The 57,067-nt window shown below is 57.1% G+C and carries 56 protein-coding genes (1 of these 56 cut by a window edge); 33 read left to right on the forward strand and 23 right to left on the reverse strand.

Annotated elements, in window-relative coordinates:
* Positions 1-669 carry the 5' portion of a tRNA pseudouridine(38-40) synthase TruA gene (gene truA, locus AC2TDA_RS00820; protein ID WP_480847708.1) on the reverse strand. 96 nt of this gene lie to the left of the window's left edge, so the window shows 669 of its 765 coding nt (coding positions 1-669); the start codon lies at positions 667-669; the stop codon falls past the left edge of the window.
* 107 nt (positions 670-776) lie between these two features.
* Here truA and AC2TDA_RS00825 point away from each other — a divergent pair, with 107 nt between their 5' ends.
* The 10 genes from AC2TDA_RS00825 to AC2TDA_RS00870 all read left to right on the forward strand — a co-directional run bounded on the left by AC2TDA_RS00825 (position 777) and on the right by AC2TDA_RS00870 (position 13,333).
* A complete protein-coding gene (locus AC2TDA_RS00825) occupies positions 777-2,192 on the forward strand; it encodes a YcjX family GTP-binding protein (RefSeq protein ID WP_480878341.1) in 1,416 nt (471 codons plus the stop codon).
* Positions 2,189-2,644, forward strand: a complete 456-nt coding sequence (locus AC2TDA_RS00830; RefSeq protein WP_480847706.1) for an N-acetyltransferase family protein — start codon at positions 2,189-2,191, stop codon at positions 2,642-2,644. The genes AC2TDA_RS00825 and AC2TDA_RS00830 overlap by 4 nt, the downstream gene beginning before the upstream one ends.
* Positions 2,637-3,626: a YcjF family protein gene (locus AC2TDA_RS00835; RefSeq protein ID WP_480878343.1), complete on the forward strand. Its 990-nt coding sequence runs from the start codon at positions 2,637-2,639 to the stop codon at positions 3,624-3,626. The genes AC2TDA_RS00830 and AC2TDA_RS00835 overlap by 8 nt, the downstream gene beginning before the upstream one ends.
* Before the next feature lie 54 nt (positions 3,627-3,680).
* Complete coding sequence (locus tag AC2TDA_RS00840) at positions 3,681-4,391, forward strand: VIT1/CCC1 transporter family protein (protein WP_480878345.1); 711 nt, start codon at positions 3,681-3,683, stop codon at positions 4,389-4,391.
* A gap of 86 nt (positions 4,392-4,477) precedes the next feature.
* The gene (locus tag AC2TDA_RS00845) at positions 4,478-5,794 is read left to right on the forward strand and encodes an SDR family oxidoreductase (RefSeq protein ID WP_480878347.1); all 1,317 of its coding nucleotides are present in this window, start codon (positions 4,478-4,480) and stop codon (positions 5,792-5,794) included.
* Complete coding sequence (locus tag AC2TDA_RS00850) at positions 5,795-6,274, forward strand: DUF2269 family protein (RefSeq protein ID WP_480878349.1); 480 nt, start codon at positions 5,795-5,797, stop codon at positions 6,272-6,274.
* 110 nt (positions 6,275-6,384) lie between these two features.
* Entirely contained in the window at positions 6,385-9,117 is a 2,733-nt protein-coding gene (locus tag AC2TDA_RS00855) for a DUF2339 domain-containing protein (protein WP_480878956.1), read from the forward strand.
* A gap of 164 nt (positions 9,118-9,281) precedes the next feature.
* Positions 9,282-12,194: an isoleucine--tRNA ligase gene (ileS, locus tag AC2TDA_RS00860; protein WP_480878351.1), complete on the forward strand. Its 2,913-nt coding sequence runs from the start codon at positions 9,282-9,284 to the stop codon at positions 12,192-12,194.
* Positions 12,195-12,330: 136 nt separating this feature from the next.
* Positions 12,331-12,789: a methylated-DNA--[protein]-cysteine S-methyltransferase gene (locus tag AC2TDA_RS00865; RefSeq protein ID WP_480878353.1), complete on the forward strand. Its 459-nt coding sequence runs from the start codon at positions 12,331-12,333 to the stop codon at positions 12,787-12,789.
* Between the two features lie 76 nt (positions 12,790-12,865).
* The gene (locus AC2TDA_RS00870) at positions 12,866-13,333 is read left to right on the forward strand and encodes a hypothetical protein (protein ID WP_480878356.1); all 468 of its coding nucleotides are present in this window, start codon (positions 12,866-12,868) and stop codon (positions 13,331-13,333) included.
* Positions 13,334-13,348: 15 nt separating this feature from the next.
* Here the strand turns inward: AC2TDA_RS00870 and AC2TDA_RS00875 are convergent, their stop codons facing one another.
* The 4 genes from AC2TDA_RS00875 to fsa all read right to left on the reverse strand — a co-directional run bounded on the left by AC2TDA_RS00875 (position 13,349) and on the right by fsa (position 16,610).
* The gene (locus AC2TDA_RS00875; protein ID WP_480847698.1) at positions 13,349-14,044 is read right to left on the reverse strand and encodes a CDP-alcohol phosphatidyltransferase family protein; all 696 of its coding nucleotides are present in this window, start codon (positions 14,042-14,044) and stop codon (positions 13,349-13,351) included.
* 91 nt (positions 14,045-14,135) lie between these two features.
* Entirely contained in the window at positions 14,136-15,056 is a 921-nt protein-coding gene (locus AC2TDA_RS00880; RefSeq protein WP_480878358.1) for a tyrosine recombinase XerC, read from the reverse strand.
* A complete protein-coding gene (locus tag AC2TDA_RS00885) occupies positions 15,053-15,760 on the reverse strand; it encodes a DUF484 family protein (RefSeq protein ID WP_480878360.1) in 708 nt (235 codons plus the stop codon). Before AC2TDA_RS00885 ends, AC2TDA_RS00880 begins: the two co-directional genes overlap by 4 nt.
* Positions 15,761-15,956: 196 nt before the next feature.
* Complete coding sequence (gene fsa, locus AC2TDA_RS00890) at positions 15,957-16,610, reverse strand: fructose-6-phosphate aldolase (protein ID WP_480847695.1); 654 nt, start codon at positions 16,608-16,610, stop codon at positions 15,957-15,959.
* A gap of 88 nt (positions 16,611-16,698) precedes the next feature.
* On the opposite strand from fsa, the gene AC2TDA_RS00895 reads away from it, so the two are divergent.
* The 4 genes from AC2TDA_RS00895 (at position 16,699) to AC2TDA_RS00910 (ending at position 21,594) form a co-directional block, all read left to right on the forward strand.
* Entirely contained in the window at positions 16,699-18,894 is a 2,196-nt protein-coding gene (locus AC2TDA_RS00895) for a primosomal protein N' (protein ID WP_480878361.1), read from the forward strand.
* 79 nt (positions 18,895-18,973) lie between these two features.
* Positions 18,974-20,206, forward strand: a complete 1,233-nt coding sequence (locus tag AC2TDA_RS00900; protein ID WP_480878363.1) for an MFS transporter — start codon at positions 18,974-18,976, stop codon at positions 20,204-20,206.
* 66 nt (positions 20,207-20,272) lie between these two features.
* Positions 20,273-21,145 carry a 50S ribosomal protein L11 methyltransferase gene (locus tag AC2TDA_RS00905; RefSeq protein ID WP_480878364.1) on the forward strand — a complete coding sequence of 291 codons (873 nt, stop codon included), beginning with the start codon at positions 20,273-20,275 and terminating at the stop codon, positions 21,143-21,145.
* Positions 21,146-21,249: 104 nt separating this feature from the next.
* Positions 21,250-21,594 (forward strand): hypothetical protein, encoded by a 345-nt coding sequence (locus AC2TDA_RS00910; RefSeq protein WP_480847691.1) that lies wholly within the window; start codon positions 21,250-21,252, stop codon positions 21,592-21,594.
* 119 nt (positions 21,595-21,713) lie between these two features.
* On the opposite strand, the gene AC2TDA_RS00915 is transcribed toward AC2TDA_RS00910, so the two are convergent.
* Entirely contained in the window at positions 21,714-21,929 is a 216-nt protein-coding gene (locus AC2TDA_RS00915) for a DUF1127 domain-containing protein (RefSeq protein ID WP_480847690.1), read from the reverse strand.
* A 333-nt stretch (positions 21,930-22,262) separates the two neighbouring features.
* Between AC2TDA_RS00915 and ruvC the strand changes: the two genes are divergently transcribed.
* From ruvC to AC2TDA_RS01005, 18 genes are all read left to right on the forward strand, one after another.
* Complete coding sequence (gene ruvC / locus AC2TDA_RS00920) at positions 22,263-22,760, forward strand: crossover junction endodeoxyribonuclease RuvC (RefSeq protein WP_480847689.1); 498 nt, start codon at positions 22,263-22,265, stop codon at positions 22,758-22,760.
* Complete coding sequence (gene ruvA, locus AC2TDA_RS00925) at positions 22,757-23,434, forward strand: Holliday junction branch migration protein RuvA (RefSeq protein ID WP_480847688.1); 678 nt, start codon at positions 22,757-22,759, stop codon at positions 23,432-23,434. The genes ruvC and ruvA overlap by 4 nt, the downstream gene beginning before the upstream one ends.
* A 4-nt stretch (positions 23,435-23,438) precedes the next feature.
* Positions 23,439-24,458 (forward strand): Holliday junction branch migration DNA helicase RuvB, encoded by a 1,020-nt coding sequence (gene ruvB / locus AC2TDA_RS00930; RefSeq protein WP_480847687.1) that lies wholly within the window; start codon positions 23,439-23,441, stop codon positions 24,456-24,458.
* A 63-nt stretch (positions 24,459-24,521) separates the two neighbouring features.
* Positions 24,522-25,145, forward strand: a complete 624-nt coding sequence (locus AC2TDA_RS00935; protein ID WP_480878366.1) for a hypothetical protein — start codon at positions 24,522-24,524, stop codon at positions 25,143-25,145.
* Positions 25,142-25,525: a tol-pal system-associated acyl-CoA thioesterase gene (gene ybgC, locus AC2TDA_RS00940; protein WP_480847685.1), complete on the forward strand. Its 384-nt coding sequence runs from the start codon at positions 25,142-25,144 to the stop codon at positions 25,523-25,525. Before AC2TDA_RS00935 ends, ybgC begins: the two co-directional genes overlap by 4 nt.
* A gap of 106 nt (positions 25,526-25,631) precedes the next feature.
* On the forward strand, positions 25,632-26,327 hold the full coding sequence (tolQ, locus tag AC2TDA_RS00945) for a protein TolQ (RefSeq protein ID WP_480847684.1): 696 nt from the start codon (positions 25,632-25,634) through the stop codon (positions 26,325-26,327).
* Position 26,328: 1 nt separating this feature from the next.
* A complete protein-coding gene (gene tolR, locus AC2TDA_RS00950) occupies positions 26,329-26,805 on the forward strand; it encodes a protein TolR (protein ID WP_480878367.1) in 477 nt (158 codons plus the stop codon).
* Positions 26,806-26,814: 9 nt separating this feature from the next.
* Positions 26,815-27,915, forward strand: coding sequence for an energy transducer TonB family protein (locus AC2TDA_RS00955; protein WP_480878368.1), 1,101 nt, complete (start codon positions 26,815-26,817; stop codon positions 27,913-27,915).
* The gene (tolB, locus tag AC2TDA_RS00960) at positions 27,912-29,231 is read left to right on the forward strand and encodes a Tol-Pal system beta propeller repeat protein TolB (RefSeq protein ID WP_480878370.1); all 1,320 of its coding nucleotides are present in this window, start codon (positions 27,912-27,914) and stop codon (positions 29,229-29,231) included. Before AC2TDA_RS00955 ends, tolB begins: the two co-directional genes overlap by 4 nt.
* Before the next feature lie 88 nt (positions 29,232-29,319).
* Entirely contained in the window at positions 29,320-29,826 is a 507-nt protein-coding gene (pal, locus tag AC2TDA_RS00965; protein WP_480847680.1) for a peptidoglycan-associated lipoprotein Pal, read from the forward strand.
* A gap of 4 nt (positions 29,827-29,830) precedes the next feature.
* Positions 29,831-30,655 carry a tol-pal system protein YbgF gene (gene ybgF, locus AC2TDA_RS00970; protein ID WP_480878372.1) on the forward strand — a complete coding sequence of 275 codons (825 nt, stop codon included), beginning with the start codon at positions 29,831-29,833 and terminating at the stop codon, positions 30,653-30,655.
* A complete protein-coding gene (gene tilS, locus AC2TDA_RS00975) occupies positions 30,652-31,905 on the forward strand; it encodes a tRNA lysidine(34) synthetase TilS (protein WP_480878373.1) in 1,254 nt (417 codons plus the stop codon). The genes ybgF and tilS overlap by 4 nt, the downstream gene beginning before the upstream one ends.
* Positions 31,906-31,980: 75 nt before the next feature.
* A complete protein-coding gene (gene ftsH / locus AC2TDA_RS00980) occupies positions 31,981-33,897 on the forward strand; it encodes an ATP-dependent zinc metalloprotease FtsH (protein ID WP_480847677.1) in 1,917 nt (638 codons plus the stop codon).
* A gap of 457 nt (positions 33,898-34,354) precedes the next feature.
* Positions 34,355-34,930, forward strand: a complete 576-nt coding sequence (locus AC2TDA_RS00985) for an MOSC domain-containing protein (RefSeq protein ID WP_480878374.1) — start codon at positions 34,355-34,357, stop codon at positions 34,928-34,930.
* Positions 34,931-35,095: 165 nt separating this feature from the next.
* A complete protein-coding gene (locus AC2TDA_RS00990) occupies positions 35,096-36,772 on the forward strand; it encodes a formate--tetrahydrofolate ligase (protein ID WP_480878376.1) in 1,677 nt (558 codons plus the stop codon).
* A gap of 57 nt (positions 36,773-36,829) precedes the next feature.
* Entirely contained in the window at positions 36,830-37,135 is a 306-nt protein-coding gene (locus tag AC2TDA_RS00995) for a chorismate mutase (protein ID WP_480847674.1), read from the forward strand.
* A 52-nt stretch (positions 37,136-37,187) separates the two neighbouring features.
* Entirely contained in the window at positions 37,188-38,078 is an 891-nt protein-coding gene (gene folD / locus AC2TDA_RS01000; RefSeq protein WP_480847673.1) for a bifunctional methylenetetrahydrofolate dehydrogenase/methenyltetrahydrofolate cyclohydrolase FolD, read from the forward strand.
* 231 nt (positions 38,079-38,309) lie between these two features.
* On the forward strand, positions 38,310-39,044 hold the full coding sequence (locus AC2TDA_RS01005) for a LytTR family DNA-binding domain-containing protein (protein WP_480878377.1): 735 nt from the start codon (positions 38,310-38,312) through the stop codon (positions 39,042-39,044).
* 1 nt (position 39,045) lies between these two features.
* Here AC2TDA_RS01005 and pdeM read toward each other — a convergent pair whose 3' ends face one another.
* The 15 genes from pdeM to AC2TDA_RS01080 form a co-directional block, all read right to left on the reverse strand.
* Positions 39,046-39,708, reverse strand: a complete 663-nt coding sequence (pdeM, locus tag AC2TDA_RS01010) for a ligase-associated DNA damage response endonuclease PdeM (protein WP_480847671.1) — start codon at positions 39,706-39,708, stop codon at positions 39,046-39,048.
* A gap of 41 nt (positions 39,709-39,749) precedes the next feature.
* Positions 39,750-42,161 carry a ligase-associated DNA damage response DEXH box helicase gene (locus AC2TDA_RS01015; RefSeq protein WP_480878379.1) on the reverse strand — a complete coding sequence of 804 codons (2,412 nt, stop codon included), beginning with the start codon at positions 42,159-42,161 and terminating at the stop codon, positions 39,750-39,752.
* 40 nt (positions 42,162-42,201) lie between these two features.
* On the reverse strand, positions 42,202-43,509 hold the full coding sequence (locus AC2TDA_RS01020) for an ATPase (protein ID WP_480847669.1): 1,308 nt from the start codon (positions 43,507-43,509) through the stop codon (positions 42,202-42,204).
* 116 nt (positions 43,510-43,625) lie between these two features.
* Positions 43,626-44,171 (reverse strand): prepilin peptidase, encoded by a 546-nt coding sequence (locus tag AC2TDA_RS01025; protein WP_480847668.1) that lies wholly within the window; start codon positions 44,169-44,171, stop codon positions 43,626-43,628.
* A gap of 3 nt (positions 44,172-44,174) precedes the next feature.
* The gene (locus tag AC2TDA_RS01030; RefSeq protein WP_480878381.1) at positions 44,175-45,026 is read right to left on the reverse strand and encodes a tetratricopeptide repeat protein; all 852 of its coding nucleotides are present in this window, start codon (positions 45,024-45,026) and stop codon (positions 44,175-44,177) included.
* Positions 45,027-45,055: 29 nt separating this feature from the next.
* Positions 45,056-45,637, reverse strand: coding sequence for a tetratricopeptide repeat protein (locus tag AC2TDA_RS01035; RefSeq protein ID WP_480878383.1), 582 nt, complete (start codon positions 45,635-45,637; stop codon positions 45,056-45,058).
* A gap of 7 nt (positions 45,638-45,644) precedes the next feature.
* A complete protein-coding gene (locus tag AC2TDA_RS01040) occupies positions 45,645-46,646 on the reverse strand; it encodes a type II secretion system F family protein (protein WP_480878384.1) in 1,002 nt (333 codons plus the stop codon).
* Positions 46,647-46,656: 10 nt separating this feature from the next.
* Entirely contained in the window at positions 46,657-47,625 is a 969-nt protein-coding gene (locus AC2TDA_RS01045; protein WP_480847664.1) for a type II secretion system F family protein, read from the reverse strand.
* A 12-nt stretch (positions 47,626-47,637) separates the two neighbouring features.
* A complete protein-coding gene (locus AC2TDA_RS01050) occupies positions 47,638-49,083 on the reverse strand; it encodes a TadA family conjugal transfer-associated ATPase (protein WP_480847663.1) in 1,446 nt (481 codons plus the stop codon).
* Between the two features lie 17 nt (positions 49,084-49,100).
* Complete coding sequence (locus tag AC2TDA_RS01055; RefSeq protein ID WP_480847662.1) at positions 49,101-50,333, reverse strand: CpaE/TadZ family protein; 1,233 nt, start codon at positions 50,331-50,333, stop codon at positions 49,101-49,103.
* Between the two features lie 206 nt (positions 50,334-50,539).
* A complete protein-coding gene (locus AC2TDA_RS01060; protein WP_480847661.1) occupies positions 50,540-51,166 on the reverse strand; it encodes an OmpA family protein in 627 nt (208 codons plus the stop codon).
* 16 nt (positions 51,167-51,182) lie between these two features.
* Positions 51,183-52,604 (reverse strand): type II and III secretion system protein family protein, encoded by a 1,422-nt coding sequence (locus AC2TDA_RS01065; protein ID WP_480878386.1) that lies wholly within the window; start codon positions 52,602-52,604, stop codon positions 51,183-51,185.
* 194 nt (positions 52,605-52,798) lie between these two features.
* Entirely contained in the window at positions 52,799-53,674 is an 876-nt protein-coding gene (gene cpaB / locus AC2TDA_RS01070) for a Flp pilus assembly protein CpaB (RefSeq protein WP_480847659.1), read from the reverse strand.
* 173 nt (positions 53,675-53,847) lie between these two features.
* On the reverse strand, positions 53,848-54,042 hold the full coding sequence (locus AC2TDA_RS01075) for a hypothetical protein (RefSeq protein WP_480847658.1): 195 nt from the start codon (positions 54,040-54,042) through the stop codon (positions 53,848-53,850).
* 106 nt (positions 54,043-54,148) lie between these two features.
* Positions 54,149-54,355 carry a hypothetical protein gene (locus tag AC2TDA_RS01080; RefSeq protein WP_480847657.1) on the reverse strand — a complete coding sequence of 69 codons (207 nt, stop codon included), beginning with the start codon at positions 54,353-54,355 and terminating at the stop codon, positions 54,149-54,151.
* A gap of 351 nt (positions 54,356-54,706) precedes the next feature.
* Between AC2TDA_RS01080 and AC2TDA_RS01085 the strand changes: the two genes are divergently transcribed.
* Complete coding sequence (locus AC2TDA_RS01085) at positions 54,707-55,573, forward strand: lytic transglycosylase domain-containing protein (protein WP_480878388.1); 867 nt, start codon at positions 54,707-54,709, stop codon at positions 55,571-55,573.
* Positions 55,574-55,618: 45 nt separating this feature from the next.
* On the opposite strand, the gene AC2TDA_RS01090 is transcribed toward AC2TDA_RS01085, so the two are convergent.
* A complete protein-coding gene (locus AC2TDA_RS01090) occupies positions 55,619-56,245 on the reverse strand; it encodes a 3-oxoacid CoA-transferase subunit B (RefSeq protein WP_480878390.1) in 627 nt (208 codons plus the stop codon).
* Entirely contained in the window at positions 56,245-56,949 is a 705-nt protein-coding gene (locus AC2TDA_RS01095) for a CoA transferase subunit A (protein WP_480847654.1), read from the reverse strand. The genes AC2TDA_RS01090 and AC2TDA_RS01095 overlap by 1 nt, the downstream gene beginning before the upstream one ends.
* Positions 56,950-57,067 lie beyond the last annotated feature (118 nt).

Below are 57,067 nucleotides of genomic sequence, written 5' to 3' on the forward strand. Positions count from 1 at the left end.
ATTTCTGACATCTTCAGGAGTCCATGCACCCGCGCCGACGCGCTCAAGTGTTCCAACGAAGCTGCGCACTTGGTTGTGCAGGAAGGATCGGGCGCGGACGTGGAAGTGCATCTCGGGTCCTGAAAAGCCTTCGACCTGTTCAACCTTCAACTCGTCCAAAGTTTTGACGGGGCTGGCGGCCTGACAAATCGACGAACGGAAAGTTGTGAAATCGTGGCGCCCGATCAACATATTCGCGCCCTGCTGCATTGCCTCAATATCCAGCTGGTGGTTGATCCGCCAAACCTGACCTTTGTCGTGGGTCGCAGGTGCGCGGCGCATCAGGATACGGAACAGGTATTGCCGCTCGACCGCCGAAAAACGCGCGTGCCAGTCGTCGTCAACACGTGCGGCCTTCACGATTGCGACCGGTTGCGGCTTGAGGTGGTAATTCAGTGCCTCGGACAAGCGAAACGGTTCCCAATTCTTGACCAAATCACAATGAGCCACCTGTCCCAACGCATGCACACCAGCGTCGGTACGTCCGGCCGCAGCAATAGTATGTTCACCCGGCTGAATGCGCGACAGGGCTTCTTCAATGGCGCCCTGAACCGATGGCAGGTCCTTTTGCCGCTGCCATCCGGCAAACGGTTCCCCCTGATATTCAACTTTCAACGCAAATCTTGGCATGAGGCGCTGGTATCGCGGTCCGCGCAGTCGGGCAAGAGGCCAAAAGCGCTGGCAACCTCTGCGACCTCTACCTATCTTGGATGAAACAATAATTGCGGGGCGACAGTTTGGTCATCTCATCACTGGCAGACAGTCTTGTGCGCGGTGCGGAATCCATCGGCGACAGCGTGTCCGAGACGTTCTTCGAGCCGGTTATCCGGCTGGGAGTCACAGGGCTGGCACGATCTGGCAAGACCGTGTTCATCACGTCACTGGTTGCCAACCTGTTGGACCGGGGGCGCATGACCGGTCTTGTCGCTCAGCAAGAAGGGCGGATTAGAGCGGCCTATCTGCAACCTCAGCCTGACGACACCGTGCCCCGTTTCGACTACGAGACGCATCTATCGGCCTTGACCGGGCCGTCTCCACACTGGCCGGACAGCACGCGCGCAGTGTCAGAGCTGCGCCTGTCCTTCAAAGTTCAACCCGGCGGTCTGCTGTCTGGTTTGCAAGGGCCGCGGACGATCCATCTGGATATCGTGGATTATCCGGGCGAATGGCTGTTGGACCTTGCTTTGTTAGATAAATCCTATGCTGATTGGTCAAAGGACACCCTGGCGCGGATCGAAAACCGTCAGCAAGCAAAAAAGTTTCTTGCAAACGTACACGCCGCTGATCCCGCGGGGACGCATGATGAACCCACGGCACAAAGACTGGCGCTCGGCTTCACGAACTACCTGAACGCCGCGCGCGAAGCCGGGTTTTACGACTGCACTCCCGGGCGGTTCCTTTTGCCCGGTGATCTGGCGGGGTCACCGGTATTGACCTTCGCCCCGCTTCCAGTTTCTGGACCGTCCCGTCGCCGCACGTTGCAGCGCGAAATGGAACGCCGTTACGAGGCATACAAGGCGCAGGTCGTCAAACCTTTCTTCCGGGATCATTTTGCGCGAATTGACCGGCAGGTCGTGCTGGTCGATGCACTTGGCGCGATCCACAAGGGGCCGCAGGCAGTCGAAGATATGCGCCGAGCTATGGCAGATATTCTGGCCGCGTTCCGCCCTGGACGAAATGCGTGGCTCAGCCAGCTGTTGCTGGGAAAACGGGTCGAACGCATCCTCTTTGCCGCCACCAAGGCTGACCATCTGCACCATCTGCAGCATCCGCGCCTGACCGCCATCATGGAAGCCCTGACCCGCGAAGCTCGCGACCGTGCAAGCTTTGCCCGCGCGGAAACTGCAGCGCTTTCGTTGGCGGCTCTGCGGGCCACGACAGAAGAGATGCGAAACCACAATGGGATTGAATTGCCTTGTGTTCGCGGCACCCTGCTGGACAGCGGCAAACAAGCGGCTTTTTATCCCGGTGAGCTACCCGAAGACCCCTCGCACCTGCTGGGGCCCGCAAGGAACGGGGCGGATGCGTGGCTGGGCGAGGATTATGGATTCATGGCCTTTGCTCCTGCACCCCTTACGCTACAACCCGGTGACGGCCCGCCGCATATTCGACTGGACCGGGCTGCCCAATTTCTGATTGGAGACCGTCTGTGAACGTAAGTCTTCGTCAAGCTCGCAGCACGGATGCCGGTCGCACAGGTGAAATCCTGCATGCTTTCGCTCGGGAAAACCCGTGGATGCCAGAATTGCACACGTGCGCGGAGACCATTGCCTTTTGCGGTAGGATGATCGACCAGGGTTGGGTCACCGTGGCCGAGACGGATGCCGGTGTAGTCGGATTTCTGGCTCTCAACGGTCAGGAGATTCACTCATTGTATCTGACGGCATCGGCACGTGGGCAAGGGATTGGTCAACAGCTGCTGCAACACGCAAAGTCAGTCCAATCACAGTTGTCGCTGTTTGCGTTTCAGGCCAACGATCCGGCGCGTCGGTTTTATGAAGGCAACGGATTCGTCGAGGTCGCGCGCAGTGACGGATCTGATAACGATGAAAACCTGCCTGATATCAAATATGTCTGGTGCCGCGAGGAGGTTGCCAATGGCTAAAGGTCCCGTCTTGATCGACCTCGAAGATGACGCGCCCATTGTTGATGTGTCGCAGGCACCGCCGGTGCCGGACACAGCGCCGCCTCGGGGGGCAGCAATGCAGGGAGCAGCACGTCTGGCCGCGCGCAAACCGTCCATGCTGTCGCGTTGGTTCTGGGGGCTGGCGCTGGCCGTCATTGGTGCAGTTGTCTCTGTCGCAGCCTGGGATTTTGCGACGTCGCTGTTGAACCGCTCGCCGGTATTGGGTGGAGTTGTTACCGGCTTGATCACTGCACTGTTGCTGGTGGCCCTAATAATAGCACTGCGCGAACTGGCCGCTATCGGTCGCTTATCGCGCGTGGATGGGATGCGCCGCGCGGCAGATGCAGCCTTGGCCGAGGAAGACCTTGCGCAAGCCCGCGCTGTTACGAACAGGCTGATTTCTTTCTACAAAGGACGCGAAGAAACGCAGTGGGGCCGAGAGCGTCTGAGCGAACGGATGGGGGAACAATTCGATGCCTCGACCCTTTTGACCCTGGCCGAGGACGAAGTGTTGGCCCCTTTGGACGCCGCCGCCAGTCGTGAGGCGGAGGCCGCCGCCAGACAGGTGGCAACCGTGACTGCCCTGGTTCCCCTGGCCCTTGCGGACGTTGTGACGGCTCTGGCAGCCTCGCTTCGAATGATCCGACGAATTGCCGAGATTTACGGGGGGCGCGCGGGGTTTCTGGGCAGCTGGCGGCTGACCCGAGCGGTCTTTGTGCATCTGGTGGCGACCGGGGCGGTCGCCGTCGGCGATGATCTGTTGGAGCCCATTCTGGGCGGATCGGTTCTCAGCAAACTGTCGCGCCGGTTTGGCGAAGGGCTGGTCAATGGTGCACTCAGCGCCCGTGTCGGTGTCGCGGCAATGGAGGTCTGTCGACCGCTGCCCTTTTCCGACCGGCACAAACCTTCGACTCGCGTGATGATCAAACGGGCTTTGGGTGGGCTTTTCTCGAAGACTTGATCTGACGCAAAGTCATGGTCAGGCTGAACCGGCATAACCGGGACGGAGCCAGCCATGACCGATCACGGCCACAGCCAGCAGGAAATTGCCGCGCGGATCAATGCGCCGCCCGGTAGGGGTGTACTTCGCGATGTGGTTTACGGCGGCATCGACGGGTCGGTCACCACCTTCGCTATCGTCGCGGGAGTGGCAGGAGCAGGCCTTTCACCCTTTGTAATCGTGGCGTTGGGCTTGGCCAATGTGCTGGCAGATGGATTTTCGATGGCCGCAGGAAATTACTCGGCAACCAAAGCCGAAGCGGACAATATCCATCGAATACGTGCTATCGAAGAGCGCCATATCCATCTTTACCCAGACGGCGAACGAAATGAGGTTCGCGAGATTCTGCTTCAAAAGGGCTTGTCTGGTCAGGTCTTGGACGATGCGACCGAAGCAATCACGGCCAATCGCGACAACTGGGTCAATCTGATGATCGAGGGCGAATATGGACTGGGCAGCGTCGACCCGCACCCCATCAAAGCAGCGATGGCAACTTTTTTTGCGTTTCTGGTGGCTGGTATGATTCCCTTGTTGCCGTTCCTAATGTCCATCGACAGGGCATTTGCCGTTTCGGCCTGGATGACGATGGGCGTCTTTTTCGCCATTGGAGCACTAAAGAGCCATTGGTCCCTGGCACCTTGGTGGCGTTCGGGGCTTGAGACCTTTGTGATCGGTGGGGCGGCAGCCCTGATCGCTTATATGGTTGGATCCCTGTTCCACCCCTGAAGAGCGCTGTTGTCGCAGAGGGTGAAACTGCACTGGCCCGTGAGTCAGGATTCGCTAGTGTTGCGCAAAAAGAGGGTCAGGTTGTCATGCCGGGTCAGAGTTTGCGTGACAAAAGTGTTTTGGTATTGGGCGCTTATGGGTTCATTGGTGCCGCAGTCATGCGCGCTTTGAAGGCCGGGGGCGCCCGTGTGACCGGTATGGCCAGAAACCCTGAAACCGGTCGTCGGGTTTTGCCCGGGATACCTCTGATTCAGGGCGACCTGCGAGAATTTTCGGTCGCCCGTGATTGGCGCGACGCCTTGACCAATGTTGATGTGGTTGTGAATTGCGCGGGTGCGCTACAAGACGGTTTGCGGGATGATCTTGAGGCCGTGCATCACACAGCCATTGAGGCATTGGGTAAGGCCTGTGCAGAACGCGACATAGCGGTCGTTCAAATCTCGGCTATTGGTGCCGAACCGGACGCACCGACCGATTTCATGCAAACCAAAGCTGCAGGAGACACGGCGCTGCGCACCAGTGGTGTTCGATTGTGGCTAATGAAGCCCGGCCTTGTCATCGGGCAAAGCGACTATGGCGGAACTGCCCTGTTGCGAATGTTGGCAGCAGTTCCGCTGGTGCAACCGATTGCATATCCCGAAACGCCCGTGCACTGCGTCGGAATGGACGATCTGTGTGATGCCATCGTTCTGGCAGTCTGTTCTGATATCCCTCCGGGCAATTATGATCTTATAGAAGAAAAAACTCACACTCTGTCCGAGGTTTTGTCTGAGACGCGTCAGTGGCTGGGGTTTCCTGCCGCGCGTTTGATCCTGAACGTTCCACCCATTTTTACACACGGCATCGCAGCCGGGGCGGATTTATTGGGCCGGATGGGATGGCGCTCGCCGCTGCGCAGCACGGCGATGTCGGTGATGGCGCACGGGGTTACCGGCGATCCCGAACCTTACCGTATGGCCTCGGGGCGTCGAATAGCCTCGTTGCGTCAGATTTATGATGGCTTCATCTGCGGGCGCGAGCATCGCCTTTCCGCGCGGATGAGTGTGCTCATGCCGCTTGCGATTGGCGTGTTGTCCCTGTTCTGGCTGTTGTCAGGTGTGTTTGGCTTAACGAAACTGACGCAGGCAGCCGATGTACTGACCCGCGTAGGATGGTCAATGGCTTGGGCAAAAGCCAGTGTGGTTTTCTGGTCCTTTGTGGATATCGCGCTTGGGCTGGGCCTTCTGTGGCGTCCCTGGGCAGCGCGAGTGTGTCTGGCGCAAGCAGCTGTCGCACTGTTCTATTTGCTTGCGGCAACGATCACAGTTCCATCTTTGTGGGCGGACCCACTGGGGCCGTTGGTCAAGATCCTGCCGGCAGTTCTGCTAGCGCTTTTTGTGCGCTCATTGTTGGAAAGCCGCTAAATGGATTGGGTTTTGCTATTGCGCTGGTTGCATGTGATTGGCGCCTGCGTTCTGCTGGGTACCGGAGCAGGTATCGCGTTCTTCATGCTTATGGCCCATCGCAGCGGGAATCCACGTATCATCGCGCACACAGCGGGTGTCGTAGTGTTGGCCGATCTGCTTTTCACAGCGACTGCCGTAATCCTGCAACCGATAACTGGTGCCCTATTGGCTTGGCGGTTGGGTTGGAGTCTTACCGAAGGTTGGATCGTGCTGTCCCTTTCGCTCTATGTCCTGACCGGCTTATTCTGGCTGCCAGTGGTCTGGATACAGACGAAACTACGTGGACTTGCCCAGAAGGCCGCAAGCCAGAACGCTCCTTTACCTATTGAGTACCAACGTCTGTTTCGCATCTGGTTTGCCTGCGGCGTCCCCGCTTTTCTGGCGGTCTTGACCATTCTCTGGATTATGCTGTCACGACCGGACATTTCATGGGTCTGACACAGGTTGGTTGGCAACAGGCTGATTTCGTAAGAATTTCCGGACTATTGCCCGCGTCGGCACCGGGTTAATCTGGCATCTGTTTCGTCCGGAGGTGATACTTGGATTTTATGCTTGGCATTGTTGGCCTGATCGTCCTGGCCATCCCGGTTTCGATTATTGCCCTGTTGATCGGGCAATCTCGATTGCGAAAACGGATTGAACAGCTCGAACGGCGGATTGCGCATCAAGCCCAGGCCGGATCAGACGCCCCGGAGGTGAGGCGACCGCAGGCGCCTCCTGCGCCGGACACATCCCTGACGAGCGCAGATAAACCCCGACCTGCTCCTTGGTCAGCACCGAAAGTCGCGAAATCGACGGAACCGGATAGAACACAACAGGATCGAGACCTGTCGCCTGACCCGTCAGATGGTCCCCCAGCGGCGATCGTTTTGCGAGAAGACCGTCTAGCCGCACTGGGCGTGTGGTTGCGCGAAAACTGGTTTTATGCGGTGTCCGCGCTGTCTTTGGCCCTCGCTGGCATATTCTTGGTCCAGTACGGCGTCGAAAATGGACTGCTCCCGCCAACGGCACGCGTTTTGGCGTCGCTGGGGTTTGGCGCAGTTTTGATTATTGCTGGTGAAATTGTGCGCCGCCGTTTCGGCGATGACGAAGCCTCGGCCACGGCCTACCTGCCGTCTGTGTTTTCCGGCGCTGGTCTGGTGACCTTGTTCGGCGGCGTGTTGGCCGCTCGCCAATTATACAACCTTATCGGAGCCGAAGCAGCATTGACGGGAATGGTTGTCATCGCGCTGGTCGGTCTGGTTCTGGGCTGGTTCCATGGGCCGCTGCTGGCCGCCGTTGGATTGATTGGTGCCTATGCCGCACCCTTCGTCGTAGGCGGTGCCTCGGATAACCCCAGCTGGCTGTACGCCTATTTCTTCGTTGTCGCCGTTTTTGGCCTGGGAATTGACACGGTTCGTCGCTGGGCGTGGGTGTCGGTACTGACACTGTTCGGGGCGTATACAGCTTCTTTGCTGCTGGTGCTGTCTTCACCTGTGACTGAGCCGGGGTATCTTGTCTGCGTGACGGCCTTAGCACTGATCACAATTTCGATTCCGTCGCGACGGGTGTGGCCTGACCACGCGGGCCCAATGGTCTTCGAGATCGCCCGACGGAAAAAGGGCGCTGCGTGGCCTGAGTTTCCTACCCGTTTGGCCTTTGGCGCAACCGCTGCCAGTTCTGTGATCCTGTCATTGCATTGGGCGGATTCCCGAGCTGAGTTCTGGCTGACGATTTGTCTGTTCACTACGCTCGTGTTGGCCTTGGTCGTGTGGGCAAGGAATGCTCCGGCATTGCAAGATATCAGCTTGTTTCCTGCTGTCGGTCTTGTCTGGTTCGTCCTGGCCCACGGGATGTATGGCGGCCCCGTCGAACGGGTCTTTTCGGAAACCTATGCGGTCACCGCCGAGGCGGACTATCCGTTAGTGATAACAGTGCTGGTTGCGCTGGGCGCTCTGGTCAGTGTTCTCGCGGCCTGGAGGTCTTTCGGCGCGATGCAATACGCGGCGATTTGGGCGGGTGCTTCGGCGCTATTTGCACCCTTGATGGCGATCGCTTTGGAGATCGGTTGGGATCCGGCATCGGTGATCGGGGCTTACCCCTGGGCATTGCACGCGATTGCGTTGGGCGCTCTGATGGTCGTGCTGGCAGAGCGTTTCGCGCGCGTCGATAGAGAGAACCGGATGCGCGCATCGCTTGCGACATTATCGGCGCTTTCTTGTCTGACTTTTGCGTGTGTCATCGTAATGAGCTCAGCAGCGCTGACAATTGCGCTGGTGGTTATGATTGTCGTGGCCGCTGCACTGGACCGGAAGTTCACATTGCCGCCGATGAGCTGGTTCATCTGGGCAGGTGTCTTCACCGTTACGGTGCGCCTTGTTCTGGATCCAGGGCTCGACTGGGCAAACACGGCTCCGATACACGAAATGACCCTGGTTTACGCGGCCGCGGTCGCAGGCTTCCTGATCGCCTGGTGGTTGTTGAAACCTCTGACACGCCCGCTTGCGGCGTTACTGCTTGAGAGCGCCGCCTGGGCGACTGGAGGCATTCTGCTTTCTCTTCTGCTTTTGCGTTGGCTCGAAGGGTTCGGCGATGGTGGAGCGTCTGACAGCCACTGGGGGCTGGGGCTGCTGGCGGTGATCTGGCTGCTGTTGGCGTTCGCTCAGGTGCAACGGTTCGAGTTGGGAGGCAAGCTGAACTATGCGCGCTACCTGCTGGCGGCTTTTTTCGCAGCGCATGGCGGGATCCGTCTGATCGAGGCGCTAACCGATCAAAACCCGCTGCTGACCCAATACGCTGACCCGGTTTTGGGCCCGCCCATCGTGAATACACTTGCAGTTGCTTACCTTTTGCCCGCGCTGGCCATCGGTTTTTCTGCCTGGCGAATTACGGCGATGCCTGTCCGGCTCAGGCAGGTCAGCTTCGGTGTCGCTGGGGCTCTTGCGGCCGTCTGGCTTGCGTTGATGATCCGCCACGTCTGGCAGGGTGCCTCAGGCATGTATGAAGGCAATGGCGTCACACAGCCCGAACTATACACCTACACGATGGTTTTGCTGTTGGTCGGAGCTGCACTGTTCTACCAGTCGCTGGCCCGAAATTCGGACATTATGCGCAAGGCGGGGTTGGTCGTAATCGGCCTGGCCGTGGCAAAGGTGTTCCTGATCGATATCGCAGGGCTGGGCGGCTTGATCCGGGTCTTCTCATTGCTGGCGCTGGGCCTCGCTCTGGCGGGGCTGGCGTGGCTCAATCGCTGGGCTCAGTTGCGCCATTCGCCGCAGGGGGCGGAACCTCTGGACCATTAGGTGTGGGCGTCTTATAAGCGCGGCCATGCATGACCGTCTGGCCATCATTATTCGAATTATATCCCCGGCGCTCTGACATCGCGAGACGCCGGGCAAAGGTGCTTGAGAATTCGCACTGACCGCTTCGATCCATACACGACAAGATCATCCTAAGGACGCCCCCAATGTGCGCCGACACGCCCCAGACACCTGACTACAAAGACACGCTGAACCTGCCCAAAACCGAATTCCCAATGCGCGCTGGCTTGCCCAAGCGCGAGCCCGCATGGCTGGACCGCTGGGAGAAGATCGGCGTCTACGACCGCCTGCGCGAGAAACAGGACCGCAAGCCCTTTACCCTGCATGACGGGCCCCCCTATGCCAATGGCCACCTGCATATCGGGCACGCGCTGAACAAGACCATCAAGGACATGATCGTGCGCAGCCATCAAATGATGGGTTTCGACTCGCGCTACGTGCCCGGCTGGGATTGCCACGGCCTGCCGATCGAATGGAAGATCGAGGAACAATACCGCAAGAAGGGCAAGAACAAGGACGAGGTGAACATCGTCGACTTCCGTCAGGAATGCCGCAAGTTCGCCGAGGGCTGGATCGACATCCAACGCGACGAGTTCAAGCGTCTGGGCATCACCGGCAACTGGCCCGATCCCTACATCACCATGGACTATCACGCCGAGGCGGTGATCGCGGACGAGTTCATGAAATTCCTGATGAACGGCACGCTCTATCAGGGCTCGAAACCCGTGATGTGGTCGCCTATCGAGAAGACTGCGCTGGCCGAGGCCGAGGTCGAATACCACGACAAGGAAAGCTTCACGATCTGGGTGAAGTTCAAAGTTGTGAACGCAGGCGATCTGGATGACGCCTTTGTGGTGATCTGGACCACAACGCCATGGACCATGCCGTCGAACAAGGCGGTCGTGTACGGCAAAGACATCCCCTATGGCCTCTACGAAGTGACCGGCGCACCCGACGAATGCTGGGCCAGCGTTGGCGACAAGTTCCTGCTGGCCGATAATCTGGCCGCTGACGTGCTGGGCCGCGCGCGCCTGAACGACGACCAGTGGACCCGTGTACGTGACGTGACCGCGGACGAACTGGAGGGCGTGGGTCTGACCCACCCACTGGCTGGGTCCGAAGGCGGCAACGGCGAGTGGGACGACATCCGTGACTTCCGTGCCGCCGATTTCGTGACCGACACTGAAGGTACTGGTTTCGTCCACTGTGCGCCCTCGCACGGTATGGAGGAATTTGAACTCTACCGCGATCTGGGGATGCTCGAGCAGGTCATCACCTACAACGTGATGGACGATGGCTCGTTCCGCGCCGATCTGCCGTTCTTTGGCGGCAAGTTCATCCTGTCCCGCAAGGGCGGCGAGGGAGACGCTAACAAGGCGGTCATCGACAAGCTGGTCGAGGTTGGCGGACTGCTGGCGCGCGGCAAGATCAAGCACAGCTATCCGCATTCGTGGCGCTCGAAGGCTCCGATCATCTATCGCAACACACCTCAATGGTTTGCATCCGTTGACCGCAAGCTAGAGGACGGCATGGGCGAGATGGGCGACTCCATCCGTGAACGCGCGCTGCGGTCTATCGATGAGTTGGTGAAATGGACACCGCAAACCGGCCGCAACCGGCTGTTCTCGATGATCGAAGCGCGCCCGGATTGGGTTCTGTCGCGCCAGCGCGCCTGGGGCGTACCGCTGACCTGCTTCACCAAGAAGGGCGCTTTGCCTACCGACGCGGATTACCTGCTGCGCAACGATGAGCTCAACGCCCGTATTAAAGCGGCGTTCGAGAAGGACGGCGCTGATATCTGGTACACCGACGGGTTCAAAGAGAAGATCCTTGACGGCATTGCCGACCCGGACGACTACGATCAGGTGTTCGACGTGCTGGACGTGTGGTTCGACTCGGGCTCGACCCACGCCTTCGTTCTGCGCGACCGTGAGGACGGGACCGAGGACGGCATCGCCGATGTCTACATGGAAGGCACCGACCAGCACCGTGGTTGGTTCCATTCGTCCATGCTGCAGTCCTGCGGCACCAAAGGTCGCGCGCCATATCGCAACGTGGTGACCCATGGCTTCACGTTGGACGCCAAGGGCAACAAGATGTCCAAGTCGCTGGGCAACACCATCGTGCCAGAAGAGGTTATCAAGCAATACGGTGCCGATATTCTACGCCTGTGGGTGGCACAGACCGATTACACCGCAGACCAGCGGATCGGGCCGGAGATTCTGAAAGGCACCGCCGACAGCTATCGCCGTCTGCGCAACACCATGCGGTTCATGCTGGGCTCGCTGGCCGACTTTACCGAGGCCGACCGTGTCGCCCCGGAGGATATGCAGCGTCTGGAACGCTGGGTGCTGAGCCGTCTGGCCGATCTGGATGAGCAGGTGCGCAAGGGCTATGCCTCATTCGATTTTCAGGGTGTGTTCAGTGCTGTGTTCACTTTTGCCACCGTGGATTTGTCGTCGTTCTACTTCGACGTCCGCAAGGATGCGCTCTATTGCGATGGTGACAGTGAGCGTCGCCGAGCGGCTCGTACCGTGCTGGACATCCTGTTCCACCGCTTGACCACCTGGCTGGCCCCGATCCTGGTCTTTACCATGGAAGAGGTCTGGCTGGAGCGATTCCCGGGCGACGACAGCTCGGTCCATCTGGTTGATTTCCCGGAAACACCTGCCGAGTGGCGGGATGCGGAACTGGAAACCAACATGGCCAAAATTCGCCGCGTCCGCCGCGCCGTGACCGCCGCGTTGGAAGTTCAGCGTCAGGACAAGGTGATCGGTTCCAGCCTCGAAGCCGCGCCGATCGTGCATGTCGAAGATGCCGATACGCGTGCATTGCTGAGCACATTTGACGTTGACGACATGTGCATCACCTCGGGCCTGACCGTCACCGGCGATCCGGCCCCGGCCGAAGCATTCCGTGTGCCCGAGATCGAGGGCGTGGGTGTGGTGTTCGAAAAGGCAGACGGCGCCAAGTGCCAGCGTTGCTGGAAGATCCTGCCGGATGTTGGCCGCCACGCAAATGCCGGTGTTTGCGGTCGCTGCGACGAGGCGTTGGGCTGACACTGTTCGGGTTGTGCGGGGAAGAACCTTTTTTGAGGTTCTAGCCCCGCGCGGTTTCCTGATTTAGAGCAAAAGACAGAACAGATCGTCATAAAACGGGTTGCGGGATCAGTGCCTCCTCTGTCAGCATTCGCTTATGGGACTGATTGCGATAGAAACCCGTTTCGGACGCTTGGGCATTGTCGAAGAGGATGAGGCCATCATTGGCTTGACTTGGGACGGTGCCGAAGGTGACCCGGACTCCCCGTTGCAGCGCGAGGCAGCGGCGCAGCTTCGTGCCTATGATGAAGGACGGTTGCAGAGATTTGATCTGCCATACCGTATCAAGGGGTCCGAGTTCCAACGCCGTGTGTGCGATGCGATGAACGCAATACCGTTTGGAGATACACGGACTTACGGCGAGATCGCGAAAGAGCTCGGCTATTCGGCGCAGGCGGTCGGGCGTGGCTGCGGCGGAAATCCTATTCCAATCATTATTCCCTGCCACAGGGTTCTCGGTGCAGATGACCGTATGGTCGGTTTCTCAGGGCAGGGCGGTGTAGAGACAAAGGTCGCGCTGTTGCGGCACGAGGGCGCGGCGAGCCTGTTGATCTGAACAGAGGATTTCTATTGCAATCCGCGCGTCCGATCTCCAACCTATATCCGATACTGAATTTGAAGGACTGTTTTGAATGACTGGCCCAACAGACGCTGCTGTGCGCAAGAAAAACATCATTGAACGCCTGATGTCGCTGGAAGAACAGGAACTGGCGACTGCACAGGCCCATTATGATGCGTTTTTGAAGGATTCTCAGTTGGACGACCGCGAGGGTCATGACAAGGATGACATTGCGGCCTCGCGCGAGAATGCTGATCTTGCAGCGGCGTTTGACGCGCCTGTTCACGCGCACCATGCCAAGATTGATGTGATTGAGAATACCGACTTCAGCGTGACCGATACGGTCAGACCTGGCGCCGTGATCAAATTCAACAACCGACGGTTTATCGTCTGCGTGTCAACAACCCGGTTCGATGTGGACGGCAAGACGTATATGGGAATCTCGACTCAAAGCCCCATCTATCTCGCTATGGCAGGCCTTCAAGAAGGTGACGTATTCACCCACAACGGGACCGAATTTGAAGTGCAGGAAATTCTGTAAACCAGACTGCCGGTATCAGGCTTTGCGCGGCGGGATGATCTGCTGCGCAATTCCAGCAGAGACCAGATAGAGGCTGGTGACGACCAGCCCCCAGTGGGCCCAGCTTTCCGGGTGAAAGTCGACCCAAGCCGCCCAGCCAGCAAAAAAGGTCCAGGCGAAGGCCATTGGCAGGGTCAGCGCGCGCCAACGTTCGGTGCGGACAGGATGGACGAATTTCAGCGGCAGAAACATCGCCAGCGACAAAAGCGTGACCAGAGACAGAATAACCCAGAAATTGGGTTCAAGTGCGAAGATCACGACGACGAACATGTTCCAGCAGCCGGGAAATCCGGAGAAGGAATTATCCTTTGTTTTCATTCGTGTATCTGCAAAGTACATGGCGCTTGCAAATGTTATCACGATGATCGCAAACCAGCCGGTCCAACCATCCATCAGCCCGGACTTGAACAGCGCAAATGCCGGAATGAAGACATAAGTCAGATAGTCGATAATCAGATCCAACAGTACGCCGTCGAATTCGGGCGCGTTCTTTTTGACGTGATACTGGCGGGCCAGAGGACCGTCGATACCGTCCACGACAAAAGAAACCACCAGCCACAAATACATGAGGCTCCATTTTTCTTCGACGGCGGCCAGCATGGCCAGCATTGCGAAAACGGCGCCTGTGGCGGTGAACAGGTGGACGGCAAGCGCTTTGAATCTGAGTGTCATGCAGGTGTCATGTACGATGCGTGAAGCAGATGCAAAGCAAAAAGCCGGTTGACAGCTAAGCGTCCCGAAACTGTTTGCATTTTACCTGGTCTCACGCTTTGGGATGGGCGCGGTTATAGACTTCCATCAACCGCGCGGTATCCACGGCGGTGTAAGTCTGAGTGGTGGAAAGAGAAGCGTGACCCAGCAGTTCCTGTATCGCGCGCAGATCGCCTCCTGCGGACAGCAGATGAGTAGCAAAACTGTGGCGCATGGCGTGCGGCGTGGCGGTAGCTGGCAAACCCAGCTGCATCCGTGCTTTGGCCATTACGCCCTGAATGGCCCTTGGGTTCAGAGCGCCACCACGTACACCGCGAAACAGGGGCGCATCTGGGGCTTGAGGGTGAGGGCAAAGGCGCAAATAGCGATCCACTGCAGCCTGTGCGGCCGGCAAAACAGGTACGATCCGTTCTTTGTCGCCCTTTCCCAGAATTCTCAACGTTTCTGGCAGGGGTGCATCGGCGCCTTTCAGGGACAGGGCTTCGGAAATCCGCAGGCCACAGCCGTATAGTATCGTAACGACTGCAACGTCCCGCGCGGCAACCCAATCCGAGGTGGATTGCGCCTCGACTGTTTCGATCATGGCTCGGGCGGCATCTTCGGCGAGGGGGCGGGGTAGCTTCTTGGTGAACTTCGGCGCGCGGGTGGACAGAACGGCCGTAGGCTCGAATCCCTCGCGCTCTGCCAGCCAGCGGTAGAAGCTTTTGACGGCCGAGAGCTTTCGCGCCAATGACCGCGCGCCCACGTCAGAGGCGCGCTGATCTGCCATCCAGGCACGCATGTCGGTTACCGTGACGCGTTCCAGCGCAGCCAGCCCCTGTCGTTCGCTGTGGTGCAAAGTCATGAACGACAGGAACTCGGTAACATCGCTGCAATAGGCATTTTGAGTGTTCTTTGACCGCCCAGCCAGAGCCCCCAAACTGTCCAGCCAGCGCTGAAGCGCGTCGCGGCAGGCTGGGGAGATCAGGCTCACGACAGCCAGTGGCGCATCGAACGTTCAAAGACGCCAGCAAAGAAGGCCAGAAGGTCGGTTCCAAGTTGCGGAGTAAAATGACGAGGATCCCTCGCACCCATTACGATCATTCCAGGCAGCCGACCCGGTCCCAGATTCAATTTAAGGCAGGCTTCGGATCGCAGATTATTGATCTGATCGCCGTAGATCTGGCGGTTAGGCTGGTGAACTTCGCGTAGGGTGATTTCGCGGGCCGGGGTGTTCCGGTCGTGCGTCAGGTAACGGTCGATAAAACCCGGCTCGACGATCTTCAGGACACCGTCGAGCTTGTCGACCGCCGGATCGTCACGCACTGCAGTAGTTTCCAGAATCAAGGTAACTTTGTCCACTCGCAGGATTTCGGTCACCTCGTTGCCGAGCGTGCGCAGAAAATCCTCGAACTCGACTGGTTCGAGAAGGCGCAAGATTGCGCGGTGGACCTGATTAGTACCGGCCAAATTCTCATAGGCAGCAGCAATCACTGATCGGTGGGTGTCTTCCAGGCGACCAAGCCTGTCTTCGAGCCGCTTCATGGCAATGCCGCGCAGGTCGATTATGTTTTCGCCCCTGGCCTGTTCATTTGCGGCCACGAGCGCCTGCATCAGGTCCCTGTCGTCCAGAATGGTATCCGGTTCGGCCAGAATGGCGGCGCGGAGATTGTCCTTGAGTGTCGAGTTACTGCTCATGTCCCGTCCGGTTATTTTTTGTTTTGGCGGTTTATAGCATGTTGTGCCGAATTTTCCTTGGGAAAAATGCACGCAAAAGTGGATTTCGTTGCGTGTTGTGGCAGCATAGACTCCCACCTGAATACCTATGATTGGATTAGGGTTTTCAGGTGGGCCGGGCGCGGAGCCTGTTGGCGCCGCGCGGTGGTGAATCAGTTCAGAGGATTTTCTGACCGGTCTTGGCCCAGTCGGACAAGAAGGTTTCCAGGCCCTTGTCGGTGAGCGGGTGGTCGGCCAGCTTCTTGATCACGGCAGGTGGGGCGGTGATCACGTCGGCGCCGATGCGGGCGCTGTCGGTTACGTGGTTCACGGTGCGGATCGACGCGGCCAGGATTTCGGTTTCGAATCCATAGTTGTCGTAGACCTGACGAATGTCGGCGATCAGGTCCATGCCGTCCATGTTGATGTCGTCCAGACGACCAATGAAGGGCGAGATGAAGCTCGCGCCCGCCTTGGCTGCAAGAATGGCCTGGTTGGTCGAGAAGCAGAGGGTGACGTTGACCATTTGACCTTCGTCGGTCAGCGTTTTGCAGGTTTTCAAACCAGCCCAGGTGAGCGGCACCTTGACCGCGATGTTCGGCGCGATCTTGGCCAGCTTGCGGCCTTCGGCGATCATGTCGTCCGCCTCGGTCGCGACAACTTCGGCAGAAACCGGTCCGTCAACCAGATCACAGATTTCCTTGGTCACTTCCAGAATATCGCGGCCAGATTTCAGGATCAGCGACGGGTTGGTGGTCACGCCGTCCACCATGCCCAGATCGTTCAGTTCGGCGATGGCGTCGATCTCGGCTGTGTCTACGAAGAATTTCATGAGGGCAGTCCTTTGATGGGTTGGCCTTGGTCGCGGATGGCTTTACCTCAAAGAGACCCATGCTGGAACCCCCTGCGAAGGATATACCGTGAGCGCTAACGGATTTTTCGACCAAGGAGAGCTGGTTTCGGTGCTGACAACGCAGCCGCTGGACCGAACGCTGGATTACAAAGCACCCGAGGGTGGGTGCTTTCTGGGTGCGTTTGTCGAGGTTCCATTGGGGCCACGCAAGGTTCTGGGTGTGGTTTGGGGGCCGGGGAAGGGTGGCTTTGATCTGAGCAAGGCGCGGTCGATAATCCGCGTTCTTGAAGTCGCGCCGATGCGCGACGAGATGCAGTTGTTTCTGGGTAAGGTAGCAGATTACACGCTGACGCCGATGCCTGCGATGCTGCGTCTGGCGACGCGTGCGCCGGGACTGAGCGATCCGCCGTCGATGCGCAAGATTTATCGGCTGGGTAATGGCGAACCCGACCGGATGACCGACGCCCGAACGCGTGTGCTAGAGGTTTTGCGCGATTACGGTGGGTTGGCGTTTACACTGAAGGAACTTGCTGAACAGGCAGGGGTTACCTCCTCGGTCGTCAAGGGGTTGGTCAAGCAAGGCGCAGTGCGGGAGGAAGACAGTCCAAGGGACTTGCCCTATCCGCATCTGGACCCGGACTTGCCGGGCAAAGCCTTGACCGACGATCAAGCAGCTGCTGTTGCGAAACTGCAGGAAGGCCAGCGCTCTGGGGATTATGGCACCACGCTGCTGAAGGGTGTGACGGGCTCGGGCAAGACCGAAGTGTATCTGGAGGCCGTGGCCGAAGCATTGCGCATGGGGCGTCAGGCGCTGGTTCTATTGCCCGAAATCGCACTGACGGCTGAGTTTCTGACGCGGGTCGAGGCGCGGTTCGGTGCACGCCCAGCCGAGTGGCACTCGGGCGCGACCATGACCGAACGCCGCCGAGTATGGCGCATGGTCGGGCAGGGCGATGCGCAGATGGTGATAGGTGCGCGGTCAGCATTGTTCCTGCCGTTTCGCAACCTGGGATTGGTCGTGGTCGATGAGGAGCACGACACATCATACAAGCAAGAGGACGGCGTGCATTACAGCGCACGGGATATGGCTGTGCTGCGGTCGGCGATTTGCGGGGCACGGGTGATTCTGGCCAGTGCCACACCATCACTGGAAAGCTGGGCCAATGCCGAGGCGGGCAAATACGAACGGCTTGACCTGACCTCGCGGTTCGGAGCAGCTGTGTTGCCCGAAATGAAGCCGATCGACATGCGCGCAGAACAGATGCAACCGGGGACATGGATTTCTCCTTCTCTGCGGCAGGCGGTTCGCCAAAGGATCGAGAAGGGCGAGCAATCGCTGCTTTTCATCAATCGTCGCGGTTATGCACCTGTTACCCTGTGTCGTGCGTGCGGGGAACAGATTGCCTGTGATCATTGCGATGCACGCATGGTTGAACACCGGTTTCTCAAACGACTGATGTGCCATCAATGCGGCGAAACCAAGCCGATGCCCGATGCGTGCCCATCTTGCCAAGTGGAAGGTAAGCTGGCGCCAGTCGGGCCGGGAATTGAGCGGTTGGCCGAAGAGGCTGAGGCGACATTCCCCGAGGCCAAGATTGCAATGCTCAGTTCTGATCTCTTCGGGTCTGCACGCGCGTTGAAAGCCAAGATCGAGGAGATCGCCGAAGGCGATGCGGATTTAGTCATCGGAACCCAGCTGGTCGCTAAGGGGCACAATTTTCCCAATCTGACGCTGGTGGGCGTGATTGACGCAGACCTCAGCTTGCACGGGGCCGACCTCCGCGCAGCGGAGCGGACATTTCAATTGATGCGACAGGTGGCCGGGCGCGCGGGGCGGGCGGACAAGCCGGGACAGGCGCTTTTGCAGACTTTCCAACCTGAACATCCTGTCATCCGCGCGATCTTGTCGGGCGACGAAGAAGGGTTCTGGAAAGCCGAAGCCGCTGGCAGACAAGCTGCAGGTGTTCCTCCTTTCGGTCGCATGGCCGGGATCGTCCTATCGGGCCCTGAAGTTGGACCTGTTTTTGATATCGGCAATTCGATGGCCCGAAACGACACTTCGCTTCGCGAGGTTGGCGCACAGGTTTTTGGCCCGGCTCCGGCTCCAATCGCGAGAATACGCGGGCGACACCGGGTCCGGCTGCTGGTCAAAGCCCCAAAGGGCGCGCCCATTCAGGATGCTATTGCCCGTTGGATCGCACCTTTACGCCTCAAAGGCGATATCCGTCTGACGGTAGATATTGATCCGCAGAGCTTTTACTAAACTCTGCATCAATGCAGAGACCTTGTGCGTTGCAGGCTTTCCTCTCGCCAAAATAACGAAATGGGCGTAGAGGACTCTCATGTTGAAACCCATGCCGCTCTCAGAAGCGCAGAGCCTTCCGGTCTGGCGCCGTCCTATCACGCTCTTGTTCGTGATGGCGTTGACCATGCCTATTGCGTTCAACGCCTGGAGTGCGCTGCTAAACAATTTTGTCATTGAAGTTGCGAGCTTCGATGGCGCCGACATCGGCTTGTTGCACACTGTACGCGAAATTCCCGGGTTTTTGGCGATTGGCGTGATCGCAGTGATCCTGTTCATCCGAGAACAGGTGCTGGCGATGATCTCACTTATGATGCTGGGCGTGGCTACAGCCGTGACCGCGTGGTTCCCCAGTTTGGGCGGTTTGCTTTTTGTAACGTTGTTCAGTTCGATAGGCTTTCACTATTACGAAACAGTGAACCAATCGCTGCAACTGCAATGGTTGCCTAAGGACCGGGCGCCGCAAGTTTTGGGTTGGCTGGTAGCCATGGGATCTGCAGCCACCGCAGTGGTCTATGGGTTGATCGTGCTGACCTGGGATCGATTTGATCTGTCCTATAATACTGTATTCATGGCTGCTGGCGGTGTGACCGCCCTTTTTGCGTTGTTCTGTTTGTTCGCATATCCGCAATTCGATGCCCCAACACCACAGACCAAGAAACTTATTCTGCGCCGCCGCTACTGGCTGTACTACGCGCTGCAATTCATGGCCGGAGCACGGCGACAGATCTTTGTTGTCTTTGCGGGCTTCATGATGGTCGAGAAATTTGGATTCGAGGTGCACGAACTCACAAGCCTCTATCTGATCAATCTGATGATCAATATGCTGGCGGCCCCTCTGCTGGGTAAAGCGGTTGCACGGTTTGGCGAGAGGCGCACGCTGATCTTTGAGTATACTGGTCTGGCCATTGTTTTTGCGGCCTATGGCGGCATCTACTGGTTCGGTTGGGGCGTGCTTTTAGCGGCGATCCTTTATGTAGTCGACCATGTGCTGTTTGCGCTGGCGCTGGCCCTTAAGACATATTTTCAGAAAATTGCCGATCCGGCAGATATAGCGCCGACTGCTGCCGTCGCCTTTACCATCAATCATATTGCGGCGGTATTCCTGCCCGCATTGCTGGGATTGTTGTGGGTTCTGTCGCCTGGTGCGGTTTTCGGATTGGCGGCTTTGATGGCGCTGGTGTCACTAACGCTCTCCTTTCTGATTCCGCGCCACCCTGAGCCCGGCAATGAAACGATCCTGTCGAAATACGCGCCTGCTCCTGCTGAATAAGTGCTGAAGCTTGACCTTGGCGGCCCGTCGCCCTAGGCGCTGAAGCAGTTTAGACAGGAGGCCTCCATGCCCACATTTACCGCGCTGACCACCTTGACCGGCAAAACCGCTGCTGAGGGGTTGGGTGAAGCGATGGAGCGGCTTGACCCCGAACCCACCGGAGTGGGCGTGTTCGATATCGAAGATGGGTCGGGCCTTTGGGAAGTTGGTGGCTACTTCACTGAAGCCCCGGATGAAACCGCGTTGGCGGTGCTGGCAGCAGCGTTCGAGGCCAAACCGTTTGTAGTATCCGAATTGCCCGAAACCGACTGGGTGGCTCATGTCCGCCGCGAGTTGGCTCCGGTCGAAGCAGGCCGGTTCTTTGTTTATGGCGGTCATGATGCCGACAAGCTGCCCGAAGGGCGTATCCCGTTGCTGATCGAAGCCGCGATGGCCTTTGGCACAGGGCACCATGGGACAACGCTTGGGTGCCTCAAGGCGTTGGACTGGCTGCTGGACCAAGGGTTTTCGGCAAGCAAAGTGGCCGATATCGGCTGTGGTACTGCCGTTCTGGCCATGGCCGCTGCACGGGTGTGGGAAGGGGATATCCTGGCTAGTGACATAGATCAGGTTGCCGTCGACGTGGCCGAAGCCAACTTGAAGGCAAACGGTATGGCGGACGCGGTTCACTGCGTCGAAGCCGCTGGTTTCGATCATCCTGTCCTGCAATCCCATGCGCCTTATGACTTAATTTTTGCCAATATCCTGAAGGGCCCACTTGTCGCACTCTCTCCTGAAATATCGGAAAATTTGCGCGCAGGAGGACAGGCGATTCTGTCTGGAATCCTGAACGAACAGGCGGATGACGTGCTGTCAGTTTATTCTCAAAATGGGTTCAATCTGGCCCGAAGGGGCGAAATTGGTGAGTGGACGACGCTAATCTTAACGAAACAGGGCTAAAATTGGGCCATTTACGGGAGTTTTCTGGAGATTCGCCACGCTTTTGTCGCATTCTGTACCTAGCTTTATTGGATGCAATCGGGGGGCGGTTTTCGGAGGCTGCCATGACTGGAAAACAACTTGAATTCGATCAGCGCGTGACGCGACTGACCAAGAAACACAAGAAACTTAATCGCGGGTATCGCGCGTCCATGCGATCGGACGGATTGGTTGTGATGAAGCCGCAGCGTGTGCGGTCAGCAATTCCGGTGCGGGTTCTGTTTCTCGCATTGATTGGTTTTTTCGCGTTTAAGGCGTTTTTACTGTTCCATCTTGGGGCATCAACGTATCAGAACCGCGTGGATAGCCTGGATGCGGGGACCTCTGTAGAAAAAGCCGGTGCCTGGATCATGCAGATTGATCCGGTATCCGAGTTCCTGTCGGTACAGATAGTCAATATTTGGTACTGATCTCCCCGACGCTCCTCCTAAGGGAATAAAAAAACACCGCAGGCCAAGTGGCATGCGGTGTTCTTTCTTGCCCCACAGGGAGGAAGGAGAGGGGCGTGTGAGTGGTAGCTTAAGTGGTCTTACCGGCGGCCTTCAGCGACAACGTCGATGTCACCACGGCACAGGCCGATATCTTCCAGCTCGCGATCTGTCAGAACGTTCAGCGCGTTGCGGGTAACGCGGGCGTCGTTCCATTCCACAACGGCGTTTACTGCCGATACGAAAAATGCGCCGATACGGCCAACGAGGCCGATTGAGCCAGTGGTTGCGATGCGGGTAGTGTCCAGTGCAGCCATATCCTGTTTCCTTCTGGTTTGTGTTAAACTCTGATCTTGCGATCTGAGCGGCATCTAGTGATGTCGTATTGCCCGCGCAATAGCAGTTTTTGCATGTGTCCTATGCAGTTTTTGCAACGCTCGCAGTTGATGAAAAACCCTTAAATTATTGATGAAAATACGTTCATGAAACAGGTCGGTTCCGGACTATTCGGTGTCGAAAACAATCCACTTTGTCGCGAGCAAGACAGTCGTGTCGTTTTCAGGCGTAAAGTCAATTCGCTTGGAAAATGTTCATGTTTCGTGCTAATCGATAAAAAAGATCAATAAAATCCGAGCAGGCCGAGGCAAAACATGCGAATTCTGGGCATTGATCCGGGGCTTAGGACCCTGGGATGGGGCGTCATCGAATCAAATGGCAGCCGTCTGAGCCACGTTTCGAATGGATTGTGCAAATCGGACGGGGACGATTTAGGTGAGCGGCTTTTATCGCTGCACAATCAGATCGTCGAAGTTATAGCTGAGTATTTGCCTGAGCAGGCCGCGATCGAACAGACATTCGTCAACAAAGATGGGGCGGGGACGCTCAAACTGGGTCAGGCGCGCGGTGTTGCGCTGCTGACATTGGCGCAGGCCGGGTTGCCCGTAGGGGAGTACGCGCCGAACCGGGTTAAGAAAACCGTGGTCGGTGTTGGACATGCCGAGAAAGAGCAAGTCCTTCACATGGTCAAGCTGCAATTGCCGGGATGTCAACCCAAAGGCGCGGATGCAGCGGACGCTCTGGCGATTGCGATCTGCCACGCCTATTACGGCAAGACGCAACGGGCGCGAGTGAAAGAGGTGCGGGCATGATCGGAAAACTAACAGGACGGCTGGACTATCGCGCAGCGGATCATGTGCTAATCGACGTTCGGGGTGTCGGTTATATCGTTTACTGTTCGAACCGGACCATGGCCGCACTGCCCGGCGCGGGTGAGGCGGTATCGGTTTACACAGACTTGGTCGTGCGCGAAGACCTGATGCAGCTCTATGGGTTCCTGTCACTGGTCGAGAAGGAATGGCACCGGTTGTTGTGTTCGGTGCAAGGTGTCGGCGCCAAGGTTTCGCTGGCCATTCTTTCCGCACTTGGACCGGAGGGCGTTAGCCGGGCGATCGCGCTGGGCGATTGGGGGGCGGTCAAGGCCGCCAAAGGGGTCGGTCCGAAGACCGCACAGCGGATTGTACTGGACCTTAAGGACAAGGCGCCGGGCGTGATGGCCATGGGGGGCACAGTGAGCGATGCTATGGATGGCCCTGGACTGGATGTCGTCGAACCGGCAGAACCGGCACCGGCACCCAGAGGTCAGGCCAAACCGGCTTCGGGTGCAGCGGCAGCTTCGGCGGGGGCGTTGTCGGCCTTGTCGAACTTGGGGTACGGCCCTTCCGATGCGGCGTCAGCCGTGGCGGAGGCGGCGGCAAACTTGCCGGATGCGGGGGAAGCTGACCTAATTCGCGCTGCGTTGAAACTACTGGCCCCGAAAGGCTGAATGAATGGTTGATGCCGATCCTGCCCTGCGCCCTGAGCCTTTACCTGAAGACAATGACCGCGCGCTGCGCCCTCAGGGGCTGGATGAATTCATCGGTCAGGCCGAGGCGCGTGCCAATCTTCGCATCTTCATCCAGTCTGCTCGGCAGCGGGGCGAGGCGATGGATCACACGCTGTTTCATGGCCCACCGGGTTTGGGCAAAACCACATTGGCGCAGATTATGGCGCGAGAACTTGGTGTGAATTTCCGCATGACCTCTGGGCCTGTCCTGGCCAAGGCGGGTGATCTGGCGGCAATCCTGACCAATCTGGAAACGCGTGATGTTCTGTTCATCGACGAGATTCACCGCCTGAACCCAGCGGTCGAAGAGGTGCTGTACCCGGCGATGGAGGATTTCGAGCTCGATTTGGTGATCGGTGAGGGCCCTGCGGCGCGAACAGTGCGGATCGAGTTGCAGCCCTTTACTCTGGTTGGTGCCACCACGCGGATGGGTCTGTTGACGACACCGCTGCGGGATCGGTTTGGTATTCCTACACGTTTGCAGTTCTACACGGTTGACGAGTTGCACGAGATCGTCACCCGCAATGCGCGCAAACTGGGTGCACCTGCCGATGATGACGGTGCGCGCGAAATCGCGCGGCGGTCGCGCGGAACGCCCCGGATCGCCGGGCGCCTGCTGCGCCGTGTTGTCGATTTTGCCATCGTCGAAGGAGATGGGCGCATTACGCGAGATCTTGCAGATGGCGCTCTGACCCGGTTGGGGGTGGACCATCTTGGGCTGGACGGTGCGGATCGGCGGTATCTGAAGCTGATCGCCGAGAACTATGCCGGCGGCCCGGTGGGGATCGAAACCCTGTCGGCAGCGTTATCGGAAAGTCGCGACTCTCTTGAGGAAGTGATTGAGCCCTTTTTATTGCAGCAGGGTTTGATCCAGAGGACCCCACGTGGACGCATGCTGGCACAAAAGGCGTGGACGCATCTGGGCATGGCGGCCCCCAAAAGGCAAACCGATCTGTTTGGTTGAAGCCGCCGCCCGGATTTTTTATGCCTTCGGTGAGAGTATTTTCGAAAAGATGAAGGGGTTGGTGTGACACCGGACGAGATCGAGGCGATGTTCACGCGCGAAAGCGGTGAATTTTTGTTTGCGCGCTGGGGGCGGCCAATAGTGCCGATCGTGTTTGGGATTGAGGATGAGACGCTGGCAACCGTCAAGGGTGCATTCGAGGCAGTAGTCACCCTGGCAGGCCACAAGATGGCCGAAACCGATCCGGAACTGGGCGCCAATTGTATGGTCTTCTTTTTCAGGGACTGGAATGAGCTGCTCAGTGTACCTGATTTGGATCGCCTGATCCCAGACCTTGGGCCTTTGGTGGACCGTTTGCTTTCAGCAGATGCCAACCAATACCGCATCTTCCGTTTCGAGGAAGACGGTGCCATCCGCGCAGCCTTTGTTTTCCTTAGGATGGACAAGGAACTGTCCAAGATTCCAGCCGAGACACTGGCTCTTAGCCAAGTGGTTCAGACTATCCTTTTATGGTCGGAAACCGCATTTCGTAACAAATCTCCGCTTGCTATTGCAGGTGACGCGACGATCCTGCGGCCGGATATTGCCGCGTTGATCCGCGCAGCCTACGATCCGGTTCTGCCGGGCGCGGCACAGGACCCATCCCATGCGTTGCGCCTGTTTGCCAGATTGGAGCAGCCTCAGTGACACATGTCTTCCCTGTCAGGGTTTACTATGAAGATACCGACATGGGCGGCGTGGTCTATCACGCGAATTACCTCAAGTTCATCGAACGCGCGCGATCGGAATGGGTTCGCGAGCTGGGGAACGATCAGAACGCGATGCGGGATGCCGGTATCGTCTGGGTCGTGCGCCGGATCGAGGCGGACTATCTGGCCTCTGCCAGGTTCGATGACGAGTTGACGATAGAAACGAATGTGGTCGCGGTCTCGGGTGTTCGATTGACCATGTCGCAATTGGTAAAACGGGGCGAGACCGAGGTGTTTCGCGCTGTTGTCACCGCCGTGTGTATGAACAGTCAGGGTAAACCAGTCCGTCTTCCGGCAGAGATTCGCGCATTGCTGTAACAAATTGCCCTGCCGGGGTGGTTCTGTTGGCTTTTCATGACCATCTGCGTTAGCGTTTGGCAAAACAAGGCCAAATGGCTGTCAGGCAAAAACAAAGAGCAGGTTCATGGAAGCTGAAACGCTGGCGCTGGCGCAGGAGATCGATTTCTCCATGTGGGGGCTGTTTGCCCGTGCGACATTTATCGTCAAGATCGTAATGCTGATCCTCGTGATCGCGTCCTTCTGGTCCTGGGCAATCATCGTCCAGAAACTGATCAACTATCGTGCCGCGCGGCGCGAGGCGCTGGTTTTTGATGAATCTTTCTGGTCCGGCAACCCGCTGGATGAGCTATTTGAACAAATTGGGACACAGCCGGACGGCAGTTCTGAAAAGATCTTTGCCTCGGGTATGATCGAATGGCGCAGGTCGCATCGAACCGATGGCGGATTGATCGCCGGTGCCACGGCGCGGATAGATCGCTCGATGGACGTGGCTATCGCCAAAGAGGCTGAAACTCTCCAAAAAGGATTGCCCATTCTGGCCACGGTCGGCTCAACCGCGCCGTTTATCGGCCTTTTCGGAACCGTCTGGGGCATAATGAATGCCTTTATTGAAATTGCGGAACAGCAGAACACCAACCTCGCTGTTGTTGCGCCCGGTATTGCCGAGGCGCTGCTTGCCACAGGTCTGGGATTGCTGGCTGCGATCCCGGCGGTGATCTTCTACAACAAACTCAGTGCGGATAGTGATCGTATCGTGAATGGATACGAGGCGTTTGCGGACGAATTCGCCACCATCCTGTCGCGGCAGTTGGACAGCTGATATGGGCGCAGCGGTTCAGCAATCCTCGGGCGATAACGGGCGCAGACGTGGACGTCGGCGCGGCCGCGCGCAGCCGATGGCCGAGATTAACGTTACACCTTTTGTCGACGTGATGCTGGTTCTCCTGATCATCTTTATGGTGGCCGCCCCCTTGCTGACGGTCGGCGTGCCAGTAGACCTGCCCAAAACCGCCGCCAGTGCCTTGCCCGGCGACAGCGAAGAACCGTTGACCGTGACCCTTACCGCCGATGGGCGGGTACAGATCCAAACGACGGACGTGTTGCGCGAAGAATTGATTGGCAAACTGCGCGCGATAGCGTCGGAACGCAGCAGCGACCGCGTGTTCCTGCGGGCCGACGGCGCAATCCCATACGCTCAGGTAATGCAGGTGATGGGCGCGCTGAATGCGGGTGGGTTTTCCAATGTAGGTCTTGTCACTGACACCGGCGGGCCGACGCTGGACGATGGTGGAGAGTGAGGCCGCACGGTGGAGACCGGCACCAAAATTTCGGCGATTGCGCATGTCAGTCTAATCAGCTGGGCGTTATTTGGCGGGACGTTCCGGTCCGAGCCTCTGCCGATGGCCGTGCAGGATGTTTCCGTGATTTCAGCAGAGCAATTTGCAGCTCTGAGCGCGCAGCGAGAAGCACCACAGGTTCCGACACCCCCCGCCGACCTTCAGCAACCCGAAGAGCCCGAGGATGAAATCAACGCACCACAACCGACTGATGAGGTGCAGCCGAGCCCGGAAACTGTCACTCCCGACGAGCCTGATGCCGAGACCGAGCCGGAAGCAGTCGAAATAGCTCCTGAACCAGAGCTGGTCGAAGAACCACCGACTTTGGAACAACCCGATCCAGAGGTCGCGGTGTTGCCAGTGCCGCCCGGCCCCGAGGCACAACCACGACCAGTGGACAGGGTTGCCCCGGAACCTGTCGCGCCGCCTCCACCCGACGTGAAGCCGGATGACGTCGAAACTCCACCAGTGTCGTTGGATGAGGGGGCCGAGACCCAACAGGAGCAACAGGATCAGACGGCTCCGGAAGAGGCCACCGACCAGATTGTGACCGAGGCAGAAGAGACAAACGAAACGTCGCCCCTTACATCACCACGCCCGCGCACACGCCCCAATCGTCCGCAGCCACCGGCCCAGCCCGAGGTTGCAGAAACAGCAGAGCCCGCGGAAGAACCAGATCAAAACAACCAGCAGGCCATTGATGATGCGCTGGCTGAGGCACTGGGCCAGGGCAGCGAGCCCTCCGGCCCGCCTCTGACCAGCGGCGAGAAAGACGCGATGCGGTTGGCCGTGTCTCGCTGCTGGAATGTCGGGTCGCTGTCGACCGACGCTTTGCAGACCGTTGTTGTCGTTGGTTTTTCGCTGTCTCGAGACGGCAAAGTGATTGGTGGCAGCCTCAGGATGCTGGACAGTTCCGGCGGGTCGGCCGGCGCCGAAAAACAGGCTTTCGACGCGGCTCGGCGGGCGATTTTGCGCTGTGGTGCCAAAGGATACACTCTGCCTGCTGACAAATACGCGCAATGGCAGGATATTGAGATTACATTCAATCCCGAGAGGATGCGGATCAAATGATGAAACTTCTGACCAGCCTCTTTGTTGGCCTTTCTCTTCTGGCGGCACCAGTTTACGCCCAAAGCGGACCGCTGCGTCTGGAAATCGACGAAGGGATCATCGAGCCGATGCCCTTCGCAGTACCGAACTTCGTGCCAGACAGCGCAGCCGCGGCGCAATATGCGCAGGATATCTCGCGCGTGGTTGTAGCGGACCTGACGGGAACCGGGTTGTTTCGCGAAATCTCTTCGGATGCGTTCATCAGCCGGGTCAGCAGTTTCGACGCGCCGGTCCAATTCGCCGACTGGAAGGCGATCAATGCACAGGCCCTGGTTACTGGGGCGGTCAACGTCTCGGGCAAGCGGCTGACGGTGCGCTTCCGGGTATGGGATGTATTCTCGGGGCAAGAGCTGGGCACAGGCTTGCAATTTGCCGGCACCACAGATGGTTGGCGGCGGATGGCGCATAAGGTGGCCGATCAGGTCTATAGCCGGATAACCGGCGAGGGGGGGTATTTCGACAGCCGCGTCGCATTCATCTCGGAAAGCGGGCCAAAAGATCAGCGGCGCAAGCGGCTGGCGATCATGGACTATGACGGTGTGAATGTTCAGTACCTGACGGACAGCGCGGCGATCGTGCTTGCTCCGCGTTTCTCGCCGACGGGAGACCGGTTGCTGTATACAAGTTATGAAACCGGCCAACCACGTATTTACGTTATGGATGTGGCCCGCGTGCGACCGCAGGAACTGAAAACGCAAGAAGGCACGATGAGTTTCTCTCCGCGGTTTTCACCTGATGGAAGTTCGATCGTTTACTCGCTGACACAGGGCGGCAATACGGATTTGTGGAAGATGGATCTGGCTTCCGGGCAAAGCGTGCGGCTGACCAATACACCGGCAATCGAAACCGCGCCCAGCTATTCCCCGGACGGCAGCCAGATTGTGTTTGAAAGCGACCGCTCGGGCACGCCGCAGCTTTATGTCATGCCAGCCAACGGAGGCGAGGCGACACGTATCAGTTTCGGTCAGGGCCGCTACGGCACTCCGGTCTGGTCGCCGCGCGGCGATCTGATCGCGTTCACGAAGCAAAACAAGGGCCGGTTCCATATCGGTGTCATGCGCACTGATGGCAGCGAAGAGCGTTTGCTGACCGCTTCGTTCCTGGATGAAGGTCCCACCTGGTCGCCAAATGGCCGGGTTATCATGTTCACGCGCGAAACGCAGGGTGCAAGCGGGCGGTCTTCGCTCTACTCGGTCGATATCTCGGGACGCAATCTGCGACCGGTCCGCACGCCGGACGGTGGCAGCGACCCGTCTTGGGGACCACTGCAAAATTGAATTAAAGCAACGGGTCGGCAAAGTTCACAAGAAACCCACACTGTGTTAGAGAGACGACAATAAACAAAACGGAACACGAGGCATTGAAATGAACCTTCTGAGCAAAGTCGCGGCGGTGGGCGCGTTGGCCCTGATCGCCGCCTGTACGAACAACGACCCTTCGGCTTTAGGCGGAGGCGGCCCGGGCGGCAGCGGTGCTCTGGTTCCGGGATCACCAAGCGACCCGCGTTCGCCAGCTTACTTCCAGCAGACTGTCGGGGATCGCGTGCTGTTTGCCGTGGATCAGTCGACATTGTCGCCGGCAGGGCAGACGACCCTGCAGGGCCAGGCGGATTGGCTGTTGGCCAACCCAGATTACGTGGCCACAATTGAGGGACACGCAGATGAGCAGGGAACGCGAGAATACAACCTTGCGCTGGGTGCGCGACGGGCAAACGCGGCCCGTGAATTCCTGATCTCGCGCGGTGTGGCTGGTAACCGTCTGCAAACCGTCAGCTTTGGCAAGGAACGCCCGATCGAGATTTGCAGTACCGAGGAATGCTATACGAAGAACCGCCGCGCTGTGACAGTGCTGACGGGTTCAACCACGGGGTAAGACGATGCGAATTGCAGGTTTGGTTCTAGCGGCGGTGGTAGCTGCCGCTGGTGTGGCTCAGGCGCAGGATCAGCAGACACTGGCCGATATCCGGCAGGAACTGACGGTGCTGCACGTGGAAATCCAGCGGCTAAAGCGCGAGTTCTCGACAACCGGCTCGCCGTCGCCGAACCTGTCGGGTAGTTCGATACTGGAGCGGGTGGACGCAATCGAGGCCGAGCTACAGCGTTTGACGCGCCAGACTGAACAATTGAGCCAACGCGTGCAGAACATTGTCACCGACGGCACAAATCGGATTGGCGACATGGAGTTCCGACTTTGCGAACTTGAAGCGGGATGTGAAATCTCTGGTGAGCCCACCAGTACGCTGGGCGGTGAAGATACTGCGAACGGCACTGCGGTTATTACTCCTGCAACTCCAGAGACTTCTGAACAGGTCGAACTCGCAGTCGGCGAACAGGCAGACTTTGACGCGGCAGCTCAGGCTCTGGCCGATGGCGATTTCCCGACAGCGGCAAACCTGTTTTCACAGTTTGACCAATCTTATCCCGGCAGCCCACTTGCTCCGCGCGCCAATTTGCGACGTGGGCAGGCCCTTGAGGGTATGGGAGATACACGCGAAGCGGCGCGGGCGTTCCTGGCCAGTTTCACTGGTGACTCCGAAGGTCCTTTGGCGCCCGAGGCGTTGTTTGAACTTGGCGCAGCACTGGGGCGACTGGGACAGACCGATCAGGCTTGTATCACGCTGGGCGAAGTGGAAGTTAGATTCCCAACTTCGGCCCCGGCGGGCTCTGCCGCGCAGGAAATGGCATCATTGGGCTGTTCTTGACCTCCGACGCCGACACTCTTGTTGATGAAGTTCGGGCAGGATTGCCCGATCTGCTGCCGCGGCGGTTGGGTGTCGCGATCTCCGGAGGAAGCGACTCGACAGCGCTGTTGCGCCTGCTGGCCGAGATTGCGCGAAACGAGCGGGTGGAGCTGTTTGCTGCGACGGTGGATCATGGCCTGCGACCTGAATCTGGGGCCGAGGCTTTGGCGGTTTCGGAATTGGCACAGCGATGGAGCATCCCGCACCAAACGCTCAATTGGGGTGGCTGGGACGGGACCGGAAATCTGCAAGATGCAGCCCGGCGAGCCAGATATCGGTTGCTGACCCAGTGGGCCGATGAATTAGGTCTGGAAGCGATTGCTCTGGGCCACACCGCTGACGATCAGGCGGAAACCGTTCTGATGCGTCTGGCGCGTGCATCCGGTGTGTCGGGGCTGTCTGCAATGGCATCCGTGCGTCGGGAAAGCGGTATTCAATTGCTGCGACCCTTGCTGTCGACAACCCGGGAGCGGCTGCGGGATTTCTTACGGGCTGCAGATATCACCTGGATCGACGATCCATCGAATCAGGACCAGCGTTTCGACCGGATTAAGGCCCGTACAGCCCTATCCGGGCTGGACGAGATTGGGATAACCGCAAAAACTCTGTCACGCGTGGCTGAAAACTTGGCACAAGCGCGTGAAGCCTTGGCACAATATGCGCAAGACTCCGCCCGCCAGATTGTACAGGTCGATGGCGGGGACCTGTGTATTGATCGCGATGGGTTTACCAAACTGCCAGAAGAAATCCGTCGCCGTATTCTGATCGCTGCGATTGGGTGGATCGCGGGCGGTGAGTACGCGCCGCGCCAAAGCGCGGTTCAAAATGCACTTCTGGCGCTTTCGCTGGGTCAAACCTTCACGATTGGTGGCTGCATTCTGATCCCCGAAGGTAAAAAATCGTGGTTTTGCAGAGAGCTAAACGCTTTAACCGACCAAACAGTACGCCCCGGTCAGTTGTGGGATAAGCGCTGGATCGTGACCGGCCCGGCGACCAAAGAAACTAGGATTCGGGCGTTGGGCGAAGACGGCATCGTGCAGCTTGAAGACTGGCGTGAGGCAGGCAAACCCCGCGCTGCTCTTTTGTCCACACCTGCAGTTTGGGTCAATGAAACTTTGTTGGCTGCGCCGCTGGCCGGTTTTCCCAATAAATGGCACGTAGATGCCCCGCCCGAACGGCCCGAGTTTTACACTTCGATTTTATCGCATTGAACCTGCTACAATCATCTCTATTTTAAGAAGCAACCGACAGATCCCCATCTGTCGAAACCTTTTGGGAGATTTTCCTTGGGCAACGCTCGTAACATCGCCTTCTGGGTTGTTCTGTTCCTGTTGATTCTTGCACTGTTCAATTTGTTCAGCGGATCGGGTGGAACGCTTCAGAGCAACGAAAGAACCTATACCGAATTCGTCAGCGCCGTGGATGCCGGAGACGTCACCAATGTGACGCTTGATGGCGAACAGATTCGGTATCGCACCAGCGACAATCGCGACTATGTCACGATCAAGCCCAGCGATGCCGAAGTAACAAAGCTGCTGATCGACAAGAACATTCCTGTACGTGCCGAAAAGCAGCAGCAGTCCGGGTTCCAGACGTTCATCCTCAGCATTCTTCCCTTCCTGCTTTTGATCGGTGTCTGGATCTATTTCATGAATCGGATGCAGGGCGGTGGCAAAGGCGGCGCGATGGGCTTTGGTAAGTCCAAGGCTAAGATGCTGACCGAAAAGCATGGCCGCGTGACCTTTGACGACGTGGCCGGCATTGACGAAGCCAAGGAAGAACTGGAAGAAATCGTGGAGTTCCTGCGTAACCCGCAGAAATTCTCGCGCCTTGGCGGCAAGATTCCCAAAGGCGCGCTGCTGGTTGGCCCTCCGGGTACTGGTAAAACGCTGCTGGCGCGTGCGATTGCAGGTGAGGCAGGCGTGCCGTTTTTCACCATTTCTGGTTCGGATTTCGTGGAAATGTTCGTCGGTGTCGGTGCGTCCCGCGTCCGTGACATGTTCGAACAGGCCAAGAAGAACGCGCCGTGTATCGTGTTTATCGACGAGATCGACGCAGTGGGTCGCCATCGTGGCGCAGGCTATGGCGGGGGTAATGATGAGCGCGAACAGACCCTCAACCAGTTGCTGGTCGAGATGGACGGGTTTGAGGCCAATGAAGGTGTGATCATCCTGGCGGCCACCAACCGTAAGGACGTTTTGGACCCCGCTCTGCTGCGTCCGGGCCGGTTTGACCGAAACGTCACTGTTGGCAATCCCGACATCAAAGGCCGTGAGAAGATTTTGGGCGTACATGCGCGCAAGACGCCTCTGGGCCCCGATGTCGATCTGCGCATCATCGCGCGTGGTACGCCTGGTTTCTCGGGTGCCGATCTGGCGAACCTCGTGAACGAGGCCGCGCTGATGGCCGCCCGCGTGGGCCGTCGCTTTGTCACCATGGAAGATTTCGAGAACGCCAAGGACAAGGTGATGATGGGGGCCGAGCGCCGCTCGATGGTGTTGACCCAGGACCAGAAAGAAAAGACCGCTTATCACGAGGCAGGCCACGCTGTTGTCGGCCTGAGCCTACCGCTGTGTGATCCGGTCTACAAAGCGACGATCATCCCGCGCGGTGGTGCGCTGGGCATGGTGGTATCGTTGCCCGAGATGGATCGCCTGAACTATCACCGTGATGAGTGTGAGCAGAAGCTGGCTATGACAATGGCCGGTAAAGCGGCCGAGGTGATAAAATACGGTGAAGACCACGTGTCGAACGGCCCCGCCGGCGACATCATGCAGGCCAGCCAGCTATCGCGCGCGATGGTGATGCGTTGGGGTATGTCGGACAAAGTCGGCAATATCGATTATGCCGAAGCGCATGATGGTTATTCCGGCAATACCGCTGGTTTCTCAGTTTCGGCGCACACAAAAGAACTGATCGAGGAAGAGGTCAAGCGGCTGATTCAACAGGGTTATGAGCGAGCGTACCAGATCCTGACTGAACAGAACGAAAGCTGGGAGCGTCTGGCGCAAGGCCTGCTGGAATATGAGACGCTGACCGGTGACGAGATAAAACGCGTCATGAATGGTGAGTCGCCCAACGAGGGCGATGATGAGGGCGACAGCCCGGATGAAGGCAACGCGCCAAGCGTCACGGCCATCCCCAAGACCAAAGCCAAAAAGACCCCTCCAGAGGGTGGCATGGAGCCTGAACCGACAGGTTGAGCTCTGGGTCGTCACGCTAGACTGAAATACAAAGGCCGGGGTACAACTCCGGCCTTTGTCGTATCTGGTATTCCGGTGGTTGCTTAGTTCTGCAATTTCTATGCGGCAGTTACATTCCAAAACAGTAATGAAAAGCCGGCACGTGCTCATTATTTTTATTCACTGCACCCGAGCTGAGATTCGACAAGGTCTCGTTAGTCTAGGTGTTCTGACGGTGCGTCAGAACACCGGTGACACCCTTTGTGGGCTGAAGTTTGGTTCTGTTTGGAATTTTGCTTGATCGTTGATGAAGAAATGATGGAGCTTGGCTTTGTCATAACTGCGATTCTGGCGATTTGATTTATAGAAAATCTTGAGATGACTCAGCCGCGCACTGGTTACCGCCAGACATCCTGCTCCGGATAACTGTGTGCTGCGAAAGCCATTCGTGACTGTCAAAACTGGAAGTGATCAAGAAATGCCGGTGCTCAAAAAAACAGAATTTTCTGGTGAAATCGTCTGGCTAGGTCATGTCCCGACCGGTGGGTCTTTACGTGCCTGCGCGGTCGAAAAACTCGACCTGACTTTCTCAGGCGATGGCGGTGCCCGGCATGAAGGCGTAAACCGCAGGTCCTGTGTCAGAGTGAAGAACCTTTATCCCCAGGGAACTGAAATACGGAATGTCCGCCAGCTATCCGTGCTATCGGCCGAAGAAATCGAAGCCATTGCCAACGACATGGGACTGTGCCGGTTGGAACCGTCTTATTTGGGGGCCAGCATCGTATTGCGCGGTATTCCAGATTTGACGCATATCCCACCTTCTTCGCGATTGCAGGTAGCTGATGGCCTGACAATCACCGTGGATATGGAAAACCGCCCCTGCGTATTGCCGGGAAAAGAGATCGAAGCGGATTGGCCTAGCCGTGGTGCCGCCTTCAAGCCAGCGGCGAAGGACCGGCGCGGTGTTACGGCATGGATCGAGAGGCCAGGCGTGGTTAAGTTGGGCGACAGGATGACGCTGTTTGTTCCGGATCAACGGGCATGGGCGCCGTAACGGCTGGGTGTTTCCGATTCGAAACCGTTGAATTGCCCTCACGCCGTTTCACGGCACGATTATGTCGGAATCCATATCCATCAAAATTGTACACAACGGTATGGGTTATCCAGCGCCGACGTTCTGCGTTGGTTTCGCACGGCATTCAATTAGGGACCCTGCCCAATGAGCTACAAATCCGACATCGAAATCGCCCGTGAGGCGAACAAGAAACCGATCCAGGAAATCGGTGCAAAAATCGGCATCGAATCTGCGGATCTGCTGCCCTACGGCCATGACAAGGCCAAAGTCAGCCAGGACTTCATCAATTCGGTTCAGGGCCGTGAAGACGGCAAACTGATCCTGGTGACCGCGATCAACCCGACCCCGGCGGGTGAAGGCAAGACCACCACCACCGTGGGTCTGGGCGACGGTCTGAACCGCATCGGCAAGAACGCGATGATCTGTATTCGCGAAGCCTCGCTTGGCCCGAACTTCGGTATGAAGGGCGGCGCTGCAGGTGGCGGTTACGCTCAGGTTGTTCCGATGGAAGAGATGAACCTGCACTTCACAGGCGACTTCCACGCAATCACTTCGGCTCACTCGCTGCTGTCGGCCATGATCGACAACCACATCTATTGGGGTAATGAGCAGAAGATCGACATGCGCCGCGTCGTATGGCGCCGTGTGGTTGACATGAACGACCGTGCCCTGCGTCAGATCACCTGCTCGCTTGGCGGTGTGTCGAACGGTTTCCCGCGCGAAGCTGGCTATGACATCACCGTGGCGTCGGAAGTTATGGCGATCCTCTGCCTGGCCAACGACCTGCAGGATCTGGAAAAGCGTCTGGGTGACATCATTGTCGCTTACCGCCGCGACCGTACGCCGGTCTACTGCCGCGACATCAAGGCAGAAGGCGCAATGACCGTTCTGCTGAAAGACGCGATGCAGCCGAACCTGGTGCAGACGCTGGAAAACAACCCTGCCTTCGTCCATGGCGGTCCGTTCGCCAACATCGCGCATGGCTGTAACTCGGTCATCGCGACCAAGACCGCTTTGAAAGTTGCCGACTACGTCGTGACCGAAGCAGGCTTTGGTGCCGATCTGGGTGCCGAGAAGTTCATGAACATCAAGTGCCGCAAGGCAGGCATCGCTCCGTCGGCAGTCGTTCTGGTTGCCACCGTACGCGCGATGAAGATGAACGGTGGCGTTGCCAAGGCCGACCTGGGTGCGGAAAACGTCGATGCCGTCAAGTCAGGCTGTGCCAACCTTGGCCGTCACATCGAAAACGTGAAATCGTTCGGTGTTCCGGTCGTGGTTGCCATCAACCACTTCGTCACCGACACCGATGCCGAAGTGCAGGCTGTGAAAGACTATTGCGGTGAGCATGGCGTTGAGGCGATCCTGTCGCGTCACTGGGAACTGGGCTCGGAAGGCTCGGCACCACTGGCCGAGAAAGTTGTCGAGATCGTCGATGGCGGTTCTGCGAACTTCTCGCCGATCTACCCGGACGACATGTCGCTGTTCGAGAAAATCGAAACCGTCGCCAAGCGTATCTACCGCGCTGACGAAGTTCTGGCCGACAACAAGATCCGCAACCAGCTGCGTGATTGGGAAGCGGCCGGATACGGCAACCTGCCGGTTTGCATGGCGAAAACACAGTACTCGTTCTCGACCGACCCGACACTGCGCGGCGCACCCACCGGCCACTCGGTTCCGGTACGCGAGGTTCGCCTGTCCGCCGGTGCCGGTTTCATCGTGGTTGTTTGCGGTGAAATCATGACCATGCCCGGCCTGCCGCGCAAACCCGCCGCGGAATCGATCTGCCTCAATGACGCAGGTGAGATCGAGGGCTTGTTCTAAGCCGCTGAATAGGACATCTCGTGGTCCGGGGAATTCCCGGGCCACGAGGAGATCAAAATGCCCACTCTGACACCTCCGCAAGACTGTCAATCCATGCAGGACCTGCGGGCTCAGATCGACAAGCTTGATCGCCAATTGATCGAAATGTTGGTGATGCGCGCAGCGTACATTGACCGCGCATCCGAGCTGAAACCCGGCGAGGGCCTTCCTGCCCGAATTCCGGATCGCGTCGAAGAAGTGGTGCAGCGCGTGCGCGAAAGTTCCGGTGACTTGGGGATGGACCCAGAATTGGCCGAACAACTTTGGCGCATATTGATTGACTGGTCGATCGCTCGCGAGGAACGCGTGCTCGGCCCTGACTGAATGACCGGGCGCATCTGCGCCCGATCCGCTTTTTGATAGAAGGGATCAAAGGATGGTAGCTCAGGTTATCGACGGTAAGGCCTTTGCCGGTACAGTACGCGCGCAAGTGGCCGATCAGGTTGCGAAGTTGAAAGAAGAAAACGGCATCACGCCCGGTTTGGCCGTGGTTTTGGTGGGCGAAGACCCGGCCAGCCAGGTCTATGTTCGATCGAAGGGCAAGATGACCGTCGAGGTCGGCATGAACTCGTACGAGCACAAGCTGGATGCGGACACTTCGGAAGAGGACCTGCTGGCGCTGGTCGACAAGCTTAACAATGATCCCGCCGTGCATGGTATTCTGGTGCAGCTGCCACTTCCCAAGCATCTGAACGAAGACCTGGTTATCAATTCCATCGACCCGGCCAAGGATGTTGACGGTTTCCATATCTCGAATGTGGGCCTGCTGGGAACCGGTCAGAAATCCATGGTGCCTTGTACGCCACTGGGTTGCCTGATGATGCTGCGCGACCATCACGGATCGTTGTCGGGTATGGATGCGGTTGTGATCGGCCGTTCAAACATCGTGGGCAAGCCGATGGCTCAACTGCTGCTGGGCGACAGCTGCACCGTGACCATCGCGCATTCGCGCACCAAGGATCTTCCTGATGTCGTCCGCCGCGCCGATATCGTTGTAGCCGCCGTAGGCCGCCCCGAAATGGTGCCCGGTGACTGGATCAAAGAGGGTGCCACGGTAATCGACGTTGGCATCAACCGGATCGAGCGCGACGGCAAAAACAAGCTTGTGGGTGACGTCGATTATGCCAGTGCTGCCGAGCGCGCTGGTGCAATCACGCCCGTTCCCGGTGGCGTAGGTCCGATGACGATTGCTTGCCTGCTGGCCAATACTCTGACAGCCTGCTGCAGGGCAAACAGCCTGCCGGAACCAGAAGGCCTGACGGCCTGACGCAGACTTGTGCGCCGGTACTCCGGCGAACCGAGGAAATTACAGGGTCGAAAAGCGACTGCGCTTTTCGACCCTTTTTTGTACTTACATAGATTTTTTCATTCACACGTTAATGGTTTGACTGGCGGTCAACCGGTGATAAACCTTCTATTCCAGCCGGTTAAGCAGAGATTCTGTAGGCCAGCCGAGGGTCGAAGGCTGGGCCTCGGGTGGTGGGTGTTACCAAGTACGATGTTTAGACTACGTCCCATCATTGACCATTTCAGCTTTCAGCGTGTGTTGGCCGTTCTTGTGCTCACACCATTGCTGGCATACTCCTTTGCGCCGTTTCGGGAAATGAACCTGCCATTTTCAGTCCGCCTTATCTTCTGGGCTGGAGTGATCGCACTTGCTTTGGCCGTGACATGGGTTGCGGGGAGACTGGTGCGCGAGCGGATTTGTCATTCCGCAGTTTTTTTTCGCGATGTCGCCTTTGCACTGTTGATCCTGGCACAGTTTGCGCCGGCCTTGTGGCTGTTGACTTGGATGGTGTTCACATGCAGCGGCCAGGAAGCGCCAGGTCCCCTGATGGTGATGCCTTATGGCGTGATGTTGGCCACGGGCCTGATGTTGGTGCGGCAGCGCGATCAGGAGGATTCTGATCATCCCCAACAACTACCCAGACTGTACCATCGCCTGCCGTCCGGATTTGAAGGGTACATATACCGGTTGACTGTGCGCGATCATCAGGTGGATGTAGTAACGTCCGAGGGGACAGTCACCATTCGGTCGCGCTTTACCGACGCTATTGCAGAGATGGAGCCGGTGCGCGGTCACTGCACTCACCGGTCTCATTGGGTTACAGAGGCCGCTATCGTTGGGCCAGAGAAACAAGGTAGCAAAACGTTCCTGAGACTCTGCAATGGTGACCTGGTTCCGGTCAGCCGGAAATACCGTCCCCAACTGGAAGAGGTCGGCTTGGTCTGACCTAGCGAGGCATGGGGATATTCTGCGGCTGGGGCCCGGTGAGGATAGCCTGAGCATCCTCAGCCATTAATTGTGCCAACACCACATCTGTGCTGCGCAAACCGCCTGTGTATGTGCCATAAGCCGGGAGGATCATGCGCGTGCCGTCCACCAGAAATGCTGGGCGGGTGATCGAGCGACCTTTTATTCTTATTCGGGCTTTGGGGTGATAGTGGCCCGAAACCTCGCCCTTTGCATCTGCCTGTGCGATGTGGCGGTAAACCAGCGGGCCACATGACCAATCCGCTAAATGCTCTCCGCCCAATTCCACAGGGCCGGGGTCATGGTTGCCTTCGATCCAGATCCATCGTCGACCAGCTTGCAATGACGAAATTTGCAATCTGTCCACCGTGTCCATCGATCGGGGTGTTTCTAGATCGTCAAAGCTGTCGCCCAGGCAGATTACGGTTGTTGCATTCGTCTGCGTTAGATCTGCCGCTAGTCGGTTCAGCGTCTCGCGACTGTCATATGGGGGCAGAGCAGGGCCTCCGCGGCGGGCCACGCGTTCCGATTTTCCCAGATGCAGGTCCGAGATGCACAGGAGGCTCTGATCAGGCCACCACAGCGCACCTGTCCCCAGGGCTAAAAGGCGTTGCCCGAAAAACGAAAACTCAAGAGCGTTCATGGTCCGTTCTTTGCTTTTTCCTGTCGGATTTGCAAGAGGCATCAGTCAACGGCAAGGCCGGCTGTTTGCATCAGGCGAGCGCTTTCCTCTGCCAGCAGACGTTCTTCGGCAGCGCCTTTAACAGGGACTTTCCCCATTTCCAGAAACAGTGGTGCCGCAAGCGGTGACACACGGTCTAACCGCACCAAGTCGATCCGGTCGCCGATCCGAGCGATCATAGTCTCGATCCGCCCGAAGTCGACCAGCCCGCGCATGGCTTCCTCGCGTGTGATTTTCATAAGCAGATGATCAGGGTCGTATTTTTGCAAAGTGTCATACAGGATATCGGAGGAAAATGTCGCCTGCCGCCCTGATTTACGCTGGCCGCCGGTGTTACGCTCGATCAGTCCTGAAATTGTCGCCGAGGCGCGAAATGTTCGTTTCATCACTGCATTCCCGGCTAGCCATGTGTCTAGACCGTCGCGCAGCGCGTCTTGCCGGAACAATGGGCGCGGATCGATCACCGCATCCAGGCCCCAGATCAGTGTGGCGTAATCCGTGGCCACAAAGCCCAGCGGCGCGAGGCCGGTTTCCTCCATCCTTTTGGTAAGCAACAGGCCCAACGTCTGTTGAGCGTTCCGTCCGGCAAATCCGTAGACGCATAAATGTTCACGCCCGTCATTGGGAAAGCTCTCGATCAGAAGCCGGTCGCGTTGGGGCAGGCGGGACATGTCTCGTTGCAGCGCCAGCCATTCTGCAGTGTGCGCTGGCAATTGTGGCCAATCAGGTTGGGTAAACATGCGCAGAATACGGTCGCTCAACTGAGTTGACGTCGCGAATTTGGTGCCCGAGAACGTGGCAATTTTTGGCTTCTTGTCGGCACGACGGCTGACCTCGACCACCATTTCTCGAAGGCCTTCATACCGGACGATCTGACCGCCAATCAAGAAGGTATCACCTGGTGTTAACGAGGCGGCAAAGCTTTCCTCGACCTCGCCCAGAGGCTTGCCGCCCCGATTGCGTTTTAGCCGCACCTTAAGCGTGTCTGTGTCCTGAATTGTGCCAAGATTCATACGAATACGTTGCGCCGCGCGGGGATCTCGCAATTGCCATAGTCCGTCAGGACGGTGCAATAGCCGTTGCCAGCGATCATAGGCCCGCAGGGCGTAGCCGCCAGTGGCGCAGAAATCCAGGCAAGCATCAAACTCGGCCCGGCTGAGCTGCGCATAGGGGCCGGCCGAAGTCATCTCGGTAAACAACGCGTCGGCCTGAAAGGGGCCTGCGGCGGCAGCAATCAGGATATGCTGGCATAGAACGTCTCGGGGGCCCGGGCCGCGCGGATCACCGTCCAGCTCATGCGCCTTGGCCGCCTCGAGGGCCGCGACGCATTCCACAACTTCAAACCGGTTCGCAGGCACCAGCAGTGCCTTGGACGGTGCATTGTAACGGTGGTTGGCACGTCCGATCCGCTGCACCAGCCGTTTCACGTTCTTGGGTGCTCCGATCTGGATCACCAGATCGACGTCCCCCCAATCGATGCCCAGATCCAGACTACCAGTGCAGACAATTGCACGCAGATCTCCGCGGACCATGGCGGCCTCGACCCGTTCACGTTGTTGTCGGTCCAGGCTGCCGTGATGAATGCCGATTGGCAGCCCGTCGTCATTGGCCAGCCACAGGTTGTGAAAGAAGATCTCGGCCTGCGCGCGGGTGTTGTGGAAGATCAACGTTGTCTTATGTTGCCTGATCTGCTCCAGCACTGCCGGAATAGCATAGGCCGCGCCGCCCCCCGACCATGGCGGCATTTCCGGTGTTTCCAGCATTGAGATATCAGGGTCCGGCCCGGGATCTGCGTGAACGATCTCACAGGCGTCAGGGTGTCGGGCTAGAAACCGGGCAATTGCATCAGGGTCTTCTACCGTCGCGGATAGCCCGACGCGGCGCAAATCGGGGCAGAGGTGTTGCAAGCGCGCCAGCGCCAGCATCAGCTGATCGCCCCGCTTGCTTTCGGCGAGGGCGTGGATTTCGTCCACGATTACCCGCTGTACTCCTTTAAACATGCGCGGTGCATCCTCATAGGAGGTCAGCAGAGCCAGGCTTTCCGGTGTTGTAAGCAAGATGTGTGGTGGATCTGCGCGCTGACGCTTCTTTTGCGTGGCCGAGGTGTCGCCCGTTCTGTCTTCGATGCGGATGGGCAGGCCGATCTCTTCAACCGGTGTGCGCAGATTGCGTCGGATATCCGCCGCCAGAGCCTTGAGAGGCGAGACATAAATCGTGTGCAGCCCCGCATGCGCACCGTCCGCCAGTTCCGAGAGCGTAGGCAGGAAACCGGCCATCGTTTTGCCACCACCTGTCGGAGCGATCAGCAAGGTCGCAGGGGCCAGCGTCCTGTCGAACATGTCTTGTTGATGCGGGTGGATGGACCAGCCTCGGGTAGAGAACCAATCGTGAATCCGGGCGGGAATCTGCGTCATAAGCGCAGATTACCCGGCTCTGAGCTGGAATGGCACAGGGTTAATTGACGATTTTCTCGTCCTTGACGAACATGTTGGCCCACGCACGGTCGATGAGGTCAGGGCTCATCTGATAGGGGATGCCTTCAAATTCGCAGATCGAGATTATCTGGTCGATCAGAAAGATCGGTTGATAGTTCGCATAGATGTTGTTGATGGTCGGGTATTTGACTTTCAACAGATGCACCAGTGCGGCTTCATCAAGCGGTATGCCGCGTTTACGGGCGACCATGGCAAAGATCTTCAGGTAGTTTTCCTGATTTGGACCATCAATCTTGATCTTGAAGAAAATCCGGCGCAACGCGGCCTGGTCGAAGATCTCATTCGGGTGGAAGTTGGTCGAGAAGATGACCAAAGTGTCGAACGGGACTTCGAATTTCTCACCGGATTGCAGGCCCAGAATGTCCTTACTTTCTTCCAGCGGGACGATCCAGCGGTTGATCAGCGCCTGCGGCGGTTCCGCCTGACGGCCAAGGTCGTCCACGATGAAGATCCCACCGGTCGATTTCAGCTGTAGCGGCGCCTGATAAGTTCGTGCGGTCGGGTTATAAACCAAGTCCAGCATGCTCAGCGACAATTCACCGCCGGTCACCACGGTCGGGCGTTCGCACTGGACATATCGCGTGTCGAACCGCTTGCGGCGGCGCAGGCTGTTGGGGTCATCCTCTTCCTGATCGATCGCGGTATGGACGATCGGGTCATAAACGGTGATCACCTGACCTGCATATTCGATTGCGCGCGGAACATAGACGTTGTCCCCCAATGCGTCCCGAATGCCGTTGGAGATCGAGGATTTACCGTTACCCGGGGGGCCATACATCAAGATTGAACGGCCTGCGCTGACCGCAGGGCCCAAGTGATCCAGCAGGCTGTCGGGCAGCACCAGATGACCCATCGCTCCGGTTAATTGGTCACGGGTGACTTGAATGTTGCGGATCGACTGGCGTTTCACCTGCTCGCGATAAACGTCCAGCGGTACAGGCATGGCGCCGAAGTATTCGGACTGGCTGAGCGCATCCAGTGCGCGCGCCTTGCCGGCATCGGTCAATTGGTAGCCCATCTCGTTGCCGCTATTGGCGTTCAGTGTGCCGGTTGCCTCAAGCAATTTCTGCTCGCGGGCGATGTCGATCAGTTCCTGAGTTACAGACCCCGGCAGGCAGATGGCCTGAGCCACTTCGGAAACAGTGCCCGCGTTCTTACGAAAGATGGTTTTCAACAGGATATCCCGCATCATCACCAACGGGAGTTGCATTTCGCCCAACCCCTTGGGAGCGGGAGGGGCCATAACTGAGGTGGTCTGCATATTCATGAGCGTCGCTCGCCTGTCCTGTCGTCATGCAAATAGCCCAAACAGGGCTGTTTGAAAAAAATTTGACGTGGCTTTGTGGCATGACCAAGGCACAGGCAAGGCGGGCTTATGATTGTTTACGAACCGTCAATAAAGCCCAAAATCAGGTAGATGGACAATGTACCAGCCAGCGCGAGACCCATCGGGAACTTCTTGCCACTGTCCCAGCTTTCCCAATGTGGTGCGACTTGACGCAGTGCGGTGTATTTTGCCAGTCTGTGCGCCGCAACAGCACCAATTGTCGTTGCCATCAGGATGATCAAAAGAATCATCAGATCCCCGAGCCAGATGAAAGGCGCTGCGGCGGCGCAGAATTTCGCGTCCCCCGCTCCCATGACGCCAGCGGCGTTCAGAACGATACCGATCAATAAAACAACAACGATATGAAGCAGTTGCCAGGCATAAACGGGTAGGGTCAAAGTCATCGGCCCGATATTGCCTGCGACCCATTCCCCGGACCATGGAGGCAATACAAATAGACCGACGACTATGAAAACCAACGTCAGAGCCATCACCGCATGGTTCTTAATCCGCATTTCACGCATATCCGTGAAGGCCACGTAAAAGCAGATCGGCAGTACGAAAGGCAAAAACCATGCTGCTGCCAGCGCTGGTATGGCCATAGATCAGGCTTCCTCGAGTGCGCGGAGCGAGCGTACGGCTTCGTCGTAGTGCTGTGGGTGCGTCGCGATAGCTTCGCGGAACAAGTTCTTGGCCGTGTTCACATCGCCCTGTTTGACCGCAGAAATGGCCATAGTGTTCAGCAGAGTTGCGCGTTCGATCTGGCTCATCGGGATCACTGGCAGGCTGTAATTGCGCTGCGCGCTACGGGCAAGAACAAGGTTGTTCTTGGCAGTAAACAGAGAGTTGTCCTGTCGAACCGCTTCGGTAAACAGGCGTTCGGCCTCCTCATACTGGCCGCGGGTCAGTTTGGAGTACCCCCAATTGTTCATGACACCCGCCGGACGGGTCGTCAGGCCCACGGCAGTTTCATAAAACTGGTCTGCGCGTTTCCAATCTTTGCTGGAATCCGCGACCACGGCTTCAAGTCGATACCTTTTGAACGTCTCATAAGTGGGTGGAATCCTGTCCAGTGCCGCTTTGGCGCCGCTCCAATCGCCGCTGCGGACCAATGCATCGGCGTATTCAACCTTATCAGAGTTTGTCGCGCCCTTCATTTCCGTAACCCGCTTCCAAGCGACAGCGGCCTCGGTGCTGCGTTTTGCTCGGGTTAAAGAGAAAGCCAGCCCCCGCTGCAAGTCTATCCTGTCAGGCTTTTTGGCGGCTGCTCCCTGGAAATAGGTGACGGCTTCGTTCGGGTTGGCTGCGCTCAGCATCACGTCATTCAGGTTAGTTTCGTCGATGACGTTCACTTCCTGAAAGGTGCGCTCGACCTTTTCTTCTTCGGTCTCTTTTGCACAGGCGGTCAAAATAACCGCGCACGCAACGATGGTCGGAATCAAGAAGGGTTGGCGCATTTTTGCGTCCTTTACTGCTCTTGCCTCTGTTACTGGATTTTACGCAGCAGGAATTCTCCGTTCCCTTGTTGCTCCAGCTCAAATTCTTGTTCTTGCGGTGTATTATTAACAGGGTTTTCCATTTTTGCGAGCGCTAAGCGCAAATTGTCGCGGATTGCGTCACTTTCGCCATTGTCCAGCGCATAGGCTTGCCGAAATACCTGCGCTGCTTCCGGGTATTCACCGACTTCCATCAGATAGACACCCAAATTGTTCCAGGCTACTGGCCAATCCGGATCACCTTCGACCGCCCGGCGCAGCAGGGGGCCTGCTTGCCCCACGCGTTGCAATCCCAAGTTTGCAGTTCCGATCGATGTCAGAACCAACGGTGTCATCCCCTCGGCAAGGGCTGCGCGCGTAAAGGACTCTAACGCCAGCTCATACTCACCGACGACCATCAATCGGTTGCCTACAGTGATTTCATCTACGGGCGGTCCGTCGGGATCAACGCCTGGCGCAAAAGGGTCATCACCCAGGCCGCTCTCGGTACAAGAGGCCACCATGGCGAAAACCATGGTGGCCTGAACTGTATTGCGAAGCCGTCCTAGGGCAACTTCAGCTGCCGGTTTCATCAGGGCGTTAACCTCCGGTGCTTATTGCGCCGGCACCGTTGCCGAAATCCATGATACCTTTCGCCGAAGGACCAACAAGGATGACCAGCAACGGGGGCACGGTCAGCATCATTGTGGCAAGTGTCATTTTGGTTGGCAACTTGTTCGCGGCTTCTTCGGCGCGCATCACTCGTTTGTCACGCATTTCGTCTGCGTAGACACGCAACGCCTCGGCGATCGAGGTACCAAATGTGGCTGACTGGATCATCACGGTGACAAATGCACTAATGTCCTGAACGCCGCAACGCGTCGCGAAATCGCGTAGAACCGTGTCTTTTTCTTTGCCGGCCTTCATTTCGTAGGCGACGACTTCGAACTCCAACGCGATATCAGGATATGAGGCTTTCATTTCCGCTGCGACACGAACGATAGCCTGATCCAGCGACTGACCTGCCTCGACGCAGACCAGCATCAGATCCAAAGTGTCCGGAAATCCGGCCGTTATGGCCTCTTCACGCTCGGCTACACGGCGGGTGATCCAGTACTTGGGAATGAAGTATCCAACGCCGCCAGGCACCAGGACCCGTATCAAAAGCTGTTGAGTGTCGAATTCCTGGTCGCCGGCAAAGACCGTCACCAACAAAACCCCAAGCAGAAGCCCGGCCAAACCCAAGGCAAACTGAGCAAAGTGGAAAAACCGAACCGCGTCTTTGGATTGATACCCCGCCTGACGCAGCTTGAGCTGCATGGCAGAGTAATCTTCCTGATCCTTTGGCTCGAGAAAACTGGCGAATTTCTCGAGCTGCTCGTTCTGACCTGAATGTCTGAGGCGCTCTTTTTTGTCTTTCTTGCTTTTCTTGGACGGCGTGTTCGACCGCTGCAGTTTCTTTAACGGGTCTTCGGGTTGATTCAGCATCAACGGAACTGTGACAAGGATCATGAACAACCCCAGCACGCCTACCACAATAAGCGGGCCGAATTCACCAAGGTGCTGCGTCAGAAAGTCGTTCGCTTGGGTAAGGATTTCCATTGCAGTAGCCTCAGACCTTAATGTTGGTGAGAATTCGCATGACGATCAGGTTCAACGTCAGCATGATGCCGACAAAAAAGCACGCCGGTATGAAGTACTCGTGGTCAAGAACCGAGTCATAGTAATTCGGATCCTTGACCAGAATGAAAACTAGACAAGCCAGAGGAAAGCCGGACAGAAATTTCCCCGACCATTGTGCCTCAGCGGTAATTGCTTTGACGCGGCGGAACAGACGGAAACGGGCACGGATAACTTTGGCCAGACCTGCCAGGATTTCGGCAAGGTTACCACCTGATTGCTGCTGGATGGACACAGCGACTGCCAAAAAGCGCAAATCCTGCATGTCCAGACGTTCGGCCATTTCCTTGAGGGCTTCGCCGACCTCGCGGCCATACGCAACCTCATCAGAAATAACGCCGAATTCGGTTGCCAGAGGGTCTTCGACTTCGGAAGCAACGATCTGAACAGAAGAGGCGAACGGGTTGCCGACTCGTAGCGACCGAACCATCAGCTCCACGGCATCTGGTAGCTGCTCTTCAATCAGGCTCATCCGCTTTTTGGCCTTGTGGTTTACCCAGGCGTAAACGGCGCCAACCCCGATCGCGACGGATAGTGCCGCGCGCAGGGCCACATCGGTTGCGGTGCCGATACTCAGAGCCATGAAAGCCATGGCTGAAACCAGTGCCATAATCATGATCAACTGCCGCGGGCTAAACGCAATCGCGGCCTTTTGTGCCTTGTCAGCCAGAAGCGAATAAAGCGGGATGCTCTGGCTTTTCATATGCTGGCGCATTTCCTTGCGCAGCTGCTCCAGAACTTGCTCGCGACCAACGCCTTTGTCGATCATGTCCAGCCGGCGGTTGACCCGGCTGTTCAGACTAATGGATTTCCCGAAGGCGACCAGATAGATACCCTCGACGAGGGCAAGAACACCGACAAATATGGCGACATAAATAAGCGCCTCTGTAGGGAGTTGCATATCCCTTGTCTCCTACATCGTGGTTGGGTCGTAGATGGACGCCGGCAAGTCAAAACCCCAAAGACGGAAGCGCTCCGAGAAGTGGCTGCGCACACCTGTCCCGGTGAAGTGACCGATTATCTTGTTGTCCGGTGTTAGTCCAACGCGTTGAAACTTAAAGATTTCCTGCATTGAGATGACGTCACCTTCCATGCCGGTTATCTCGGTGATCGAGGTCATGCGACGCGAACCATCCTGCAAGCGGCTGGCTTGAACGATCAGGTTCACAGCGCTGGCGATCTGGCTGCGTACCGCCTTGATCGGCATCTCGATCCCGGCCATGGCGATCATGTTCTCCAAACGTGAAATACCATCACGGGCCGAGTTGGCGTGGATCGTGGTCATCGAACCGTCGTGGCCGGTGTTCATGGCCTGCAGCATGTCGATTACCTCGGCGCCACGCGTCTCACCCACGATGATGCGATCCGGGCGCATACGCAGGGCGTTTTTCAGACAATCGCGAGGGCTGACCTCGCCTTTGCCTTCCACGTTGGGCGGGCGGCTTTCCATCCGACCCACATGCGTTTGTTGCAGCTGAAGTTCCGCTGTATCCTCAATGGTCAGGATGCGCTCAGCGTCGTCGATAAAACTGGACAGGGCATTAAGAGTAGTCGTTTTACCCGAACCCGTACCGCCGGATACGATGATATTCAGCCGGGTGGACACTGCAGCCTGCAAATAGGCGGCCATTTCTTCGGTGAAAGCGCCAAAATTGACCAGATCGTCAATGCCGAGCTTGTCTTTCTTGAATTTACGAATGGACACCAGTGACCCGTCCACCGCAATCGGCGGTACCATCGCGTTAAATCGCGAACCGTCAGCCAGACGGGCGTCAACATAGGGGTTTGATTCATCGACTCGACGGCCCACGGCGGACACGATCTTGTCGATGATCCGCATCAGGTGCTTTTCGTCTTTGAATGTGATGTCGCTGATTTCCAGCCTACCGTCGCGTTCCACAAAGATCTGTTGCGGGCCGTTTACCAGAATATCGTTGACGGAATCGTCCTGTAGCAGGGTCTCGAGCGGACCCAACCCAGTGACTTCGTCATACAGCTCTTTGTTCAACTGGGTACGGTCTTCACGATTGAGGACAATACTACGCGCTTCCAGAACTTCGCTGGCAATAGCACTGATCTCGGCGCGCAATTCGGCCTCGGCGGCGTTTTCCAGGGCTGCGAGGTTAAGATTCTCAAGCAACTCGCGGTGTAGTTCCAGTTTAATCTCGCCTAAACGTTCTTTCCGTTTACGCTCCTTGTCGCTTCCAACAACTTCGGCCACCTTTTTCTTGACTGGTTTTCGGACCATTGCCGTGGTTGGCGAACCTTGTGCCTCAGTTGCGGTCGTCGCCGCGGTCTGGGCTTGTGGTTGTGCTTCTACCGGCTGCGCGGCTGGTTGCTTTTTATATCGTGAAAACACGGCGGGTCCCCTTCGTGTTATGCGGCCTCGGCGCTGCTGCTGCCAAGGCTATGAAGCGATTGCGCTAGTTTTGCGATTTCCCTGCGCAGCGGATTTTTCGCGGCAGAGTTTGCCAGCGGCAGTCCGTGATCGCCACTTTGCATAACCTGCTTGCCACCGTCGGGCAGGAGCAAGTCTATCGAAATGCCCAGGCTTTCGCCCATGCGTTTGACACGGCCCTTACCACTAAGGTCAGTGAATTTAGGTGCCCGGTTCATTGCAAATCGAAGCTTGTTGAACGGAAGCTCTTCGGCCTGCAACGCGCGTTTGAGACGCAACGCATTCTGAGCTGACCGCATGTCCAGTTCGAGCAATGCAAAATAAACATGCGCTGCCTGCAGAACTGTTTCGGACCAATGCACCAGTGTTTTCGGCATGTCGATGATTACGTAATCAAAGTGCTTGCGGGCTGTATCGATCACACGCTGAATATCTTCCGGTGTAATAATGTCCAAAGGCACCATGTCGGATGGTGCAGTTAGTACCTGCAATTTTTCTTCGAATGTCTGAAGTGAATATCCAAAGGATTCCTCATCCATCGACGCAGTATCCGACAACATCTCGAAAACCGCCTCTTGGCGTGGCAGATCCAGGTAGGTCGAAACGGTGCCATATTGCAGATCCAGATCGATCAGGCAGACACTAGGGGCTTCTTTGGCTGATACTGTCGCCAGTTCCCAGGCAAGGTTTACAGCCAAAGTGGTCGCGCCAACGCCTCCGGCCAGGCCCTGCACGACAAACAACGCGCCTTCCTTGGCATTGTTATCAGAAAGGGAGACTGCGGCCTGAGGGGCTACAACCGGCTCAGGCTTGTTCATTCGGTCAATGGCTTCCTGCAGCTCACCTTCGGGAAGAGGGTAGGGCACGAACTCGTCGGCGCCCTTGCGCAATAACTGGTGGAGAGAAGCAGGGGTCACGTCTTCCGCGATCAGAACGACCTTGATACCTTTTTCCTTGGCCTGTGTGATAATTTCACCCATCAAGGTCAGGTTGTCTTCATCTTCGCCGTCCAGGGCCAGCGCAATAAATTGCAGCGATTCGGCCTCGGGTTGGCTGAAAAAGGCGAGCGCCTCAGCAAATCCCAGGTCGCCCCACCTCTCACCCAGCGCAGCTTCCATATCTTCGATTAGTAGGTCGAAATTCTGGACGTCCCGGCTGACCGTGCAGGCCAGAATGCTTGTGTTTTCGTCTTGCGGCGTAGCGCTCGTCATAAACTCAATCCTTGTCGAGTGGGCCGAGCAAACCGTGCGAACTTGGAAAGGATTGTTCTGGTCTGCTGTCGCCCTGGTGCGGTCAATCCTGGCCGCAGGTCACCCTATTGTTTTCAATGTGGTTTGAAATTTGGGCGAGATTTAGGCGCAAAAGAACCAATTGTTGGGAATTGGGCGACGATGCCGCCCAATCACGTTTCATTGTCTTAGTTATCGTCGCCGCCGAGATCGGTCTCGTAAGAAAGATTGCTTCTCGGCGTGGCGCTGGCAATGTACTCGCGATACACGAATTCCGCGTATTTTCCGTCCAGAACCTGTGGATGCCGGTCTACAAAACCGGAAACTTCAGTAACAGTACGGCGATTGCGGCGGTCTCTGTTCGGCGTGTCGATCAGAGGTCTGCTTTTGCCGAATGACACTGCTGCTTCCAAACGGTTGCGTGATATTCCCTGCCTCGTTAGGAACGCTACGGCCGCATTCGCGCGGCGCTGACCCAAGGCTCTGTTATAGCTTGTAGAACCAACGGCATCCGTATGGCCGAACACACGGAACCGTGCCTCGGGAAACTGTTTAATCCAATCGGCCTGCTGCAAAAGAATGCGTTGGGCCGAAGCATCGAGCTGTGCGCTGTCGAAGGCAAAGTTGATCTGGGTCGGAACCTCGGCAGCAAAGCGCTGTCCAAGGATCTGAGCATAGGTCAATTCGCCGTTCGCAACCTGGATGTTGTTCAGCGTGGCGTTTCCGAATGCGCCTTGGTCGATCTCATAGCCGGCTTCGCGGGTGCATGCTGCGATCGAGGTACTCAGACCCAGGATGATGATCCATTTCTGCATTGGTCTATCCTCCCAATTAATCCAGGACATAGCCGTAGGAACTGCCAAAGTTCTGATTGGCCACTTCTGAAGCTGCACCATTGCCCGCGCGTTCTGTCCGCGCCGTACGTCCATTTATGAACAGATCGAACTCACTGGGCGGTTTCACGCGATCTGTCGGAAGTGCAAGTGCTTCGCCTCGTGTCGGTGTCACCAGATGACCCGTGACGATGATCACAAGCTCACTTTGCTCGCGCTGGTATTCGGCACTGCGGAACAAAGCACCCAAGATAGGAACGTCTCCCAGCCATGGCACCTGATTGTTCAGGTCGGTGAAGTCATCCTGCAGAAGGCCGGCAATGGCAAAGCTCTCACCGTCGCGCAATTCAACCGTGGTGCTGGTTTGCCGAACAATAAAGCCCGGAACAACGTCACCATTGATCGAGAAGCTTGCACTGGGGTCAATGCTGGACACGCCTGCGACCATTTCAAGGTTTATCAGATCCCCGTCGACAACGCGTGGAACAAAGTCAAGTTGCACGCCGAAGGCCCGGTATTCAATCGCAACCACACCGTCACCTTGCGGGACTGGAATCGGAACCTCACCACCGGCAAGGAAGGTAGCTTCCTGCCCTGAAAGAGCGGACAGGTTTGGCTCTGCCAAGCTGCGCACCAACCCTTTGGTTTCCAAGGCTTCCAGCAACAACCGGACCTGGGTTGATCCCACGCCAAAGCCGAACAGGATGGCACCGTTATTTGTCTGGGTGAACGGGATGTTATTGGTACCTGTGAGGGTGCCAAGCGCGTTATCCAGAGCAAACTGGTTGTTCAACGTGTTAAAGCCGCCAGTGACGTCACTGCCTTGGAAGCCGAGTGATGCAGTCAGGCTTTTGGCGACCGACCGGTTCATCTCAGCAAAGCGTACTTTCAACATCACCTGCTGAACACCACCGACATTCATCAGGTTGGAAACACGCTCTGGCGCATAGCGTTCAGCGAGTTCAAGGGCACGGGCCAGTTTTGCGCTGCTGGAAACGGTGCCAGACAACACAATCCCGTCATTTGCGGTACGAACCTCGATCTGCTCGCTTGGCAGAATCTGGCGCAGCCGTTCTTTGAATTCGGAAACGTCCGGGGACACGCGAACCTGTACGTTCGTAATCAGGTTGCCTGCGCCATCGAACAGGGTCAATGTGGTCAGACCCGGCGCCTTACCCAATACGTAAATTGTGCGCTCCGACAGCGAAGAGATGTCGGCAATGCCCGCATTCGCGATACTGAGTTCAGCGAACGGCTGTTCACTTTCCACTACGATTGCACGGTTAATAGGGACGTCCAGTATTTCGACGGTCCCTTTCTTTACCACGCGAAGATTTTCAGCCCAAGCGGCGTCGCCGGTCGGACCCATAACAAGCGCCAACCCCATCAGGGTTGCGCTAATCCAGGAACGTATTGTCATGTGACCTGCCTCTCCGATCACCACTATGTTTTTTGGGTCTTGCGCCCTATGTTCTGAAACCCTGCTCGAAAACGGGATTTTTTGCAATAATCAATGGTTTCCGGAATTTTCCTTATGTGGATATTGCGCAACAATCCAACAACAAAGGCCGCGCAGTCTGCGCGGCCTTTGTCAACTAACAGTCTGATTAAACGTCAGTTTGTGCAGGGTATTTGGGTTTCCACTATCTCGCCTCCGCGACGGGTTCGAATGGTGCAAACCTCTTTTTCGACCTTTATCGGCGCCGGAGCCGCGTCTTTGATTCCCAGTAGCTTACGCTGATCGACCTCGACCGCACTAGCAACCGTTTCATCCTGAACGCCGACCAGAGCCAGAGACAATCGCCCGGTATTCTGCGCCTGTGCCAGTGCCGCGATCTCTTCCGGAGTCGCGGCAACGGTAACTGTGCGTGCAATTGTCGTTCCGGTAACGTCAGAACCCGCAGTTTGATCCACGGCGATCAATTCGATGTTGGTTTGGATTAGTCGTGTGATCTCTCCGCCATCCCCGTCGACAAGGCCCCGCAATGACCCAGTCCAATAGACGTCAACCCTGTCGCCTGGACGCAGGAACCCTGAAACGCCAGAGGACACGTCAACGCTGATTGCAAATGCACGCATGCCTTTTTTGATGCGCGAGGTCAGGCCGGCGGCTTCTCCGGGTCTTGTAACCTTCATTTCCATAACGGCTTCGTCTTTTTCCATGGCACGCAGGACGAAGCGGTCTTGGTTGTTAGCCTCCGGGAAGAGCACGGCCATATCTACAAACGACCCTTCAGGGATCGCATCTTCCGGCCATTGAACGACGCGTATGTCTTCTGGAGTCAGTTTTTCTCCGTATCGCAGAGAGCGGGTGGAGACGATGACACCTACAGTCGGCACCATTTTGACATTGGCTAAAGCTTCTTCACGCAACTGCCTTTCCAGTGCCAATTGAGCCTGATTCTTCGAAATGTAGTCGCGGGCCAAATAAACTGCCCCACCAGCCAGGGCGACCCCGATAATCAGAACAAGTCCAAAAACAGCTCGCATTTGTCCCTCGTTTCATTCTTGTTTGCAGTAATCATGTTGCCACGCAACATGTCTGTTCAGATTACACATTAGGCACCAATTGTGTTCAAAAATGGGACAATCCCAGATATTGCTCGTTATTTCGCGGAAAAAATTGAGGTTATGGACTAGTGTGTCGGATGCGACGCAATAACCTAGTCGAAGGAAATCGGGTCGACCTGGACGTTTGCGATCGCTGTTCCGCTTTTTTTGTCCAAACCTTGAATGGGATCGTTCAGGTAGAAATACATCAGCCAGCCCAATGCGACTACGGCTGCGGTCAAAAGAACCCAGTCGACGGTGATAGCTCCGTCTTCGTTTTTTTGAATGTTCCGTAGTTCGGCCAGCATGAGACCACCGATTTGGTTATGGTTAAAAAAGATAGGGGTCACGTCTTTTGAAAAGACATGACCCCCACACTCGACATTACGTCGATTTAATCAAACTAGCCCACTATTAAGGAGTGGTGCCGTTGAATGTCGGCGTGCTCACAGACGCGTTGGTCAGTGCGGTATCTACAGCACCGGCCAGATCGCTGGCACCATCGTGGACCTGATTGTAAGCAACTGCGGCCAGTGCAACAACGGCTGCGGTCAGAACAACCCAGTCAACAGTTACGGCGCCGTCTTCGTCTTTGCGGAAGTTCTTGATGAACTTGATCATATTACGTCCCTCCTAAAGGATCAAAAGTAATTCAACCTCGGCGTCTTCCAGAGCATTCTCTCTCAGTCCGCTCCCGATCGTCTCGGTATGGCACTATGATTGCCTGTCGTGCGTGGCAGGAATTGGGCCAAACGGCATTTTTTTCGCAGTATGCTTAACTTTTTGTTGGCACTTTTTGCAAACAATTGATTTTAAACGAAAAATATATTGAACTTTTTGATCTGCAGTTATTCAAGCGATGCAAAATTGCGCCAAATGAGGCGAAATTGCCCCATTTCGCTTTGTTTTTCTGGTGTTGATGGCCGATTCAGAGTTCAAAATGATCCAAAAGAAGAACTGAGGCAGGCACAGATGACTTTCCGAGACGCTCTGATGAGCGCCGGTCTTGCAGCGTTTCTACTAACGAGCGCTAGTACAGCGTTCGCTGCCGAGCAAGAGCCGCGCGGAGTTTACAAACGTATCAAGGCGCCCAAACCGGGTAGCCGCCCGCGTGTGACTGTGCAAATCACAGCTGAAGAACATGCCAGTAAGCCTTCGGCACCAAGCACAGGTGTAGAACTGGTAGTGCCCGAGATTATCGCGCGCACCAAGGTGCCACCCGCAAACCTGCCGGAAGCCGGTGCAGACCCCAAGCCGGTAGGATCCTACAAGGCGTTCTGGAATCGAATTTCGCCGGAACTTGCCCGAGCAAGCTCGGGACGTCTGAGTCAAGCTATCCAAGCCCTGTCGTCGACCGGAGTCACCGCGCCGCGTTTGCAGACGTTACAGGATATTGCCCAGCAGCGCGGCGTCGACATCTTGCGCTCGACAGTTGGGACCAAAGTCTCGCCCGCGCTGGTGCTGGCGGTCATTTCGGTGGAATCGGCCGGACGCGAAAAAGCCGTTAGCTCGGCAGGCGCACAAGGGCTTATGCAATTGATGCCTGCGACGGCTGCCAGGTTCGGTGTGAAAGACAGCCTTGTTCCAGCCCAGAACATTGCCGGAGGGGTCAAGTACCTCGACTGGCTTATGGAAGAGTTCGGTAACGACCCGATCTTGGTACTGGCCGGATACAACGCGGGCGAGGGGGCCGTACGCAAGCACAGCGGTGTGCCGCCCTATGCGGAAACACGAGACTATGTGCCAAAGGTGCTGGCCGCCTTTCAAGTCGCCAGGGCGCTGTGCGCCACGCCTCCCGAATTGATTTCGGATGGTTGCGTTTTCCAAACCCTGAACTGAAAATGGCCCGCGCGTTGGCGGGCCAATTCCTCCAGCTGGCGAGTGTCAGTTGACGATGGTCGCTTGTGTTGCAGCGCGCATTTCTTCATCGCTGACGCCGTCCGCCAGTTCTACAATTTTCAGGCCACCATCGACCACATCCAGAACACCCAAATTGGTGATGATACGGTCAACAACGCCTTTGCCAGTCAGCGGCAAGGTGCATTCCTTAAGTACCTTCGAATCGCCATGCTTGTTGGTGTGGTCCATAACGACGACGACGCGGCCGACGCCAGCCACCAGATCCATTGCTCCGCCCATACCTTTGACCAGCTTGCCCGGGATCATCCAGTTCGCCAGATCGCCTTTCTCGTCGACTTCCATCGCACCCAAAATGGCAGCTGCGATCTTGCCGCCGCGGATCATGGCAAAGGACGTGGCGCTGTCAAAATAGGCTGTCCGAGACAATTCGGTAATTGTCTGCTTGCCAGCGTTGATCAGGTCCGGGTCTTCCTCGCCCTCGAACGGGAAAGGGCCCATGCCCAGCATGCCGTTTTCCGATTGCAGGGTGATATCCTTGTCGCCCACATAGTTCGCCACCAGCGTCGGAATCCCGATGCCGAGGTTCACATACATGCCGTCTTCCAGTTCCTCTGCCGCGCGTGCGGCCATTTGATTGCGGTCCCAGGGCATTATGCTTCCTCCTTCTTGCGGGTGGTGCGTTGTTCGATGCGCTTTTCGTGGCTGCCCTGAATGATGCGATTCACGTAGATGCCAGGCAAGTGGATGCCGTCCGGGTCCAGCGATCCGCGCGGGACGATCTCTTCGACTTCTGCCACGCAGATCTTGCCGCAGGTTGCAGCTGGAACGTTGAAATTGCGTGCGGTCTTGCGGAACACGAGGTTACCGGTGTCGTCCGCTTTCCAGGCTTTGACGATCGCGAGATCGGCAAAAATGCCTTCTTCAAGGATAAAAGTCTCGCCGTTGAAGTCCTTGTGCTCTTTACCATCGGCGATCACCGTGCCAACGCCGGTTTTTGTATAGAAACCGGGGATGCCCGCACCACCGGCGCGCATCCGTTCAGCCAGCGTGCCTTGGGGATTGAACTCCAGTTCAAGCTCGCCGCTCAGATACTGGCGCATGAATTCTGCGTTTTCACCGACATACGAACTGATCATCTTTTTAACCTGCTTGGTCTGCAGCAGGATGCCGATCCCGAAATCATCTACCCCGGCGTTGTTTGAGGCAAAGGTCAAATCCTTCGTACCGGCATCTTTGATCGCCTCGAGCAGCAATTCGGGAATGCCGCACAGGCCGAATCCGCCTGCGGCGATGAACATGCCGTCATGCAGCAGCCCATCAAGCGCCTCGGCGGCATTGGCATAGACTTTTTTCATGGAAAACTCCCCCAATGACATGGTGATGGCGCCGGTTGTGCCGCCACGTAACGGGGAAGTCAATGAAACCAAGGGGTCAGTGGTATTTCTACTTATCAGGTCCGGTCAGGGCCGGACC

This window comes from Ruegeria sp. HKCCD6426 (assembly GCF_057221115.1).

What these genes read in the sequence shown, in the direction of transcription:
- AC2TDA_RS00885 (WP_480878360.1), bottom strand. Translation starts at nt 15,760, where the DNA reads ATGAGCAGTAACTCGACACTCAAGGACAATCTCCGCGCCGCCATTCTG.
- AC2TDA_RS01085 (WP_480878388.1), top strand. Translation starts at nt 54,707, where the DNA reads ATGACTTTCCGAGACGCTCTGATGAGCGCCGGTCTTGCAGCGTTTCTA.
- AC2TDA_RS01020 (WP_480847669.1), bottom strand. Translation starts at nt 43,509, where the DNA reads ATGAATATGCAGACCACCTCAGTTATGGCCCCTCCCGCTCCCAAGGGG.
- AC2TDA_RS00855 (WP_480878956.1), top strand. Translation starts at nt 6,385, where the DNA reads ATGCTTGGCATTGTTGGCCTGATCGTCCTGGCCATCCCGGTTTCGATT.
- ileS (WP_480878351.1), top strand. Translation starts at nt 9,282, where the DNA reads ATGTGCGCCGACACGCCCCAGACACCTGACTACAAAGACACGCTGAAC.
- AC2TDA_RS00865 (WP_480878353.1), top strand. Translation starts at nt 12,331, where the DNA reads ATGGGACTGATTGCGATAGAAACCCGTTTCGGACGCTTGGGCATTGTC.
- AC2TDA_RS01055 (WP_480847662.1), bottom strand. Translation starts at nt 50,333, where the DNA reads ATGACGAGCGCTACGCCGCAAGACGAAAACACAAGCATTCTGGCCTGC.
- folD (WP_480847673.1), top strand. Translation starts at nt 37,188, where the DNA reads ATGGTAGCTCAGGTTATCGACGGTAAGGCCTTTGCCGGTACAGTACGC.
- AC2TDA_RS00840 (WP_480878345.1), top strand. Translation starts at nt 3,681, where the DNA reads ATGACCGATCACGGCCACAGCCAGCAGGAAATTGCCGCGCGGATCAAT.
- AC2TDA_RS01005 (WP_480878377.1), top strand. Translation starts at nt 38,310, where the DNA reads ATGTTTAGACTACGTCCCATCATTGACCATTTCAGCTTTCAGCGTGTG.
- AC2TDA_RS01025 (WP_480847668.1), bottom strand. Translation starts at nt 44,171, where the DNA reads ATGGCCATACCAGCGCTGGCAGCAGCATGGTTTTTGCCTTTCGTACTG.
- ybgF (WP_480878372.1), top strand. Translation starts at nt 29,831, where the DNA reads ATGCGAATTGCAGGTTTGGTTCTAGCGGCGGTGGTAGCTGCCGCTGGT.
- AC2TDA_RS00995 (WP_480847674.1), top strand. Translation starts at nt 36,830, where the DNA reads ATGCCCACTCTGACACCTCCGCAAGACTGTCAATCCATGCAGGACCTG.
- AC2TDA_RS01065 (WP_480878386.1), bottom strand. Translation starts at nt 52,604, where the DNA reads ATGACAATACGTTCCTGGATTAGCGCAACCCTGATGGGGTTGGCGCTT.
- AC2TDA_RS01060 (WP_480847661.1), bottom strand. Translation starts at nt 51,166, where the DNA reads ATGCAGAAATGGATCATCATCCTGGGTCTGAGTACCTCGATCGCAGCA.
- AC2TDA_RS01045 (WP_480847664.1), bottom strand. Translation starts at nt 47,625, where the DNA reads ATGCAACTCCCTACAGAGGCGCTTATTTATGTCGCCATATTTGTCGGT.
- pdeM (WP_480847671.1), bottom strand. Translation starts at nt 39,708, where the DNA reads ATGAACGCTCTTGAGTTTTCGTTTTTCGGGCAACGCCTTTTAGCCCTG.
- AC2TDA_RS00875 (WP_480847698.1), bottom strand. Translation starts at nt 14,044, where the DNA reads ATGACACTCAGATTCAAAGCGCTTGCCGTCCACCTGTTCACCGCCACA.
- ruvB (WP_480847687.1), top strand. Translation starts at nt 23,439, where the DNA reads ATGGTTGATGCCGATCCTGCCCTGCGCCCTGAGCCTTTACCTGAAGAC.
- AC2TDA_RS01090 (WP_480878390.1), bottom strand. Translation starts at nt 56,245, where the DNA reads ATGCCCTGGGACCGCAATCAAATGGCCGCACGCGCGGCAGAGGAACTG.
- AC2TDA_RS00835 (WP_480878343.1), top strand. Translation starts at nt 2,637, where the DNA reads ATGGCTAAAGGTCCCGTCTTGATCGACCTCGAAGATGACGCGCCCATT.
- pal (WP_480847680.1), top strand. Translation starts at nt 29,320, where the DNA reads ATGAACCTTCTGAGCAAAGTCGCGGCGGTGGGCGCGTTGGCCCTGATC.
- AC2TDA_RS00990 (WP_480878376.1), top strand. Translation starts at nt 35,096, where the DNA reads ATGAGCTACAAATCCGACATCGAAATCGCCCGTGAGGCGAACAAGAAA.
- tolB (WP_480878370.1), top strand. Translation starts at nt 27,912, where the DNA reads ATGATGAAACTTCTGACCAGCCTCTTTGTTGGCCTTTCTCTTCTGGCG.
- AC2TDA_RS01075 (WP_480847658.1), bottom strand. Translation starts at nt 54,042, where the DNA reads ATGCTGGCCGAACTACGGAACATTCAAAAAAACGAAGACGGAGCTATC.
- AC2TDA_RS00985 (WP_480878374.1), top strand. Translation starts at nt 34,355, where the DNA reads ATGCCGGTGCTCAAAAAAACAGAATTTTCTGGTGAAATCGTCTGGCTA.
- cpaB (WP_480847659.1), bottom strand. Translation starts at nt 53,674, where the DNA reads ATGCGAGCTGTTTTTGGACTTGTTCTGATTATCGGGGTCGCCCTGGCT.
- AC2TDA_RS01080 (WP_480847657.1), bottom strand. Translation starts at nt 54,355, where the DNA reads ATGATCAAGTTCATCAAGAACTTCCGCAAAGACGAAGACGGCGCCGTA.
- AC2TDA_RS00870 (WP_480878356.1), top strand. Translation starts at nt 12,866, where the DNA reads ATGACTGGCCCAACAGACGCTGCTGTGCGCAAGAAAAACATCATTGAA.
- AC2TDA_RS01035 (WP_480878383.1), bottom strand. Translation starts at nt 45,637, where the DNA reads ATGAAACCGGCAGCTGAAGTTGCCCTAGGACGGCTTCGCAATACAGTT.
- AC2TDA_RS00915 (WP_480847690.1), bottom strand. Translation starts at nt 21,929, where the DNA reads ATGGCTGCACTGGACACTACCCGCATCGCAACCACTGGCTCAATCGGC.
- AC2TDA_RS00900 (WP_480878363.1), top strand. Translation starts at nt 18,974, where the DNA reads ATGTTGAAACCCATGCCGCTCTCAGAAGCGCAGAGCCTTCCGGTCTGG.
- AC2TDA_RS01095 (WP_480847654.1), bottom strand. Translation starts at nt 56,949, where the DNA reads ATGAAAAAAGTCTATGCCAATGCCGCCGAGGCGCTTGATGGGCTGCTG.
- AC2TDA_RS01015 (WP_480878379.1), bottom strand. Translation starts at nt 42,161, where the DNA reads ATGACGCAGATTCCCGCCCGGATTCACGATTGGTTCTCTACCCGAGGC.
- AC2TDA_RS01040 (WP_480878384.1), bottom strand. Translation starts at nt 46,646, where the DNA reads ATGGAAATCCTTACCCAAGCGAACGACTTTCTGACGCAGCACCTTGGT.
- ruvA (WP_480847688.1), top strand. Translation starts at nt 22,757, where the DNA reads ATGATCGGAAAACTAACAGGACGGCTGGACTATCGCGCAGCGGATCAT.
- AC2TDA_RS00905 (WP_480878364.1), top strand. Translation starts at nt 20,273, where the DNA reads ATGCCCACATTTACCGCGCTGACCACCTTGACCGGCAAAACCGCTGCT.
- AC2TDA_RS01030 (WP_480878381.1), bottom strand. Translation starts at nt 45,026, where the DNA reads ATGCGCCAACCCTTCTTGATTCCGACCATCGTTGCGTGCGCGGTTATT.
- ruvC (WP_480847689.1), top strand. Translation starts at nt 22,263, where the DNA reads ATGCGAATTCTGGGCATTGATCCGGGGCTTAGGACCCTGGGATGGGGC.
- AC2TDA_RS00910 (WP_480847691.1), top strand. Translation starts at nt 21,250, where the DNA reads ATGACTGGAAAACAACTTGAATTCGATCAGCGCGTGACGCGACTGACC.
- fsa (WP_480847695.1), bottom strand. Translation starts at nt 16,610, where the DNA reads ATGAAATTCTTCGTAGACACAGCCGAGATCGACGCCATCGCCGAACTG.
- tolQ (WP_480847684.1), top strand. Translation starts at nt 25,632, where the DNA reads ATGGAAGCTGAAACGCTGGCGCTGGCGCAGGAGATCGATTTCTCCATG.
- AC2TDA_RS00845 (WP_480878347.1), top strand. Translation starts at nt 4,478, where the DNA reads ATGCCGGGTCAGAGTTTGCGTGACAAAAGTGTTTTGGTATTGGGCGCT.
- AC2TDA_RS00850 (WP_480878349.1), top strand. Translation starts at nt 5,795, where the DNA reads ATGGATTGGGTTTTGCTATTGCGCTGGTTGCATGTGATTGGCGCCTGC.
- tolR (WP_480878367.1), top strand. Translation starts at nt 26,329, where the DNA reads ATGGGCGCAGCGGTTCAGCAATCCTCGGGCGATAACGGGCGCAGACGT.